54 protein-coding genes and 7 pseudogenes (1 of these 61 cut by a window edge) are annotated in these 57303 nt (G+C 69.4%); 39 read left to right on the top strand and 22 right to left on the bottom strand.

What is annotated here, in order from left to right; translation table 11 throughout:
- The 3 genes from OG714_RS51245 to OG714_RS51255 all read left to right on the top strand — a co-directional run.
- A protein-coding gene (locus OG714_RS51245) for a TetR/AcrR family transcriptional regulator (RefSeq protein ID WP_406131359.1) crosses the window boundary here: on the top strand, positions 1-306 show its 3' portion. It extends 255 nt beyond the left edge of the window; the window shows 306 of its 561 coding nt (coding positions 256-561); its start codon lies off the left edge, out of view; it ends in the stop codon at positions 304-306.
- A 101-nt stretch (positions 307-407) separates the two neighbouring features.
- Complete coding sequence (locus tag OG714_RS51250) at positions 408-749, top strand: hypothetical protein (protein ID WP_406131360.1); 342 nt, start codon at positions 408-410, stop codon at positions 747-749.
- 163 nt (positions 750-912) lie between these two features.
- Positions 913-1047, top strand: a complete 135-nt coding sequence (locus OG714_RS51255; RefSeq protein WP_406131361.1) for a hypothetical protein — start codon at positions 913-915, stop codon at positions 1045-1047.
- A gap of 456 nt (positions 1048-1503) precedes the next feature.
- On the opposite strand, the gene OG714_RS51260 is transcribed toward OG714_RS51255, so the two are convergent.
- Complete coding sequence (locus OG714_RS51260) at positions 1504-2298, bottom strand: tetratricopeptide repeat protein (protein WP_406131362.1); 795 nt, start codon at positions 2296-2298, stop codon at positions 1504-1506.
- An 86-nt stretch (positions 2299-2384) separates the two neighbouring features.
- Between OG714_RS51260 and OG714_RS51265 the strand changes: the two genes are divergently transcribed.
- The 3 genes and pseudogenes from OG714_RS51265 to OG714_RS51275 all read left to right on the top strand — a co-directional run bounded on the left by OG714_RS51265 (position 2385) and on the right by OG714_RS51275 (position 4382).
- Positions 2385-3230: an IS5 family transposase gene (locus tag OG714_RS51265; protein WP_406117946.1), complete on the top strand. Its 846-nt coding sequence runs from the start codon at positions 2385-2387 to the stop codon at positions 3228-3230.
- 223 nt (positions 3231-3453) lie between these two features.
- Positions 3454-3861, top strand: a complete 408-nt coding sequence (locus OG714_RS51270; protein ID WP_406131363.1) for a winged helix-turn-helix domain-containing protein — start codon at positions 3454-3456, stop codon at positions 3859-3861.
- Positions 3858-4382 (top strand): annotated as a pseudogene (locus OG714_RS51275) (transposase). Before OG714_RS51270 ends, OG714_RS51275 begins: the two are co-directional and overlap by 4 nt.
- Positions 4383-4401: 19 nt before the next feature.
- Here the strand turns inward: OG714_RS51275 and OG714_RS51280 are convergent.
- On the bottom strand, positions 4402-5013 hold the full coding sequence (locus OG714_RS51280; protein ID WP_406131364.1) for a dihydrofolate reductase family protein: 612 nt from the start codon (positions 5011-5013) through the stop codon (positions 4402-4404).
- 73 nt (positions 5014-5086) lie between these two features.
- Positions 5087-5929 carry an AraC family transcriptional regulator gene (locus OG714_RS51285; protein ID WP_127354101.1) on the bottom strand — a complete coding sequence of 281 codons (843 nt, stop codon included), beginning with the start codon at positions 5927-5929 and terminating at the stop codon, positions 5087-5089.
- Positions 5930-6056: 127 nt separating this feature from the next.
- Between OG714_RS51285 and OG714_RS51290 the strand changes: the two genes are divergently transcribed.
- The 3 genes from OG714_RS51290 to OG714_RS51300 all read left to right on the top strand — a co-directional run bounded on the left by OG714_RS51290 (position 6057) and on the right by OG714_RS51300 (position 9567).
- Positions 6057-6446, top strand: a complete 390-nt coding sequence (locus OG714_RS51290) for an SRPBCC domain-containing protein (RefSeq protein ID WP_406132223.1) — start codon at positions 6057-6059, stop codon at positions 6444-6446.
- Positions 6447-6474: 28 nt separating this feature from the next.
- A protein-coding gene (locus OG714_RS51295) for an IS5 family transposase (protein WP_406132224.1) occupies positions 6475-7325 on the top strand; the annotation gives its coding sequence in 2 pieces (ribosomal slippage) (positions 6475-6811 and positions 6811-7325; 852 coding nt in all).
- Between the two features lie 361 nt (positions 7326-7686).
- Positions 7687-9567, top strand: a complete 1881-nt coding sequence (locus tag OG714_RS51300; protein ID WP_406131365.1) for a protease pro-enzyme activation domain-containing protein — start codon at positions 7687-7689, stop codon at positions 9565-9567.
- A gap of 593 nt (positions 9568-10160) precedes the next feature.
- On the opposite strand, the gene OG714_RS51305 is transcribed toward OG714_RS51300, so the two are convergent.
- The 10 genes and pseudogenes from OG714_RS51305 to OG714_RS51350 all read right to left on the bottom strand — a co-directional run bounded on the left by OG714_RS51305 (position 10161) and on the right by OG714_RS51350 (position 18538).
- Positions 10161-10310 carry a hypothetical protein gene (locus tag OG714_RS51305; RefSeq protein WP_406131366.1) on the bottom strand — a complete coding sequence of 50 codons (150 nt, stop codon included), beginning with the start codon at positions 10308-10310 and terminating at the stop codon, positions 10161-10163.
- A 19-nt stretch (positions 10311-10329) separates the two neighbouring features.
- A pseudogene (locus OG714_RS51310) lies at positions 10330-10488 on the bottom strand (cysteine hydrolase family protein); the annotation flags it as partial.
- A 176-nt stretch (positions 10489-10664) separates the two neighbouring features.
- Entirely contained in the window at positions 10665-10805 is a 141-nt protein-coding gene (locus tag OG714_RS51315) for a hypothetical protein (RefSeq protein ID WP_406131367.1), read from the bottom strand.
- Between the two features lie 343 nt (positions 10806-11148).
- Positions 11149-12063 (bottom strand): NADP-dependent oxidoreductase, encoded by a 915-nt coding sequence (locus OG714_RS51320; RefSeq protein WP_406131368.1) that lies wholly within the window; start codon positions 12061-12063, stop codon positions 11149-11151.
- Positions 12064-12534: 471 nt separating this feature from the next.
- Entirely contained in the window at positions 12535-13065 is a 531-nt protein-coding gene (locus tag OG714_RS51325; RefSeq protein ID WP_406131369.1) for an SRPBCC family protein, read from the bottom strand.
- A 75-nt stretch (positions 13066-13140) separates the two neighbouring features.
- Positions 13141-14082, bottom strand: coding sequence for an NADP-dependent oxidoreductase (locus OG714_RS51330; RefSeq protein ID WP_406131370.1), 942 nt, complete (start codon positions 14080-14082; stop codon positions 13141-13143).
- A gap of 114 nt (positions 14083-14196) precedes the next feature.
- A complete protein-coding gene (locus OG714_RS51335; protein WP_406131371.1) occupies positions 14197-15018 on the bottom strand; it encodes a helix-turn-helix transcriptional regulator in 822 nt (273 codons plus the stop codon).
- Positions 15019-15255: 237 nt separating this feature from the next.
- Positions 15256-15375, bottom strand: a pseudogene (locus OG714_RS51340) (IS3 family transposase); the annotation flags it as partial.
- Positions 15376-15545: 170 nt separating this feature from the next.
- A pseudogene (locus OG714_RS51345) lies at positions 15546-16590 on the bottom strand (LacI family DNA-binding transcriptional regulator).
- Between the two features lie 133 nt (positions 16591-16723).
- The gene (locus OG714_RS51350; RefSeq protein ID WP_406131372.1) at positions 16724-18538 is read right to left on the bottom strand and encodes a hypothetical protein; all 1815 of its coding nucleotides are present in this window, start codon (positions 18536-18538) and stop codon (positions 16724-16726) included.
- Positions 18539-18546: 8 nt separating this feature from the next.
- Here OG714_RS51350 and OG714_RS51355 point away from each other — a divergent pair, with 8 nt between their 5' ends.
- From OG714_RS51355 to OG714_RS51420, 14 genes and pseudogenes are all read left to right on the top strand, one after another.
- Positions 18547-18921 (top strand): fic family toxin-antitoxin system, toxin component, encoded by a 375-nt coding sequence (locus tag OG714_RS51355; protein WP_406131373.1) that lies wholly within the window; start codon positions 18547-18549, stop codon positions 18919-18921.
- A gap of 1 nt (position 18922) precedes the next feature.
- Positions 18923-19633 (top strand): DUF4238 domain-containing protein, encoded by a 711-nt coding sequence (locus tag OG714_RS51360; RefSeq protein WP_406131374.1) that lies wholly within the window; start codon positions 18923-18925, stop codon positions 19631-19633.
- Between the two features lie 34 nt (positions 19634-19667).
- Positions 19668-20009 (top strand): antibiotic biosynthesis monooxygenase family protein, encoded by a 342-nt coding sequence (locus OG714_RS51365; RefSeq protein WP_406131375.1) that lies wholly within the window; start codon positions 19668-19670, stop codon positions 20007-20009.
- Positions 20002-20457 carry a group II truncated hemoglobin gene (locus tag OG714_RS51370; RefSeq protein WP_406131376.1) on the top strand — a complete coding sequence of 152 codons (456 nt, stop codon included), beginning with the start codon at positions 20002-20004 and terminating at the stop codon, positions 20455-20457. Before OG714_RS51365 ends, OG714_RS51370 begins: the two co-directional genes overlap by 8 nt.
- Positions 20454-20603: pseudogene (locus OG714_RS51375) on the top strand (TMEM175 family protein); the annotation flags it as partial. The gene OG714_RS51370 and the pseudogene OG714_RS51375, both read left to right, overlap by 4 nt.
- Positions 20604-21109: 506 nt before the next feature.
- Positions 21110-26005, top strand: coding sequence for an amino acid adenylation domain-containing protein (locus tag OG714_RS51380; protein WP_406131377.1), 4896 nt, complete (start codon positions 21110-21112; stop codon positions 26003-26005).
- Between the two features lie 531 nt (positions 26006-26536).
- Positions 26537-27319 (top strand): hypothetical protein, encoded by a 783-nt coding sequence (locus tag OG714_RS51385; RefSeq protein WP_406131378.1) that lies wholly within the window; start codon positions 26537-26539, stop codon positions 27317-27319.
- Positions 27320-27422: 103 nt separating this feature from the next.
- Positions 27423-28085, top strand: a complete 663-nt coding sequence (locus tag OG714_RS51390; RefSeq protein WP_406131379.1) for a LuxR C-terminal-related transcriptional regulator — start codon at positions 27423-27425, stop codon at positions 28083-28085.
- A 163-nt stretch (positions 28086-28248) separates the two neighbouring features.
- The gene (locus OG714_RS51395) at positions 28249-28374 is read left to right on the top strand and encodes a lasso RiPP family leader peptide-containing protein (RefSeq protein WP_266778605.1); all 126 of its coding nucleotides are present in this window, start codon (positions 28249-28251) and stop codon (positions 28372-28374) included.
- A 219-nt stretch (positions 28375-28593) separates the two neighbouring features.
- Positions 28594-30447, top strand: coding sequence for an asparagine synthase-related protein (locus OG714_RS51400; RefSeq protein WP_406131380.1), 1854 nt, complete (start codon positions 28594-28596; stop codon positions 30445-30447).
- Positions 30444-30704 carry a lasso peptide biosynthesis PqqD family chaperone gene (locus tag OG714_RS51405; protein ID WP_406131381.1) on the top strand — a complete coding sequence of 87 codons (261 nt, stop codon included), beginning with the start codon at positions 30444-30446 and terminating at the stop codon, positions 30702-30704. The genes OG714_RS51400 and OG714_RS51405 overlap by 4 nt, the downstream gene beginning before the upstream one ends.
- Entirely contained in the window at positions 30701-31129 is a 429-nt protein-coding gene (locus tag OG714_RS51410; protein WP_406131382.1) for a lasso peptide biosynthesis B2 protein, read from the top strand. The genes OG714_RS51405 and OG714_RS51410 overlap by 4 nt, the downstream gene beginning before the upstream one ends.
- Positions 31126-32142 carry an ABC transporter ATP-binding protein gene (locus OG714_RS51415; RefSeq protein ID WP_406131383.1) on the top strand — a complete coding sequence of 339 codons (1017 nt, stop codon included), beginning with the start codon at positions 31126-31128 and terminating at the stop codon, positions 32140-32142. The genes OG714_RS51410 and OG714_RS51415 overlap by 4 nt, the downstream gene beginning before the upstream one ends.
- A gap of 2 nt (positions 32143-32144) precedes the next feature.
- The gene (locus tag OG714_RS51420) at positions 32145-33065 is read left to right on the top strand and encodes an ABC transporter permease (protein WP_406131384.1); all 921 of its coding nucleotides are present in this window, start codon (positions 32145-32147) and stop codon (positions 33063-33065) included.
- 81 nt (positions 33066-33146) lie between these two features.
- Here OG714_RS51420 and OG714_RS51425 read toward each other — a convergent pair whose 3' ends face one another.
- Positions 33147-33980: a hypothetical protein gene (locus OG714_RS51425; RefSeq protein ID WP_406131385.1), complete on the bottom strand. Its 834-nt coding sequence runs from the start codon at positions 33978-33980 to the stop codon at positions 33147-33149.
- Positions 33981-34463: 483 nt separating this feature from the next.
- Here OG714_RS51425 and OG714_RS51430 point away from each other — a divergent pair, with 483 nt between their 5' ends.
- The 10 genes from OG714_RS51430 to OG714_RS51475 all read left to right on the top strand — a co-directional run bounded on the left by OG714_RS51430 (position 34464) and on the right by OG714_RS51475 (position 44434).
- A complete protein-coding gene (locus OG714_RS51430; protein ID WP_406132225.1) occupies positions 34464-35150 on the top strand; it encodes a transposase family protein in 687 nt (228 codons plus the stop codon).
- Between the two features lie 864 nt (positions 35151-36014).
- Positions 36015-37370: a YcaO-like family protein gene (locus tag OG714_RS51435; protein ID WP_406131386.1), complete on the top strand. Its 1356-nt coding sequence runs from the start codon at positions 36015-36017 to the stop codon at positions 37368-37370.
- 68 nt (positions 37371-37438) lie between these two features.
- A complete protein-coding gene (locus OG714_RS51440) occupies positions 37439-38131 on the top strand; it encodes a hypothetical protein (RefSeq protein ID WP_406131387.1) in 693 nt (230 codons plus the stop codon).
- Positions 38132-38142: 11 nt separating this feature from the next.
- The gene (locus OG714_RS51445) at positions 38143-39891 is read left to right on the top strand and encodes a hypothetical protein (protein WP_406131388.1); all 1749 of its coding nucleotides are present in this window, start codon (positions 38143-38145) and stop codon (positions 39889-39891) included.
- On the top strand, positions 39891-40691 hold the full coding sequence (locus OG714_RS51450) for a nitroreductase family protein (RefSeq protein WP_406131389.1): 801 nt from the start codon (positions 39891-39893) through the stop codon (positions 40689-40691). The genes OG714_RS51445 and OG714_RS51450 overlap by 1 nt, the downstream gene beginning before the upstream one ends.
- A gap of 72 nt (positions 40692-40763) precedes the next feature.
- Complete coding sequence (locus OG714_RS51455; RefSeq protein ID WP_406131390.1) at positions 40764-40895, top strand: hypothetical protein; 132 nt, start codon at positions 40764-40766, stop codon at positions 40893-40895.
- Between the two features lie 123 nt (positions 40896-41018).
- Positions 41019-41585, top strand: coding sequence for a GNAT family N-acetyltransferase (locus OG714_RS51460; RefSeq protein ID WP_406131391.1), 567 nt, complete (start codon positions 41019-41021; stop codon positions 41583-41585).
- A 104-nt stretch (positions 41586-41689) separates the two neighbouring features.
- Positions 41690-42637: an ATP-binding cassette domain-containing protein gene (locus tag OG714_RS51465; protein WP_406131392.1), complete on the top strand. Its 948-nt coding sequence runs from the start codon at positions 41690-41692 to the stop codon at positions 42635-42637.
- Entirely contained in the window at positions 42634-43488 is an 855-nt protein-coding gene (locus OG714_RS51470) for an ABC transporter permease (protein WP_406131393.1), read from the top strand. The genes OG714_RS51465 and OG714_RS51470 overlap by 4 nt, the downstream gene beginning before the upstream one ends.
- A 580-nt stretch (positions 43489-44068) precedes the next feature.
- Complete coding sequence (locus tag OG714_RS51475; RefSeq protein WP_406131394.1) at positions 44069-44434, top strand: hypothetical protein; 366 nt, start codon at positions 44069-44071, stop codon at positions 44432-44434.
- On the opposite strand, the gene OG714_RS51480 is transcribed toward OG714_RS51475, so the two are convergent.
- From OG714_RS51480 to OG714_RS51500, 5 genes and pseudogenes are all read right to left on the bottom strand, one after another.
- Positions 44401-44892, bottom strand: a complete 492-nt coding sequence (locus OG714_RS51480; protein ID WP_406132226.1) for a hypothetical protein — start codon at positions 44890-44892, stop codon at positions 44401-44403. The two genes, OG714_RS51475 and OG714_RS51480, sit on opposite strands and share 34 nt — an antisense overlap.
- A 750-nt stretch (positions 44893-45642) precedes the next feature.
- Positions 45643-46056 (bottom strand): VOC family protein, encoded by a 414-nt coding sequence (locus OG714_RS51485; protein ID WP_406131395.1) that lies wholly within the window; start codon positions 46054-46056, stop codon positions 45643-45645.
- Positions 46053-46637, bottom strand: a complete 585-nt coding sequence (locus OG714_RS51490; protein ID WP_406132227.1) for a dihydrofolate reductase family protein — start codon at positions 46635-46637, stop codon at positions 46053-46055. Before OG714_RS51490 ends, OG714_RS51485 begins: the two co-directional genes overlap by 4 nt.
- A gap of 196 nt (positions 46638-46833) precedes the next feature.
- Positions 46834-47109: pseudogene (locus OG714_RS51495) on the bottom strand (transposase); the annotation flags it as partial.
- An 82-nt stretch (positions 47110-47191) separates the two neighbouring features.
- Positions 47192-47812, bottom strand: coding sequence for a TetR/AcrR family transcriptional regulator (locus tag OG714_RS51500; RefSeq protein ID WP_406131396.1), 621 nt, complete (start codon positions 47810-47812; stop codon positions 47192-47194).
- Positions 47813-47928: 116 nt separating this feature from the next.
- Between OG714_RS51500 and OG714_RS51505 the strand changes: the two genes are divergently transcribed.
- From OG714_RS51505 to OG714_RS51515, 3 genes are all read left to right on the top strand, one after another.
- Positions 47929-48510: an ester cyclase gene (locus tag OG714_RS51505; protein ID WP_406131397.1), complete on the top strand. Its 582-nt coding sequence runs from the start codon at positions 47929-47931 to the stop codon at positions 48508-48510.
- Between the two features lie 11 nt (positions 48511-48521).
- Positions 48522-49388, top strand: a complete 867-nt coding sequence (locus OG714_RS51510; RefSeq protein WP_406131398.1) for a helix-turn-helix domain-containing protein — start codon at positions 48522-48524, stop codon at positions 49386-49388.
- A 230-nt stretch (positions 49389-49618) separates the two neighbouring features.
- A complete protein-coding gene (locus tag OG714_RS51515) occupies positions 49619-49765 on the top strand; it encodes a hypothetical protein (protein ID WP_406131399.1) in 147 nt (48 codons plus the stop codon).
- A gap of 217 nt (positions 49766-49982) precedes the next feature.
- Here the strand turns inward: OG714_RS51515 and OG714_RS51520 are convergent, their stop codons facing one another.
- A complete protein-coding gene (locus OG714_RS51520) occupies positions 49983-50381 on the bottom strand; it encodes a hypothetical protein (RefSeq protein WP_406131400.1) in 399 nt (132 codons plus the stop codon).
- Positions 50382-50477: 96 nt separating this feature from the next.
- On the opposite strand from OG714_RS51520, the gene OG714_RS51525 reads away from it, so the two are divergent.
- Complete coding sequence (locus tag OG714_RS51525; protein ID WP_406131401.1) at positions 50478-51635, top strand: DUF4765 family protein; 1158 nt, start codon at positions 50478-50480, stop codon at positions 51633-51635.
- Between the two features lie 211 nt (positions 51636-51846).
- Here OG714_RS51525 and OG714_RS51530 read toward each other — a convergent pair.
- Positions 51847-52524 (bottom strand): annotated as a pseudogene (locus OG714_RS51530) (RNA-guided endonuclease InsQ/TnpB family protein); the annotation flags it as partial.
- A 958-nt stretch (positions 52525-53482) separates the two neighbouring features.
- On the opposite strand from OG714_RS51530, the gene OG714_RS51535 reads away from it, so the two are divergent.
- Both OG714_RS51535 and OG714_RS51540 read left to right on the top strand, forming a co-directional pair.
- Positions 53483-55990 (top strand): DnaB-like helicase C-terminal domain-containing protein, encoded by a 2508-nt coding sequence (locus OG714_RS51535; RefSeq protein ID WP_406132228.1) that lies wholly within the window; start codon positions 53483-53485, stop codon positions 55988-55990.
- On the top strand, positions 55990-56562 hold the full coding sequence (locus tag OG714_RS51540) for a hypothetical protein (protein WP_406131402.1): 573 nt from the start codon (positions 55990-55992) through the stop codon (positions 56560-56562). Before OG714_RS51535 ends, OG714_RS51540 begins: the two co-directional genes overlap by 1 nt.
- A gap of 180 nt (positions 56563-56742) precedes the next feature.
- Here OG714_RS51540 and OG714_RS51545 read toward each other — a convergent pair whose 3' ends face one another.
- The gene (locus OG714_RS51545) at positions 56743-57126 is read right to left on the bottom strand and encodes a VOC family protein (RefSeq protein WP_406131403.1); all 384 of its coding nucleotides are present in this window, start codon (positions 57124-57126) and stop codon (positions 56743-56745) included.
- Positions 57127-57303 lie beyond the last annotated feature (177 nt).

A 57303-nucleotide genomic window follows, 5' to 3' on the forward strand; every position in this document is an offset into this window, starting at 1 on the left:
CTGCGTCACTGGCTCGACCGAGTGATCGACTACGCCGAGATCAAGTACGGCGTCCTGGCAGCGCTCGAGCCGGCGGCGTGGCAAGGCCTTGTCGCCCACAGCCACAACCCCATCGAAGGCGCCCTCGGTCACCTGCTGGACGCCGGGAAAGCGGCCGGTTCCCTCCGTACGGACGTGGACGCCCACGGGGTCCTCATACTCATCGCCTACCTCGGCCGACTGGGCCAGGACGAATGGGAAGCAAGGGCACGGCCCCTGATGAACGTCATCCTCGACGGCCTTCGCCGCCACGACGCGGACCGGTGAGGGCCGCGGAGGGAACACGAAAACAGACTCCGGGAGGTCTACGAGCCGGTCGCCCGGCATCTGGAGGACCAGTTGCGGCTGGGCGGTCCGATCAAGGACCCGTGGGCTGGCTGATCGGCAAGGGTCTGCCCCAACGGCCGGAGTGCGGCGACGTGTTGTGCGACGACCGCATGCTGCTCGACTCCGGCCGGGACTGCCCGCGCTGCGAGGACCGGCAGGCCAGCAGGCGTTCCCAGCGTCATGCGGTCGCGGCCGCCGTCGACACCGCGATGCCGTGCGCCTCCGAGGCGGAGCGCCGTATGGCGACCGAGGGGCAACTGCACGAGGCCGTGACCGCCCGGGCGTGGGCCCGCAAGCACGAGTGGGCGCAGGTCCGGGCCCGCCAGGCCGCGGCCGCGAAAGCACCGCGCCGAAACCGCGGCCGCACACCCCGCCCTCGATGAGCCGGCCACACCGTCGGACCGGGCCGTACTGCCCGCGCCTCGCCCGGCCCCCGCCGCCCCGGCGTCGGAGGCCGACGTCGTCGACCAGGACCTGGTTCTCGAGGAACTGACCAGCGAGCAGGTCCTGGACTGGTGCAACCGTGCCACCCGCGACCACCAGGTCGTGTTCGACCACATCGACCGGTACGGCGAGCACTCGGTACAGAGGCTGTTCACCAGGGCCTTCGTCGCGGACGTGCAGCGCCTGTCCCGCCTCGGGCACCTGAACGTCGGCTACACCACCCGGGAGCGGTCGTGAGCGGCGGCGAACTGTCGGGTGTCGACCTGGCGCGGGTCGCTCTGCGTGCCGCGCTGGAGACGGCGGGGAAGAACGGCGGCAACACCCGTACGACGAAGGCGAAGCCGCGCACGATGTCGGTGGTCCGGCGTCGTGTGCGGCCTGCGGATCCTCGCGCCCGGCTCTGTGCCCGCACCGGAGCCGGACGACTGTGTCCTTCAGATCCCGGAGGCGCCCAAAGGGCCGGTGAGAAAACGGAAGTTGGCCAGTGACGGCTACCGCCCTGCTCTCGCTGCGTACTGGCAGGGCGCCCTGCCGCGCTTGGCCGACCCGGACATCACGGAGGCGGTCGAACGGAAGACCAGGGCAATGCGCGAGTTCAGCCAACGCGCGTTCCCCGATAGGTGCGGGAAGCAGACCGGGTGGGAGGCGCCTACCGGGCGGCCCGCAGTGCGGAGCGACGCCCTCGTCGTAGGGTCAGTCGATGCGGTCGGCCTCTTCGTGGCGCCCTTGGTCGCGGAGCAGGCCTGTCAGAGTGTCGCGGCTGGCGGCGGTGTCAGGGTGTGCTGTGCCCAGGACGCGGGTGCGTCCCTCCAGCGCCATGCGCGCCTGGGTCTCCGCTTCCTCGAACAGGCCCAGTTTCCCGAGTGGAACGGCGAGATTGGCATGGCTGCGGAGTGTCTCGTGGTGGTCGGGGCCTTGTAGACGGCTTCGGGCCTCAAGTATGTGGCGGTGCTCGGCTACTGCCTCTTCGAAGCGGCCCATGCCTGACAGTGCGACGGCCCGGTTGTCGCGGCTGGACAGGGTGAGCGTGTGGTCGGGACCCAGCAGGCGTGAGCGGACCTCCTGCACTGCGGCGTGCTCTGCCTCCGCCTCCTCGTAACGCTCCAGCCTGCGCAGCAGAATGCCCAGGTCGCTGCGGCTTTCAAGGTTGTCGGTGTGGTCGAGGCCCAGGGCTCGAGTTTGGATGTCGAGTGCGGCGGGTGCCTGCGTCTCCGCCTCCTCCAGCCTCCCCAGGCTGACGAGTACATCGGCGTGCTGACTGCGGGCGGTGTTGGTGCTCGGATGCTCGGGGCCCCAGGCGCGGGCGTAGCCCTCAAGTGCTCCGCGGAGTTCGGCCTCGGCCTCTTCGTATCGGCCCATGGCTTCGAGGGTCGAGCCGAGGTTGCGACGACTGATCAAGATGCTGGTTTGGTCGGCGCCCAGCACCCTGATACGGGTCTCCAGCGTGGCGCGGCCCTCCGTCTCGGCCTCCTCGTACCGGCCCTGCAAGTGCAGGACACTAGAGGGCGTCTGAAAAGCCTGTCAGTGGGCAAGTTGCCTGGTAGCGGGGTGGTGGCGCACTTTCGGGGGTTTGGGTGTGCGGGCTGCGTACCCGTTACTCGACGGATCTGTCTGATGCGGAGTGGGAGATCCTCCGTCCGTTGGTTCCGGCGGTCAAGCCCGGTGGACGACCGGCGAAACACATGCGGCGGGAGATCCTCAACGCGTTGGCGTACTGGCTGCGGGCCGGCTGCGCTTGGAGACTTTTGCCGCATGACCTGCCGCCGTGGCAGACGGTCTACCACTACTGGCGGCGGTGGCAGCAAGAGGGCGTGTGGGAGCGGATGTTGACGGCGCTGCGTGAACGCGAGCGGGTGCAGCTCGGCCGTGATCCCACTCCCAGTGCGGCCATTGTGGACAGCCAGAGCGTGCGGGCCAGTGAGCGCGGTGGCCTGCACGGTTACGACGGTGGCAAGAAGGTCAGCGGCATCAAGCGTCACCTGCTCGTCGACACCCGCGGCACCGTCCTGGTCACCTGCGTGAGCCCGGCCAGCGTCGGCGACCGCGACGGTGCCGCGGTGCTGTTCTCCCTGGCCGCCGATGCCTTCCCACGCCTTCAGCACGTGTGGGCGGACCAGGGCTACCGCGGTGCCGACTTCCACGCCTGGGCCCGGGAAGCCACCGGCATCGCCGTGGAGGTCGTGCAGCGCCGCGACGGAGGATTCCGCTCAACCTGGGCTCGGGTGGGAGCACCGCCTCCGGCAGTGCCCCTCTTCGCAGTGGTCCCTCGCCGTTGGGTGGTGGAGCGGACGTTCGCCTGGCTGGGACGGTGCCGCCGCCTGTCGAAGGACTACGAGTACCTGCGCGTCTGCTCGGAGAACGCCATCTACCTCACCATGGCCATGCTCCTCGTGCGCCGCCTCGCAAGACCAGCCAACTGACAGGCTTTTCAGACGCCCTCTAGAGATCTTTAACGGTGTGGGTTACGTGGGCTCGTGACGGTTGGTGTGGGCCGCGCTATGCCGGAGGGATGAGGTATCCCGATGGCGGTGGGCTGACGGCCGAGGAGCGGGATCGGCGTGAGCAAGTCCGGCTTGCGGCGGCTGACTTGATCGAGGCGGGGCCAGTGACGCGGCGGTGGCCCGGCGGTTCAGGGTGGCGCGGATGTCGGCGAACCGCTGGCGCCGGGCTTTGGCTTCGGGAGGCCGCCAGGCGCTGGTCTCCAAGGGCCCTGGCGGCGCCCACTGCAAGCTTGACGCGGGCCAGCTACGGTTCTTGGAGGCGGTGTTGGAGGCCGGTCCGGCCGTGTGCGGCTGGAGCGACCAGTGCTGGACGCTGGCCCGGATCGCCGAGGTGGTGCGTCGCCGGTTCGGCGTCGATTACACCCTGGCCGGGCTGGATCTGCTGCTGCACCGCATCGGCTGGAGCGTGCAGATCCCGAGCCGCAAGGCCACCGAGCGGGACGAGTCGAGGATCGCCGCCTGGAAGGACGAGCAGTGGCCCGTCATAAAAAGACGGCGGCGGACCTGGGCGCCTGGCTCTGCTTCGAGGACGAGGCAGGTCAGGGCCTGAGGCCGCCCAAAGGCCGTACCTGGGGCCGCCGTGGCCACACACCCGTTGTGAAGGTCACCGCCCAGGGCACCACGCGTCTCGATGGCCGCTCTGATCTGCATCAGGGCCGGACACCGGCCACGGCTGATCTACCGCGTCCGCCTGGACCGCGGTCCAGCGAAGTGTCGGCGCAAGGGCTTCACCGAGACCGACTACGCCCGGCTGCTGGATGCCGCACACCAGCAGCTCGGCGGCCCCGTCGGCTTGGGCTGGGACAATTTGAACACCCACGTCAGCCGCACCATGCGGGAGCTGATCGCCGCGCGATTATGGCTGACCGTCTACCAACTGCCGCCGTACGCACCGGAGTTCAACCCGGTCGAGGGCGTGTGGTCGCACCTGAAGAGGTCCCTGGCCAACCTCACCAAACACAGCCCCAGCTCACCGCACGGGTGAAGACGCGGCTGAAACGGATGCAGTACCGGCCCAGCCTCATCGAGGGGCTCATCGCCAAGACCGGACTCGACCTCCAACTGCCGTGACCCCAGTCGTTAAAGATCTCTAGCGGCGTACCTTGAACCTCAGGTGCAACACCCTGTCGCCCTGAATGACCACGTGTGGATCCTCCAGCAGATGCTGCTGGTCGATGCCGCCGAAGTAGCGTCTGCCCGACCCGAACACCACCGGGACCACGTCCATCGCCACCTCGTCCACGAGGCCGGCCGCGAGGATTTGGGCGCCCGCTTCGCCGGCGTTCACGGCGACGATCCGGTCTCCGGCGAGTTCCCGGGCCTTGTTGATCGCGGCCGCCACGCCATCGATGAAATGGTAAGACGCCTCGGGGTGCCACCCCTCGGGCTTTGGCCGGTGGGACACCACGACCACGTGATCTCCCGCGGGTGGGTTGCCTTCCCAACCGTTTACCTGGTCGAACAGGTTGCGGCCCATCACGATCGTGCCGATCGACTGCCACGTGGAGCGGACGTAGTCTGCCGACGCACGCGAGACCTTGATGCCGCTGTCCGCTCCGGAATGGTCGTACTGATCGTCCCCACCTACGACGATCGGGACGTCTCCGCTGAAGTACCACTCATGAAGGGGCCCGACCTCGCCCTTCTCGTCGGCGATGAATCCGTCCACCGACACCACACTGTGCATGATCACCGTGCCCACGGGCCCTCCTCGACGTCTTCTTGCAGGTTCGGCGCAATCCTTTCGCGCCGATGGGATCCGGGCATGTAAGAAATCAATCGGCGGGCATCGGGCCGATGTCCTGCGGGCCTCGCCGCCCGACGGGGAATCGACGCAGCAGAGCTAGGTACTCCGTCGGGGTGTGGCCGGTGAAGTCTTTGAACTCTCTGCTGAAGTGGGCATGGTCGAAATAGCCCGCCGTTTGGGCGAGCTCCGACCAGTCGACCGGGCGCAGGGCATCCACGGAAACGATCAGCTGCGCGAAGCGGTAGATCCGCGCCATCCGCTTCGGGGTGACACCGACATGAGTCTTGAACAGGTTGGCCAGGTGATTGCCGCTCACCCCGGCTGCGTCTGCCAGCGAACCGACCGGGATCGAGCCGTGCGATGTCTCCAGACGCCCGCCTGTGTGCTGGACCAGGTCGAGGCCGCGCGCCGGGGCATCGGTAAGTCGCGACCGCAGCTCCTCTTCCAGCGCCCGCAGTGTCTCGGCGGCCGACGCGGCGTCGCCGGTCCGGTTTCGAATCCGGTCCACAGAGTGTTGCCAGACGGCATCGACCGGGGCCCACCGGTTACGCAGCTCGGCCGTCGGCATGTCGACGAACGGCGACATACCCCATGGTTTGAAGTGCACCCCGACGAGCCGCACCCGTGTGGGGTACTCGAAGAGGAAGCGCCTGGTCCATACGCCCATGAACCACCCGTCTGTGAATACAGCGGGCGGCACCGAACGGTCGGAGTCCCACAGGCGGACGGGCCCACCCAGGTGAAGGAACAAGTGCGCCGACGGCATCGGTGGCACGTTCATCAGGCGGTGGTGCGGCACCCCGGTCAGACAGTAGATGTCGTCGATGAACCGGTCGAGCGGCGGAGCGGGCACCCGGCCGAGGTATTCCATGGCCCCAGTGTGGCCGCCCGAGCGGTCAGTTCGCGAGGATGGCGTCGTCGGCCCTGCCATCGATCGTCTCCCCGCTGTAACCCCAGCCATTGAAGGTCTCTAGTTTTTCTACCCACAGAGGTTGGTGATGGGCCCGGTCGACGGGCGGCCGGAGGGCTTCACGACCATCCCCGGCACCACGTTCAAGTTCGTCGCGAAACCGAAGCCCGGCTGGAGCGGCGTCGTCGTGTGCGAGGTGTTGGAGGTTCGCGAACTATCGCTGCTGCGCTACTCGTGGCAGGACGAAGGTGGCGGCGAGGTGACCGAGGTCGCCTACAGCCTCGAACCGCACCGCAGCGGAACGCGCTTCACCTTCGACCACACCGGTTTCACCGGCACCGGAGGCTTCTTCATGGCCAAAATCCTCGGCACCGTCCGCGCCAAGATGCTCACCAGGGGCCTGCCCGCAGTGCTGAACGACCTCGATGACCAAGGCGCCCTGCGCCCGGAAAGCCCTCTGAGCCCCAAGCGGCTCTAGGGTTCGTTTGGATCAGTCGGTCGTTGGTCTGGGTGTGCCGTCAACTGACGCGCAGTGGGCGCGAATCGAGCTGTTGCTCCCGGACCGGACGCCGAAGCGGGGTGGCCGGTGGCGGGATCACCGGGAGGTGATCGACGCGATCGCCTTCAAGTTCCAGACCGGAACGCAGTGGGTCCATCTGCCGGCGAAGTACGGCAACTGGCGAGGCGTCTACAACCGGCTGCGGATGTGGGCCGTTGACGGCACCTGGGAGCGGGTCTTCACCGCGCTCGTGGCCCAGGCCGACGCCGACGAGGACCTCAACTGGGCCGTGTCGGTGGACTCCACGATCGTGCGGGCTCACCAGCACGCGGCCGGCGCCCGCAAAAGGGGGCCCCGGCCGGCGAACCGGCCGACCACGCCATCGGCCGGTCCCGCGGCGGACTGACCACCAAGATCCACCTCGCAGCCGACGCCCGCTGCCGGCCCCTCGCCTTCGTCCTCACCGCCGGACAGGCCGGTGACGCACCCGCCTTCACCGCCGTCATGGCCCGCCTGCGCGTTCCCCGACGACGTGGCCGGCCGCGCACCAGGCCGGACGTGGTCCTGGCGGACAAGGCGTACTCCGCCCGCGCGATCCGCGACCACCTGCGCAAACGCGGCATCCGCGCGGTGATCCCGGTCCCGGGGGACCAGCGTGGCCACCGGCTGCGAAGCGGCAGCCGGGGCGGCAGACCACCCGCCTTCGACCGCGAGACCTACAAACAGCGCAACACCGTCGAGCGGTGCATCTACCGCCTCAAGCAGCGGCGAGGTATCGCCACCCGCTACGAGAAGACCGCGACCATCTATCTGGCCGGACTTCACATCGCCGGCATCTTCCTCTGGTCCGCCCGATGATCCAAACGAGAGCCCCTAGTACGCGCGAGCGGCCTCCAGGTTCTCCTGGAACCGCTTATCGGCCGGGGACCACACCATGCCGAGCTTCTCCAGCCGCCGCGTCCGCAGACCCCGGCGTCCGAGGTCGGCATGCATACGGCCCACGCGCTTCGCCAGATGGGACGGCTTTGCGTTCAGTCGGCAACCGGGCGTTCGCGGACTGCGTCTTCGCGACTAAGAGCGGTGACGGTGGGACTGCTGTGCTTGCAGACGGGCGGAAGTATTCATGAGCGGGATTCTTCGCGCGGGGGCCGTGATGACAGTCTGTGCGGCGATGGTGGCTGTCAGCGGGAGTGCGGGGGCATCGGGTTCCGTGCGGGCAGTGTCGGCCGACGCCGTGCCCGGGTCGCTGCCCGCCGCGGTGGGCACCGCCGCGCGGGTGGGGGCCGCGCCCGCGTCGCAGCGACTGACGGTCCAGGTGTGGCTCAACCCGGACGCGGCGCGCGCTGCCGCGGCCGCGGACGCAGTGGCCACGCCGGGCAGTCCCGAATTCCACCACTACCTGAGCCCGGACGCCTACACCTCGAGATTCGGCCCCTCCGTCGCGCAAGCCAGGGCGGTGGCGGCGTGGCTCGCTAGCAAAGGACTGGCAGGAGTCCAGGTCGACGCCGGCCGCGACTACGTGTCGGCGACGGGGCCGGTCTCGGCGGTCGAGTCGGCCTTCCAGGTGCGGATCGGCCGGTACCGGGCCAGGGCTGCCGCAAGCAGGTCGTCCGCCGGGTCGGCGGTGTTCACCTCGAACGACCGCGAGGTGTCGGTACCCACCCCGCTGGCCTCCCTCGTGCTGGGTGTGACGGGGCTGAGCAGCGCGTCCGCCACATCACGGAGCACGTCGACGTCGGCACTCCAGAGCCGCGCGGCGGCCAGGACTGCGACGTGCTCCCGCTACTGGGCGCAGCACACGCATGCCCTGCACCCCGCTTACAAGGGGCTGACCCGGGCCTCGCTGCCGGTGTGCGGGTACTCCGCCGCGCAGCTCCGCGCCGCCTACGGGGCGACGTGGCGGGACACCGGCAGGGGCCAGACCGTGGCGCTGACCGAGAGTACCGAGCCGACTGCGATGTTCCGGACGCTGACGGCATACGCCCGCAGCAACCACTTGCCGCTGCCGAAGCGCTCCCAGTTCCGGCAGATCGGGGCCGGAGCCTGCCAAGCGTCCTCGGCGGTGACGGACCGTGCGGCGCAGTCGACCTCTGCCGACGTCGAGGCGGAGATGGACTCCGAGGCCGTCTACGCGATGGCGCCGGGTGCGAACCAGGTCATGGTGGTGGGCACCGGCTGTGACGAGGACCAGTCGCTGCTGAACGCGGCTTCGGCCGTGCTGACCGGGGACGGCCACCGCCCCTTGGCCTCCATCGCGTCGAACTCGTGGCAGATCCCGCTGGGAATGGTGTCGCCATGGATCGTGCACGCCATCGACGTGCGGGCCGCAGCCGAGGGGGTCGGCATGTACTTCGCCTCCGGCGACACCCCGGGCCTCACCGTCACCGACTCCGACCCGTACGCGGTGGCGGTCGGCGGCACCACCCTGGGCATCGGAGCCGCGAAGAACCGTGTGTTCGAGACTGGCTGGTCCGACGACTTCGGCTCGCTGGACGGCGGCAGGTGGACCGATCTCGGCGTCAGCGGAGGCGGCGGGGGCGTCAGCGACGTCTACCGGCAGCCGTCGTACCAAAAGGGCGTCGTCCCGGCGTCGATGGCACGGGTCAAGGTGGCCCACAAGACGGTGCTCGGCCGGACCGTGCCCGACATCGCCGCCGACGCCGACCCCGACACTGGCATGCTGACCGGCTACACCGACACGGACAGCCACGGGAACCCAGGGCGCTACCGCACCGTGTCGAGCGGCGGCACCAGCCTGGCCACCCCGCTGGTCGCGGGTCTCGTCGCCGACGCCCAACAGGGGCAGAAGTCGCCCTACGGCTTCATCAATCCGCTGCTCTACCGCCGGGCCCGAGCCCAGGCGTTTCACGACGCCCTGCCGACCAGCACGTCCACGCCGCAGCGCGACCAGGCCGCGTACATCGCGCCCGACGACACCTCCACCAGCGCGAACGTCGACGTCTTCGACGCCCAGAAACGCCCCGACACCGAGCAGGTGACCGCCAAGGGCTACGACACCATGACTGGCATCGGCACCCCGAACGGCGCCGCCTTCATCGCCGCCCTGCGCCGCGGCCACTGGATCCATTCCGGCGGCTGAGCCACTGGGTTCCCGCCCCGATTGAGCAACGTCGATCACACCGACCACACGGGCGAGCCCCTGCACTTCACGCGGCAAGAGCGCAGTCGTGGTTACCACCGCGTCGTCGCGGGCCAGCACTGGATGCTCTCCGTCCGTGAAGCCGACTCCTACAAAGCCTCCACCAGACTCGCTTTGTCGGGGTGGGCCAGTCGGCCCGGATCTTCTGAGCGCACTACCTGTTCTTAACAAAGCCGTTGGACGTGGAGATGGGTGATCAGGCGGACGGCGAGTCCGAGGAGCGCTTCGTGGATGTCGGCGCGTCGTTCCCAGCGGATGTGCAAGCGGCGAAAGCCGTGAAGTCAGGCGATCGTGGGCTTGACGACGTTGCGGAAGATGCCCGGGCCGGTGCTGTGGGGCTCGCGGCGCTTCGTGATCACCGGTCGGATCCCGCGGGCCCAGAGCAGGCGCCGGTACTTGTCGTGGTCGTAGCCGTGGCCGGCCAGCAGCGTGTCGGGGCGCCTGCGCGGCCTGCCCGACGCGGCCCGCGACGGGCGGGATCCCTTTCCTGAAGGTGGGGGGGTGGGCCGGAGTCCGCCCCCCCCCACAGGGGTTCAGACGGCCGTGGCGCCGCGCTTGCCCAGTTCGAGGGCGTGAAAGAAGGTCCGGGCACTCATGCCCATGGACGGCACGTTCTCCTGCATCAGCCGCATGCGGTGCGGGGCGTCGTGGAACTTGGGGTCGAGCTGGAACTCGGCGGCCAAGGGAGAACCAGGTGACCGGTACCGCGCCGGCTTGGACCATGCGCTGCACCGCGGCGTTGTGTGCCTCGAGCGAGGGGCTGGCGGAAGTGTCGACGGCCACGTGGACGCGGTAGCCCTTGCGCAGGCCGCCCAGCACCGTCTGCAGCACGCATCCGTCCGTGGCGACGCCGCCGACCACCAGGTTCCCCCGGCTTCCTCCCGAACCGCCTGGGCGAACGACTCGTCCAGGAAGGAGTTGAAGTCGACGGCACGCTCGATGACCGGCTGGTCACCGATGGCCTCCAACAGCTCCGGGTACAGCGGGCCGGACGGCTTGCTCGACTGGCCGTTGGTCACGACCAGACCGCTTTCGTACTACTTCGCCGTCTTCGCCAGGCCCACGACGTTGTTGATGTGTTCGGTGAGGTTGTGGGAGCGCAGAAGGTTCGCGAAGCCGACTGCGTAGTCGACGAGAACGACGGTGGTGTTGGCGGGGGTGAGGGGCTCAGGACTCACGACGAAACTGCTTTCTGATCGAAGAGGAGGACAGCGGCGCGTTGATCGCGCAGCGGTGAGCAGGTGCCTTGGCTTACTGGTGACCGCTTGGTCACTGACGAAGGTGCCGTCGCGCGCCGTGCTGGGGCTCGGAGGTGGGGTCGGGCATCCTTCTGTTCAGGCGTCGTGGCGGGCGGGATAGCCGGTGTACCCGGTGGCGCCGCCGCTGTAGAAGAGGGCCGGGGCGGGCGTGTTCAGCGGTGCTCCGGAACGCACCCGCTCGGCCAGGTCGGGATTGGCCAGCGCGAGCGCGCCGACGGTGACGATGTCCGCGCGGCCACGGGCCGGCCCGTGGGGGAGGGGGTCAGTCGACGGTGAGGACGAGCTTTCCGCGGTTGTGGCCGGCGTCGCTGGTCTGCTGGGCCTTGGCCGCGTCGGCGAGCGGGTAGGTCGCGCCGACCGTGGTCACCAGTGTGCCGTCGGCGGCCTGCTGGGCGAGTTCGGCCAGCCGGGCGGCCGAGCGCCGCGCGGGGCCCTCGGCGAAGACGACACCGAGTTCGCGGGCCCGGAAGTCGGCGGTCGTGACGATCCGGTCGGTGCCGCCGCGCAGGGTGATGGAGTCCTCCAGTGCGCCCTTGCCCGCGGCGTCGAACACGGCGTCCACGCCGCCCGGGGCGGCTGCGCGGACCCTCTCGACCAGGTCTTCTCCGTAGACCAGCGCGGTGGCGCCGAGCGAGGTGACGTACTCCTGGTTGGCCGGGCCGGCGGTGCCGATGACGCGGGCACCGCGGGCGATGGCGAGCTGAACGGCGACGGTGCCCAGCGCGCCGGACGCGCCGTGGATCAGCAGGGTCTCGCCGGTTTTGACGTCGAGCAGGTCCAAGACCCGGTCTGCGCCGTCGCTCGCCACGGGTAGGGCGGCCGCGTGCGTCCAGTCCAGGCCGCCTGGCTTGGGTGCGAGGACGGCCGCGTCGGCCAGCGCGTACTGGGCGTAGGCGCCGGTGTCGGACCAGCCCAGCACCTCGTCGCCCACCTTGAACAGGTCGACGCCTTCGCCGAGGGCGTCGACGGTGCCGGCGATCTCCCCGCCGGGGACGGCGGGCAGGGTGGTGGGGAAGATGGTTTCCATGATCCCGGAGCGGATCTTGCCGTCCACCGGGTTGACGCCGACAGCCCGTACACGTACACGTACCTGGCCGGGACCGGGCTCGGGGATCTCGGTTTCCGCCTCGTGCAGGACCTCGGTGCCGCCGAACGTGTCAAAAACGATGGCCTTCATAACTGTGTCTCCTTCAATGAGTTGATCCGGCGCGCCAGATCAGGTGGCCAGACACCTGAAACGTGCTGCCAACCATGTGGCTGGCCGAATAATTGTTGGATGTGCTGGTTCGCTGGCTGGAGCCGCGGTGCTTCGGACCGCCTGCCCGCGCCCGGGGCTGTTCAGTAGCCTCCGGGCCTGATCAGGGGCTGGCCGGCCACTGTCTGTTCAGCTCCAGCACGCCCACCTCGGGACACTGGCAGTGCTCGGTTGCAATGGGTGTATTCACCGAGTGCATCCGCCGGTCCAGGACGTCTGCTGTGGGGCTCTTTCCGGCCCTGCCGCCGGTGTCGTGCAGTGGACCTTGGGGGCGTGTCCGAGGTGATCGTCGAAGCTGGAGTTCGTGGGAGGCCGGCATCGAGGACGGGTTCTTACGAATTCAGCTCGGTCGGAACGACCGGGTTGGAACTCTGATGCCGCTGCTTCGGGCTGTCACCCGGCCTGGAGCTGCTCCTGCTCGTTGTTGTCCTTCGCTTCGATGACGTGAACGCACCGGTCGAGGGCGGCCACCATGTAGCGGCGCCAGAGCGGGGCGAAGGGACCGGCCAGGATCCAGCGGCGGCCGGGCAGCGGCTTGAACTCGTAGGTCCAGCGGATGAGTGCGCCGTCACCGTCGGGGTTGACGTTGAACTCGCCCCGTATACCGGCCGCAAGGCGGGAGAGGACATTGGTGAAGCCGGTCAGCTGGTAGGCGAAGCTGGAGCCCACTACGTACTCGGTGAGTTCTTCGTCGGCCTGGGAACCGTCGTCGAACTGTGGGTTCCTTCGCGATCCCGCGTGGTCCCAGGACTCGGTCTGGTTCTTCACGCTGCTGATGCCGGGGAACGGGACCACCGGGCGGAAGACGGTGGGGAGGTCGATGGGCACCAGAATGCGGAAGGCGTTCCGGGGTGCCGTGCGGGTCCGCTGCTGGACGGTGATGGTGACGGTCTTGTCGGCTGGGCTGATGAGGAGTGTGGTCATGGTTCAGCTCTCCGTGGCGGTGGGGAGGGTGGGGTAGTCGGTGTAACCGCGGTGGTTGCCGCCGTGGAAGGTCGCCTATGTGAGAGAGGCGGCGGTGGGAAGGACGAGGACCTTGCCGGAGAGCGTGCCTTCTGCGGACTCCGCGTGGAGCGCCGGCAGCTCGGCCAGCGGCACCCGGCGAGCGATGTCGACGTGCAGCGCTCCGGAGTCGACCAGCGTCACCAGCCTTGCCAGCTGCGCGGCGTCGCTGTTGACGAAGAGGTTGACGCCGCGCACGCCGCGTTCCTCGTCGGAAGGCGCGGGCATCCACACCGTCGTGTTCACCACGATGCCGCCGTCGCGGACCACGGAAGTCAGCGCGGCCAATTCCATCGGGTCGACCGGTGCGAGGTTGAGCACGACGTCGACCAGCGCGGACAGCTCGGGGACCCCGTGGCCGAACACCTCATCGGCACCCGCCGTCCTGACGCGTTCACTGCTGCGCGGCCCGGCTGTGGCGATCACGTGTGCGCCGGCGTGCTTGGCCAGCTGGACGGCGTAGCCGCCGACCGCGCCGCCTGCACCGTTGATCAGCACCCGCTGACCGGCAGTCAGCTTGGCGTGGTCGAAGAGGGCCTGCCAGGCGGTGAGCCCGACCAGCGGCAGGCCGCCCGCATCGGCCAGCGGAATGCTCGCGGGCGCCGCCGTCAGCAGGCCGGCTGGTGCCAGCACGTACTCCGCCGCCGCGCCGGCACCGGTCATCGGCAGGAAGCCGACAACCTGGTCACCCGCCCTGACCCTGTCCGCGCCCTCGCCCAGTGCGTCGACCGTGCCCGCGACGTCGATGCCGGGGGTGTGCGGCAGGGTCACCGGGATGGGGCCCTGCATGAAGCCCGCGCGGATGTTGCCGTCGACCGGGTTGAATGACGTCGCGGCCACCCGGATCCGGACCTCCCCGGCCGCGGGGACCGGCTGTTCCACGTCCTCGTAACGCAAGACGTCCGGGGAACCGTACTCATAGAAACGCACTGCTTTCACGATAAATACCACCTTTCATGGCCAAGAAGTGCTTCACATTTGAAGCATTGTGAGACCTGGGCACGTCTGGGCTTTCGAGACAGTGCCTTTCAGATGTGTGAGGGAAGACAGCCGCTAGGCGGCGGTCAGGAGCTGAAGCTTGCCGTGGCTCGGAGAACCGGGCACGGCGGTGAACACCAGTAGCGTCTGATGCTGCTCCGGATCCAAGAGCATCTCGGCGTACAGCTCCAGCTCCCCCAACTCGGGGTGTAGGTAGCGCTTGAGGTCGTGATGATGGGTCACTCCCACCTCGTGCAACCGCCAGATGTTCGCGAACTCGGAGCTGACCTCCAGCAGCGCCGCGACGATCTCGCCGGCCCTCCCGGTGGGATCCGCCGTGTACGCGTCCCGGATTTCCGCGGCGAAGACCCTGCCCCGTATCGGATGGTCCTCGACGGGGTACAGGCCACGGACCCGCCGATCACCGGTGAACCAGCGGTAGACCAGATAACGGGACAAGCCCGAGTACTGGGTGTAGTCACCGAGCAGAGCGACCGCCGGGCGCGTCTGCAGCAATGCCTCGCCGAGCCGTGACAGCACGATCGCGGGCACGTCCGAGAGACCGGCGACGATCCGCAGCATCGTGGGACCGATGTAATCGTCCCGAAGAACTCGCTGCGGCGCCGGGATCCCACCCAGGACGAAGACGTGGTCACGCTCGCTCTCGTTGAGACGCAGCGCCCGGGCGAGCGCGACGAGCATCTGCTCCGACGGTGCCGGGCCTCGCTGCTGCTCGATGCGGCTGTAGTAGTCGGCCGACATCCCGGCCAGCGCCGCCACCTCCTCGCGCCGCAGCCCGCCGGTGCGGCGCCGCTGCCCGCGGGGAAGCCCGACATCCTCCGGCTGCAACGCCTCACGACGCGCTCGGAGAAAATCCGCCAGCAATGCCCGGTCCATCGTCCGACCTCCTCTGTTCGACAGGGCAATCTTGACGCGAACCGGGAACCGGATGAAGGGTGGTTCTAACCACGGACAAGTTGTCCCTGGCTAACGCTCTGACCACACGGGTCCGCCGGAACGGCAGCTCCGACGGTTGCCTATACCTGGCGTCCGATCCGACTGCTCAACCATGACCGCCGCCCCGGGCAGCCCGGCATCGGCCCTGTCGGCGGCCCCTGCTTTCGTAGGGGTGCCTGCGGCCCGCATCAGCCTCGCGACCCGCTTGTGATTCACCACCGGACCCCATTCCCGTAGCTCACGCGTGATCCGGGGGACGCCGTAAGCACCCTTGGTCTCGGTGTGAATGCCGCGGATCACTGCCGCGCTGCTGACACCACCCGCACGTGCTCGACACGCGTCAGCTGCGGACGGTCGCGCGCAGTGGGGACAGGCGCTCGGCCGGGGTTTCCCGGTCGAGCGTTCTGCGTGGCCGGCGGTGGAGTTCGTGCGCGACGGTCTGCAGGGGTCTGCCGTAGCCGCCCGGCTCAGCGCGCCGTGCCGTTGACGCGCGTCTGGCGGCCGGTGGGCGCTGCGGTCGTGCTGGAGCGCAGCGAGACCGGGGGTGCCAGCAGGATGTGCTGAGGCGGGGTGTCCGGCGCGGTGATGCGCTCCACCAGCAGGGACACGGCCTTCTCGCCCATCTCCAGGGCCGGTACGTCCGCCGCCGTGAGCGGTGGACGGAAGTCCTCGGCCCAGGTCCTGGCCGCCACTCCGGTGATGGAGAAGTCGTACGGCACTTCCAGGCCGGTGTCCGACAGTGCCCTCTGGATGCCGGGCAGGGCGGCCTCGTTGATGGTGGCGACAGCTGTGAGGTCCGGATGGCTCTGCAGAAGCGCCGTCATGCATTCCCGGCCGGAACGGGCATCGTCCCCACAAGGCACTTCGATGCCGTCGAGGCCGCGTTCCGCCAGGGCCCTCTCGAAGCCCTCCCTGGCCCTGCGGGCGGGGCCGTAACCCGCCGCGATGAGTTCCGGGGAACCGGGTTACCAGAGCAACCCGGCGGTGCCCCAGATCGGCGAGGTGGCGCACGCAGTGCTGGATCAAGCCGGCGTAGTCGACGTCGATCCAGGACATCTGCTGGTCGCCAGCCGTGTGCCCGATGCCGACGAAGGGCAGCCCGGCGTCATGCAGCCGACCGACACGAGGGTCCTCCAGGCGGATCTCCATGAGAATCACACCGTCCACGCGGCTCTCCGAAACCAACCGCTCGAAGGAACGGTCGTGATCCCCGCCGGAAGGGGACAGCAGCACATCCAGGTCGACCCGGGCGGCGGCGTCGACCACGCTGGTGACGAAGTCCAACTGCATGTGCGTGAGCCGGTTGCCGGCGGGCGGGATGACGAGACCGATCGTCCGGGTCCGCCCCTCCTTGAGGGCCCGCGCGGGCGCATTGGGCCGGTATCCCAACTCGTCGATCATGTCTTGGATACGTCTGCGGGTGCTGGTCGAGACGGGACGTTTGCCGCTCAGCGCGTACGACACCGTGCTCCGTGACACGCCCGCACGCCGGGCGATCTCCCCGATGTTCATCGGGGCTCTCCTTCGTGGATGCCCCCGGCTTCAGCCGGGGGAGGAAACGAAGCTCCTGCGGAGCAGGGCAGGGAAAGTCGGTTCGCCGTCAGGGCGGACCGGGGTCCATCGACTGCCGGCCGACACCCGCCACTCACACGGGAGCTGATAGAACGTGCGGCATGTTGAGGCTGCCGGGTGATCTGCGCGGTACACCAGGCCCGTCCTCGGAAGGCTCGACGGCAGACCAGTAGAGGAAACGGTGATGACTGCCAGTACTGTCCCGCTCCACGCCGAGGGCGTAGTCGTACCAGGCGATCGCGCCCTCGGTATCGGAGGAAGCCGCGTCGATCCGGGCAAGCTCGATCGCTGCGAGCACGGTCGGCTCCTGGCTTGAGGTGTACGAGGAGCTGATGACGCGCAGGTACCAGGCTGCCGCCTGCTCCGGTGAGCCCTGCGATTCCAGCCGAACGAGAGCGGTGACCGCATCCGCGGCAGTCGTGTCGGCGGTGACCTCATCCGCGGCATCCGGGTAGTCAGCGCTTGGGGCGTCACCGGTCGCGGCGGCTCGCCGGTACCAGCGTCGAGCGCCGTCGATGTCCCCGTCCTTCTCGCTGAGCGAGCCTAGGCGGAGCAGGGCAGCCGGTTTTTGACGCCGGAAATTCTCGACGGTCTTCAGGCACCAGACGCGGCTCCGGTCAGCGCTGTGGGTCAGCCAGTACAGCAGTACCGCCAGGGCGCCGAGCACTCCACTGTGGATTCTCAACGCCCACTCGGTGGTGGGACTAGGACCGACCCCCAGAGGGATCCAGTCGGGCACGGCTAACACGCCACTGCTCCAGATGATCAGGTTGACGAATCCGCAGAGCCTGAACCATCGGACGCACAGCGCTCCCCATACGAGGATGAGCACGACGAACACCGCGACAGCGACCGTCCGCCCGGTGCCGTGCGTGTCCGGCGCAAACTCCCCGTATCCCATCAAGATGGAGACCTGGGACCAGTAGAGACCGAGATCGACCGTGCGCGTCGAAATCGGCCGGGGCCTGCGGAGGAACCTCCTCTGATCGCGCTTGTCGAGCGACGTTACCGCCAGTGCCGTCACGATCGCCCGCCGCGCCCCGCGCCTGATCTTCACCCGGGACAGCACGTAGGCGATGTCCTCTACACGGCCGGAGTCGCCGAGCAGCGTGAGGAGTTGCGGAAGATCCGGTCTCCCGCCGCCGGCCTGGAGGAACTCTGCAGCCTCGATCTCCCGGCCGTGCTCGCGGAAAGTGTCCACCAGCACCAGGAGGCCGACCGGAAGCAACGCGTCCGTCAGGGGCACGACATGGCGGTGCACAAGCTTCAGAGTCATCGTCGCCACGGCGGACACGGGCAGCCAGTCGGTGGCACGGACGAGCCAGTCGAGCGCCGCGTCGTTCTTCTCAGGTGACTTGTCCAGTGCTCCGGCAAGGACCCTCCCGGCGTCCTCGAAGCGACTGGCCTCGTACAGAGCCGAAAGAGCCTCCCCGACATCCGCCCGATCGCCGGCTCCCCAGAGAGTCTCAGTTGCTTCGCGGTCCAGAGAGTTTTGGCGCAGCGAGTCCACGAGGAGAATGACCTCGGCAGGGGGCAGGGTGGCGAAGTGCACCGTCACAGCCGACAGCTTCTTGCTCAAGGCCCTCGTGACGATGTCCGAGGTGTGCCGGCGGGAGGCGAGCTCGACGAGCCAGCGTAACCACCATGTGCCGAGATCACGTTGCCGACTCCGGGTCACCAGCGCCTCGACGTCCGCGACCTGGCACGCTTGACCTGCCCTGGTGAAGAGGCCGAAGGCCAACTCGTCCATACCCAGGCCGGAGAGCCGGTCGGCCAGCGTGACCACGTCCTCGACGGGTAGCCGCGCGACCCGGTCGAGCGCCGAGGTGCGCTCGGACGGAGGGTCGACCAGCGCGAAAGGGGCTCCGGGACCGGCGCCAGCAGCCACGCGGCCTGATGCCGCCCGTCGTCCTCATCGACGAGCGATGGCTGCTCGATATCGCGCAGAGTCTCGTGCCCGGCGATCCCGATGTCACCGATTTCGGCGCTCTGGCCGCCGCCGTGGCCCGCCACCGGTACGAGGTCATGGGGACTCTGGTCTACCCGGCTGCGCATCACCGGGCCGCCGCGCTCCTTCACTGCCTCGCTCGGGTTCCTGCTCTTGAGCACTCGAACGAGTTCTTCGCCGCGCAGGTTGCCTACGCCTATCTCTACGCCAGCGGCGTCCAGGTCAAGGTCGGCAGCCAGGAGGCGATCACGCTGGTCGTCGACGTCGTCGAGGGGCGCCGTGACGTCCGCCAGGTCGCGGAAGCGTTGAAGAACTGGGGCTGATGTGCCCGACCATCCCAAGGAGCACCACTTCGTTCCCCCGTTCCTGCTGCGCCGGTTCGCCGACCCGTCCGGCCGGTTGATCGTCCATCGGTTCATGGCGCAGACGCAGTATCAGGGCACCGTGACCAACTTCGGGCACACGCTGTACAGGCCAGGGCGGGAACCGGATCACACAACGCTGGAAGCGGCCACGTCCCAGATCGAGGGCGACGCCATGTCAGCCATCTGGGCACTGGACGCATTTCGTTCACGCACCGTCCCCGATGAAGCGCGCGAGGCGCTGGCGTGGCTTTTGGCACTGCAGTGGCAGCTCTCCCGCCTCGTGATGTACGTCGTCGCTCGGGAGGTCGACACGAACGGCCAAACGCTTGAGGCCTCGCCCGAAGAGATGAAGACCAGAGTTCTGAGGCTGCTCGGTGCCTACGTCATCGGCGCGTGGACCATGCGCGACGAAGCTGTGCGTCCCAAGGAGCGGTTCAACTTCCTGGTGAGTGTGCTCGCAGGCATGCAGTGGGCCTGCTGCAGGCCACGCTCAGCCGGGCTTCTCGTGGGCGACAGCGTGGTGTGCTTCTCTGGCTATGCCGGAAGCGGTCCACCTCCCCTGCCTCCGGGGGTGTACGACCACTCGGTGTTCGGTCGCATCCGCGGAATCCTGCCCGCCGCTTCATGTGCTGGAAGCGAAAGTCCTCGTTTTCCCGGTCGGCATTTCTGATCATTGCCGAGAACCGACCCCACGGAGGACAGACGTGATCGTGGAGTACATCCGGTACCGCATCGCCGAGCCGGAACGCCGAGCCGAGTTCGAAAAGGCGTATGCAGCTGCCTCGGAGCAGTTGGATCCGGCTCCGCAGTGTCTCGGGTACGAGCTCTCCCACGGTGTTGAGGAGCCCGACCGGTACATCCTGCGGATCGAGTGGACCTCTGTGGCGGACCACGAGCAGGGCTTCCGCGGCGGTCCGCACTTCCCGCCTTTCCTGGCAGCCGTTCAACCCTACATAGGGGACATCGTGGAGATGAAGCACTACGCCCGGACATCGGTGGTGTCTGCGGCCACCGGGGACGGGGCGGGCGGGCAGACCCGTGACTGAGCGTGCCGCCACCCTGTACGAGGCCATGGGCGGCATGGACGCCCTCCGACGGCTGAGTAACACCTTCTACGACGGCGTGCTCGCCGACCCGCTGCTCGCCCCGGTTTTCGCGGACTTCACCCGAGCCCACATCGAGCACGTTGCCCTCTGGCTCGCCGAGGTGTTCGGCGGGCCCGCGGACTTCACCGCCGAACACGGCGGTCACCAGGGCCTGCTGCGGGTACACCTCGGCCTGTCGATCACCGAGGAGCAGCGGACCCGGTGGATGGAATTGATGATAGACGCCGTCGGCAAGGAACTCCCCAAGGACGAGAGGCTGTGCCGCCGGGTGCTGGAGTACTTCGACTGGGGCACCCGGATCGCCCGTGACGTCTCAGCTGGTCCTGTCGGCCAGGATCTCGGCGAACCGGGACCGACACCCCGCTGGAGCTGGAACGGGCTGGTGTGAGCGAGACCGGACGCGTCGAGGCGTTCAGCAACGGCGTCTTCGCCATCGCCGTCACCCTGCTGGTCCTGGAAATCCACGTGCCTTCCGAGCGCGGCCACGCACTGACCGAGGCGCTCACCCGCCAGTGGCCGTCCTACGCCGCTTACGTGGTCAGCTTCCTGGTCATCGGGGTGATGTGGGTCAACCACCACGCCCTCTTCGGCCTCCTTGTCCTGGTCAAGTTTGGCGACACCCAGAGACACCGTGCCCTCGCGCACCCCGGCGGCACGGGCGACCAGCCCGATCCCGCCATGGCCGACCGGCCGGGCCTCCGCGCCCATCAGCAGACGCCTCTGCCGCTCATCCAGAGATGGCAGGACCGCTTCGAACTTGGCTGCCGGCGCGGCCTGTTGTCCTTCCAGAGCGCCCGGAGCAGACCAATGAACCACGGAACGTGAAGCTACGGGTTAATTCTCCGCAAGCCCTGACTAACCGGCCTTGGGGGAAGGCACTGCTACGCGCTCGCCGAGGCTCGGCTCTGGGGCGATGACACATGCATCTACCATGCCCGAGGGGTCGGTATGCGCGTCGTGCCGGGAGATAGCGCGGTGTCGGTGGAAATCGAAGCACGCATACCCGGACCCACTTTCGTACCACCACAATCTTGAGGGACATGTCCATGGCGGAGCGCGAGGCGACCCGGTCGGATTTGATGGCCGGGCAGTTGGGAATCTGGCACGCCCAACAGCTCGCCCCCGACGACCCTCGCTTCAACATCGGCGAGTACTTCGAGTTCCGGGGCCCGTTGGATCTCACCGCGTTCGAGGAAGCACTGCGGAGGACGCTGCGCGAGGTCGACGCGTTCCATCTGCGGTTCGGTGGTGACGGCGCGGGCGTGTGGCAGGTCGTGGGGGAGCGTGACGACTGGACATTGCGCCGGGTGGACGTCAGCGCCGCGGCCGACCCACGTGCGGCGGCGGAGGAGTGGATGCGGGCCGACATGGGCTGCCCCGTGGATCTCCAGGAGGGCCCTCTGTTCACCTCGGCGCTCTTCACAGCCGGCGACGACCACTATTTCTGCTATCAGCGGTGCCACCACATCGCCATCGACGGGTTCAGCGGTTCGGTCATCCTGGCACGCGTCGCACAGGTCTACGACGCGTTGACGGCCGGCGGCGACCCGGACGAGGGGCGGCTGGCACCGGTTTCCGTCCTGTTCGAGGACGAAGGGGCCTACCGCGCATCGGCGGACCGCGCCGTGGACGAGGCGTATTGGAGGGAGACGCTCGCGCAGCCGCCCGCGCCGCTCGATTTCCGGGGGCGTGGCACCGCGGGTGCCCGGTCGTGGGCAACGGTGCGTGCGACAGGCCAGATCGGTCCGGCCGGGGTGGAGGCGCTGCGCGAGGCGGCCCGGGGACTGAGGACGAGCCTGTCCGGCCTGGTCATCGCCGCCTCGGCGGTGTACGTGCACCGCGTCACGGGGGCGGAGGACTTTCTTGTGGGGATCCCTGTGCTCGGTCGCTCGGGGTCCCGGCGGCTCCGGATACCCGGCATGACTTCGAATGTCCTTCCCGTTCGCTGCCGCGTGCGGGCCGGCATGTCGCTGGGCGAGGTGGTGCGGGAGGTCACGGCGTCGGTGCGGCGCGGGCTGCGGCACCAGCGGTACCGCTACGAGGACATTCTCCGCGACCTGAGGCTCGTCGAGCGGGGCACTCTCGCCGACTTCCGTGTGAACGTGATGTCGTTCGACCACTCGGCGATGTCCTTCGGCGGGTGCGCGGTCAGCGGCCGGAACTTGTCGAACGGGCCGGTGGACGACGTGTCGCTCGCCGTGTACGACAGGCGAGGCGGTGACGGCATGGAGATCGTCGTCGACGCCGCCGCCGACAGGTACGACTCGCACGACGTCGGTGAGCACGTCGACAGGTTTCGGCGCGTGCTCGACTGGGCGGTCCGGTCCGGGGCCGACGCGACGGTGGGCGATGCCGAACTGCTCGGCGACACCGAGCGCGAGCACGTCCTGGCCCTGGGCAGCCGTCCGGCGCCTACGGTGTCCGGAGCGGCGCTGCCGGAGCTGTTCGAGGCGCAGGTGGCACGCGCTCCGGGAGCGACGGCGCTGACGCACGGCGCCCAGGCGCTGTCGTACGAAGAGCTGAACGCGCGGGCCAACCGGCTCGCGCGCCTGCTGCGGTCCCGGGGTGCAGGGCCGGACACGCGCGTGGCCGTAGTGCTGGAGCGTTCCGCCGGGCTGGTGGTGGCGATCCTGGCGACGCTGAAGGTCGGCGCGGCCTACGTCCCGGTCGATCCCGGCTATCCGCCAGAGCGCATCACCTCCTTACTGGAGGACTCCATGCCCCTGCTGGCGGTGACCGATACCGCGTCCGCCGGTGCGGTATCGGGCGCGGTGCCCGTCGTGGTGCCGGACGATCCGAGGACGGCCGAATGGCTGGCGGGGCTGAGCGGGGCGAACCTCACGCCGGGCGTGGACGCGCGACAGCCGGCCTACGTGATCTTCACGTCCGGTTCGACGGGGCGGCCGAAGGGGGTCGCCGTGACGCACGGCAGCGTCGTGAGTCTGCTCGCGGCGACTCGTGAGCGCTTCGCGTTCGGCGCGCAGGACGTGTGGACGCTGTTCCACTCGTTCGCCTTCGACTTCTCCGTGTGGGAGCTGTGGGGGGCACTGCTGCACGGCGGCCGGCTCGTTGTCGTGCCGTTCTCGGTCTCGCGTTCGCCGGCGCAGTTCCTCGCGTTGCTGGTGCGTGAGCGGATCACGGTGCTGAACCAGACCCCCTCGGCCTTCTACCAGCTGGTGCGCGCCGACGAACAGGCACCGCGGCTGTCCGCGCGGCTGGCGCTGCGCACGGTGGTCCTCGGCGGCGAGGCACTGGACCATGCGCGTCTGCAGGGGTGGTTCGCACGCCACGGCGTGGAGTCCCCGAGCCTGGTGAACATGTACGGGATCACCGAGACGACGGTCCACGCGAGCTGCCAGGAGCTGCCTGTGGAGTCCGGCTCGGCGCGGGTGTCGAGCGTGATCGGTCCGCCGTTGCCGGGCCTGGAGGCGTACGTGCTGGACGAGCGGCTGCGTCCGGTGCCGGTGGGCGTGGCGGGCGACCTCCATCTGGCGGGTGCCCAGCTCGCACGCGGCTACCTGGGGCGTCCCGGCCTGACGGCGGAGCGGTTCGTCGCCTGTCCGTTCGGGGAACCGGGCAGGCGCATGTACCGGACCGGAGACGTCGTGCGGTGGAACCGTGAGGGACGTCTTGAGTACCTCGGGCGCTCCGACTCGCAGGTCAAGGTGCGGGGATTCCGGATCGAGCCGGGCGAGGTGGAGGCGCGGCTCGCCGCCCATCCCAGGGTTGGCGAGGCCGCCGTCGTGGTATGTGAGGACTCCTCTGGCGACCGGCGCCTCGTCGGATACATGACGTCGGCCGACGGTCTCGACACCGGTGAGCTGCGGGCGTGGGTGGCGGCGGCGTTGCCCGCGCACATGATGCCCGCTGCCTTCGTAGAGCTGCCCGCCCTCCCCCTCACGGTCAACGGAAAGCTCGACCGGGCGGCGCTGCCGGCTCCCGATTACGCGGCAGCCCGCGACGACACGCGCCGGGAGGCGTCCACGCCGGACGAGGAACTGCTGTGCACGACGTTCGCGCAGGTTCTCGGCGTCGACCGGGTGGGTGTCGACGACAACTTCTTCGAGCTGGGCGGCCATTCCCTGCTGGTGGTGCAGCTGGTGGAGGCGTTGCGCGCCCAAGGGATACGGCTGGACGTCCGCGCGGTGTTCTCGGCACCGACCGCGGCCGGCCTCGCCGCGGCGCTCGGCGCGTCGAGCGCCGAGACAGAGGTACCGCCGAACCTGGTGACGCCCGGGACCGGGGCAATCACCCCGGAAATGCTGCCGTTGGTCGAGCTGACCCAGGAGGAGATAGACCGGGTGCTGGCCACCGTCCCGGAGGGGGCGGCGGACGTGCAGGACATCTATCCGCTGACCTCCCTCCAGGAGGGCATGCTCTTCCACCATGTCCTGGCGCGGGAGGGCGACCCGTACGTGATCTCCGGGCTGCTGGCCGTCGACTCGCGGGAGAGGCTCGACGCGTTCCTCGACGGACTGCACAAGGCCGTCGAGCGTCACGACGTCCTACGGACCGCGGTGGTGTGGCGGGGACTTCCGCTGCCGGTCCAGGTGGTGCGGCGGCGCGCGGAGCTGCCGGTCCGGTGGCTCGGGCCGGGCTCGGCCGCGGACCTGGCGAGCGCGGTCGACGCGCGCCGGTACCGGATGGATCTCGAAGCGGCACCACTGCTGCGGGTCTCCACCATGTTCGACGCGGAACACGGGCGCTGGCTCGTCTCGCTGCTGCTGCACCACCTGGTGGACGACAACACGTCGCTGCAGTTTCTGCTCGCCGAGATCGGCGCGCACATGGCGGGCACCGGCGGACGGCTGCCGGACCCCGTGCCGTACCGCACGGTGGTCGCCCGGTCGGTCCTCGACGCCCAGGAGGCGGAGCACGACGGGTTCTTCCGGCGGATGCTGGACGGGGTGACCGGGCCGACAGCACCGTTCGGCGTTCTGGACGTGCAGGGCAATGGCCTCGGCGTCGACGAGGCACGGACGTGGCTCGACACGGAGCTGGCCGCGCGCGTACGAGGGACGGCGCGAGCAGCGGGGGTTTCGCCGGCGACGCTGTTCCACGTCGCTTGGGGACGGGCCCTGGCACGCACCACCGGCCAGGACGACGCGGTGTTCGGCACGGTGCTCTTCGGGCGAGGCGGCGCGGACGCGCAGCGAGGGATCGGTGCCTTCATCAACACGCTGCCGGTCCGGGTGGCGGCGGCCGCGCGAGACGCCGCTGCGTGCGTGCGAAGCACGCACCGGCTCCTGGCCGAGCTCATGCGCCACGAACACGCCTCGCTGGCACGGGCGCAGCGGTGCGGTGCGGTGGACGCCGGACTGCCGCTGTTCACGACCGTCCTCAACTACCGGCACGCCACGTCCGTCGTACTGGAACCGGGGGTGACGGAGATAGTGCCGGGCGTCACGCTCCTGGCCGGCGAGGAGCGGACGAACTACCCGGTTTTCCTGTCGGTCGACGACTCCGCGGACGGCTTCCTACTCGTCGCCCAGGCGCTGCCGTCGATCGGCACCGACTGGGTGTGCACCGCACTGGTCGAAGCCCTGCACCACGTGGTCTCGGAGCTGGAGTCCACACCGGATTCGCCGACACGGGATCACGCCCTGCCAAAGACCATGCTGCCCGCCGTCCCGTCCCGGCTCGTCCCACGTACCGGCCGGGTGACCTCGGCAGGCCCGGAGGCGGTCCTGTCCAAGCTGTTCGCCGAGATACTGGACGTACCCTCCGTCGGCGCCGACGACGACTTCTTCGCGCTGGGCGGGCATTCGCTGCTCGTCCTGCGGCTGACCGGCAGGGTAGGGGCCGCGCTGGACGTCGAGCTTCCGGTGCGCGCGCTGTTCGAGAACCCGACCGTCGCCGGGCTCGCCCGCCGACTCGACCTCACTTCGGAACAGCCACCAAAAGACAGTCCACTGCCGCACACAGCTTGTCCGTAACGTGAGCCGGCTTCACCCCGGCATGGCCCTTCCGGACCGCCGCCGCCGGACCGAGGTCGCCGTCTTCTTGGACGAAACGGACGCCTGCTCCCGGCTCCGCGCCGGAGCGGCCTGCCGATGCTGAGCCGCGTGGACTCCTACGGGTCCCTGATCCTGACGTCGACGGAGATGGACCAGCCGGCCGACGAACTCGGCGTGCTGTGAGGCCGCGTCCTGCTCGAAACGGACCGAAAGATCCTTGAGGAAGTCACAGGCCTCGGCCAAAGACGCGCGTCCGACGAATTGACGGAGCTCCACTTTGAGGGGGAATGACGTGGGGCGTCAGCACCGCTGCTCAAGACAGCCCCCTCGTGGCAGTGGCGGAAAGAGCCCAGCCGGCTGGGGTCTTTCGGCCGCGGAAGCCTCCGGCAGACCGCCTGCCCCTCACGTCGCTGCGCTGATCACCTTTTCCCAGGTACTGGTCGAAGAGGTCGGCCTTGTAGAGGAGTCCGCTGTATTTGACGGGGATCCGGTACCCGTTTATCTCGACCGTTGCTGGTCTACTACGGCCTGAACCAGGCCGGCAGGGCCATCGCGGCTGCAGCTGCCAACGCGCCGGACCGGGACCATCGCCCCGGCTTGCCGGCCGACCCGTGGAAGCTGACCGGGCACGGCCTGAAGATCCTTGGCGCCACCAACGCGATGAACGGCCCGGACGTCGCCTCCATCCCGTTGACCGATGCTCCCGGCGCGTTCCTCCGGCTTGCCGAGATCCTCGGCTGTAGATCCTTGATCGCGAAGAGGCCCGACAAGACACCGACCCAGAACGTAATTCAGAGTCGAAGGACAGCATTCCTGACGGATCGTCAAGTAGTGAGCTCGGGTGGGGACTTCGCCTCCTCGATCGCGGCCTCGGGACACATTGCCTACGCCGTGGACGCGGGCGGCGCGGGCAGTGTCCAAGAGTTCCGCCTCACCGCCGACGGCCTGGCTCGCTGCCTGACACGCGCCGTTCACTCGGGTTGGCCAACAAGAAGGTGGCGCTGTCCAGCAGTTGACCCGGCGAGGTCGCGTCCATCCGGACTCACCTCCCACATCGCCGGTGTCTCGGAGAGCGAGAGCCGCGGCATCCTCTACGCCCACTGCAACGGCGCTCGCTCCGGCTGCCGGTCGGCAACCTCTCCAACTGGCTTTCTCCCGCCCAGCGCTCCTGCCGCTTCGAGCCCCGTCGAAGTGTTTCCGTTCCGTCTGTCACGGTGTGAAGCTGAATACATTCGACTCATGAATGAACTCATGATCTATCGCTCTGAAGCAGTCGACAAGTGGACGAATTGATAAGCGGACAGCGGAGCACGGGGGATGACATGCAGATGCTGGAATCGGGGAAATGGCGGAAGTCGACGCTCGCGGGGTTAGTGGTCGCGTTACGGCGGCGGCCGTGACGGCCCGGGTGTTCGTCGTCGACGGCCATCCGCTTTTCAGGGCCGGAGTTCGGCAGGTCGTGGAGGACGCGGCCGACCTGGAGATGGCGGGAGAGGCGACCACGGGGGAGGAGGCGGTCGTGGCCCTGCGGGACGGTCATGTGGTCGCCGATGTCGTCCTCATGGACCTGCTGCTGCCGGGCTGTTCGGGTATCGAGGCGACGCGGGCCATCGTCGCGGACGCACCGGCCGGGCCCGACGCGCCGAGGGTGCTCTTCATCTCGGGGTCGGCCGAGGACGACGCGGTCGTGGCGGCCCTGCGGGCGGGTGCGCGGGGCTACATGGTCAAGGGGGCTCCGGGCGAGGAACTGGTGCGGGGCGTGCGGACGGTGGCGCAGGGCGGGGCGGTGTTCAGCGCGGCCGTCGCCGACCGCCTCGGCCGCTATTTCTCCGCCGTCCATGACATGCCCTTCCGGGCCGCCTTTCCCGATCTCACCGAACGCGAGCGGGAAGTGCTCGACCTGGTCGCCCGGGGCCTGAGCAATCGTCGTATCGCCCGCGAGCTGGTCCTGTCGGAGAAGACCGTGCGCAATCACGTCTCCCGGGTGTTCGCCAAGCTCCGGGTGGCGGACCGGGTGGAGGCGGCGATGCGGGCCCGGGACGCGGGGCTCGGTGTCTGACCCGGGCGAATGGGGGACCGGTCCGGGACCAGACACCCAGGCGCCCGGGACCCGGGGCCCCCTAGCGTGAACGTGCTCGGGAGATACGGGGCGAGCCCGGGGCCTGCGCCCCCGTTCCCGTCTTTCCTTCCTGATCGAGTCATAGGGAGCAGGTGAGACGAACATGGAGACGAACGACGTCTACGAGCCGCCCGCGCTGGAAGAGATCGGCGGCTTCGCGGAACTGACCATGGCCTTCGGGCCGTGCCTCGCGAACGACTTCTTCTGGGGCACCGCCTGGATCTGCTGATCCAGCGGACCCGCTGACAGGAGAGGGGCCGCCGTGCCCGCCACGGCCGGTGGTGGAGGCGACATTCCTCCACCACCGTGCCGCTCCTGTTCCCGCGCGGGGCACCGCTCGCCGCGCAGTCTTCGCCGGTGACCTTCACCCGGCATCCGCTGCCCGGCCCTCGCGCTTCCACAGCTGGCGGGCGTGCAGCCCGAACCGTACGAAGGGACCTGCCCCGACATGGATTTCGTCGTGTTGCCCGACAGCCCAGCCGCGCCGGCGGTGGCCGAACCACTGACTCGTGCCGCGGATGTCCGGGTGGTCCGTCATGCCTCGGGGCGCCCCTGGCTCGTGGGCCGTTGGGCGGACGAGGAACTGACATTGGTGAGCGCGGGGGCCCGGCGCGTGGCCGTCCTGGGTCGCTCGACCGTGGACCGGCACCGCGTGGAACGCGCACTGGCCCAGGCGCGATCCCTCGGTCAACTCGACGACGTGGCACGCTCGTTGCCCGGCTGTTTCCACCTCGTCGCCTCCTTCGACGGGTGGACGCGGGCCCAGGGAAGCCTGTCCACCGCACGGCAGATCTTCTACGCCGACGTCGGAGGCATCGCCGTGGCCGCCGACGGGCCGCGCCGACTCGCGCAGTGGGCGGGCACGCTGCGGGGCGACGACGGCACCCTGACCGTCGACCGGGACCTGCTGGCGCTGCGCCTGCTGACCCCGGTCCCGCCCTGGCCGCTCTCCCTGCGCCCGGTGTGGTCGAGGGTGTCGGCGGTCGGCGTGGGCTGCCGGCTGGAACTGGACTCGGACGGCAGCGCTCGTGAGGTCCGCTGGTGGCGGCCGCCGGAGCCCGACGTAGCGACGGAACAGGCGGCCGTACATATTCGTGAGGCCCTGCTCGCCTGTGTCGGAGCGCGCACCGGTGCCACCGTCAGCGCCGATCTGTCCGGTGGCCTGGACTCCACCAGTCTCTGTTTCCTGGCCGACGCGGCGGGCGCCGACCTCGTCACTCACCACTGGAAACCGGAGGACCGGGCGAACGACGACACCGAATGGGCCGAACGCGCCGCGCGTCATCTGCCCGCCGCCCGACACCACGTCGGTGCCGACCGGAACGGCCCGAGCTGGTACGAGACGACGGCCACCGTCGACTCCGGCCATGAGGAGGGACCGCTGCCCTGGGCCCGTAACCGCGCCCATATGCGACGTCTGCTCTCCACCATGGCCGCGGACGGATCGCGCTGCCACCTCCTGGGGATCGGCGGCGACGAACTGTTCGGCGTCCTCCCCACCGCCCTGTGGTCGCTGGTCCGCGGCCACCCGCTCGGCAGCCTCGCCAGGATCCACCGCTTCCGGGTCCTCAACCGCTGGACCCTGACGTCGACCGTCCGCGGACTCGCCGACGGCACCTCCTTCGCCGCGTGGCTGCGCTCCGCCGCCGACCGGCTCACCGAACCGGCGCCGGGCCCGGGGGACGCACTGCTCGGCTGGGGCTGGGAACCCCGGCTCCCGCCCTGGGCGACCGTCGACGCCGTCGACGCCGTACGCCGGCTGCTGCGGGACACCGCCGAACGGGAGCACCCCGATCCGCACCACCGGGACCGGGCCCAGCACCAGATGCTCGACATCGTCGTCCAGTCCGGCAGCGCCATGCGCCAACTCGACGCCGCCTTCGATGACTTGGGGGTCGCCTGCGAGGCGCCGTTCCTCGACGACCGGGTCGTCGAGGCCGCCCTGTCCGTGCGGATCGACGACCGGCTGGTGAGCGGGGACTTCAAACCGACGCTGCGGCGAGCCGTGCGCGGCATCGTGCCCGAGGAGATCCTGGCCCGCCGCAGCAAGGGAGAGTTCAGCGCGGAGGCGTTCCAGGGCATGCGCCGCAACCGCGGGGATCTGCTGGACCTCTGCGACGACCTCCGGTTGTCCCGGCTCGGTCTGGTCGACCCCGACGCTCTGCGCACCGCACTGCTCGGCCTCAAGACCCAATCCTGGCAACTCGTCCCGTACGAGAACACGTTGGCCTGCGAGAGCTGGCTGCGGTCCGTGGCGGCGCCCGCGCCCGGTGTCGCGTCCCTGGCTGGAGAGACCCCATGACCCTCGCCCTGAAACCCGACGTCACCGCCACCGACACCGAGGACGGCCTCGTCCTGCTCGACCAGCGCAGCGGCCGGTACTGGCAGCTCAACCGCTCCGGCGCGACCACGCTGCGGCTCCTCCTCGATGGGTACACCCCCGAGGAGACCGCCGACCGGCTCACCCGGCACCACCCCGATGCCGCAGGACGCGCCCTCACCGACGTACGGACACTGCTCGACGCCCTGGACCGGGCCCGGCTGGTGGTGACGGCATGAGTATGCAGGTCGTCGGAGAGACCGGGACCCGGCTGCCCTGGCAGCGGCAGCTGAGCGCACGGGCGGCCGTGGGCGCGGCCCGTGTACTTTTGCTGCTGCCCCCGCGCCGACTGCGCCAGGTGCTGACCGCGGCGGCCCGAGGGTCCCGCGCCGCAAGCCACGCGCAGGCCCTCGACGCCCGCTGTGCGGTGGTTACCGTGAGCGCCCGCTGCGCCGGCCGGGGCTGTCTGCAACGCTCGGTCGCCACCGTACTGCTGTGCCGACTGCGGGGCCGATGGCCCGACTGGTGCACGGGATTCCGCACCCAGCCGTTCCGCGCCCACGCCTGGGTGGAGGTCGGCGCGCAGGCCGTCGGTGAGTCCGGAGACGTGGCGTTCTTCCACACCGTCATGAGCGTCCGGCAGCGCGACGGAGGCCGTCGATGAACACGGCCGGCGAGCCAAGGGCCGTCCGCCGCACCGCAGTTGCTGACAACGGCGTGGCCGTCCTGACCGACGGACTGACCAGGACGTACGGCAGCCACCAGGCGGTCAGCGACCTTGACCTGACCGTCCCCACCGGCCAGACCTTCGGTTTCCTCGGCCCCAACGGCGCGGGCAAGAGCACCACCATCGGCATGCTGTCCACCCTGCTGCGCCCCACGTCCGGTCGGGCAGTGGTGGCCGGGTACGACGTGACACGCGAGCCCCACGAAGTGCGCCGCCGTATCGGCCTCGTCTTCCAGGAGTCCACCCTCGACGTCGACCTGACCGCCATGGAGACCCTGCGCTTCCACGCCGACCTGTTCGGCATTCCCCGCGCAAATCGGCTCGACGTCATCATGGACATGCTGGAACTGGTGGACCTGGCCGAGCGCCGCCACGTCCCCGTCCGCACCTTCTCCGGCGGTATGCGACGGCGCCTGGAGATGGCCCGTGGCCTGCTGCACACGCCCCGCGTGCTGTTCCTCGACGAACCCACGACCGGCCTCGACCCGCAGACCCGCGCCGCCATCTGGGACCACCTGCGCCGGCTGCGCGAGAAGCGGGAGGTCACCGTCTTCCTCACCACGCACCAGCTGGAGGAGGCCGAACACTGCGACCGGATCGCCATCATGGACGAGGGCGAACTCGTCGCGGACGGAACTCCCGCCGCCCTCAAGGCTGTTGTGGGCTCCGACCTCATCACCGTACGCACTGCCGACGACCCGGCGGCGGCCCTGGCCCTGCGCGAACGCCTCGGTCTGGAGGCGGAGACGGACCCGGAAGGGCTGAGCGTCAGGGTCGCCGACGGAGCCGCCTGGGTGCCCAGGATCTGCGACGCCGTACCTCTGACGGTGCACTCGGTGACCGTGACACCGCCGACGCTCGACGACGCCTTCCTGCACTACACCGGCCGCACCATCCGGGAGGCCGACACCGAGCCGACCGGCTTTCCGACGCCCGCTTCGAGGAGGTGACCATGAGGACGACAGACACGGCAACCGCAGCGGATGCGGCAGACTCGTCAACTGCCGCCGGCATGGCGGACATGGCAGTGCGGCCCGGCGTCACCGGTGGTGCCGCGCGACCGGGACGTCTCGCTGCGGATCTGCGCGCCGTCCGGGTGCTGTGGGAACGGGAGGTGATCCGCTTCAGCCGCAACCGCCTGCGGATCGCCATGAGCGTCATCATGCCGATGATGTTCCTGTTCGTCTTCGGCACCGGCCTCAACTCTGCGGTGTCCGGCAGGCACGACGCCATGAGCGACTTCCGCGCCTTCTTCTTCCCCGGCGTCCTCCTCATGGCGGTGCAGGCACCGGCCATGGCCGCGGGCGCGTCCATCGTGTGGGACCGGCAGGCCGGATTCCTGCGCCAACTGCTCGTGGCCCCCGTCCGCCGCACCCCGCTGCTGACCGGAACCTGCCTCGGCGGCGCGACCGCCGGCCTCGGCTACGCGATCCCCGTCCTGTGCCTCGCCGGTCTGGTCGGCGTCCCCTACCGGCCCGAACTCGTCCTCGTCCTGGGGGAATTGGGGCTGATCGCCTTCGCGTTCACGTCGCTGGGTGTCCTGGTGGCCGTCTGCGCCAAGCGGCCCGAGACCTTTCAGATCGTCGTCGGGCTGTGCATGATGCCCCTGCTGTTCCTGTCCGGGGCGGTGTTCCCGGCGAGCGGACTGCCCGGCTGGCTGGGCACTGTCGTAGGCCTCAACCCCCTCACCTACGCGGTCGACGCGCTGCGCCGCACCCTTCCCGGAGTCGGCGTCGCGGGACTCGGTGGCCGGGCGGCCGGGCCGAGGTGGGGGGACTGGACTCCGTCGGTGGCAGCGGAGTTGGGGTGCGTGGCCGCCCTGGCGGCGGTGGCGCTGGCCGTCGCCACGTACCGTTTCTCCCGCAGTGAGTGAGTCCCACCGGGCGAGGCACGACGGCACGGAAGGGCGGTGGAGGCTGACCTCCACCGCCCTTCCGTGCCCCCACCGACCCCGTCAGTTGATCCCCTGCGGATATGGGTAGGACTGGAAGTCGGCGTCGAGCCTGCGCGGACCGCGCGGCAGCCACGAGGCGGCGAACCGTACGACGGTCTCCCGGGGCAGCGGTGAACTCGGCGTCTGCGTCGTGGGCTTGGCCACCGACTGCAGCGCCCACGCGTACGCCATGAGCGAAGCGAACGCCGTCCAGCGCGGTCGGTCGATGTTCAGCAGCATCATCGCCCGCATGTAGGCGTACCACGTGTGGTAACCGGGGGGAGGAACGGTGGGCAACGAGTCCATCGTGTGCACCGGCGAGTGGACGCTCTCACGGCGCGGGTCGTAGAGCACACCCTCGCCGAAGCAGGCGAAGGTGGCGACCAGTCGCGGGTCGTAGGGCCGGTACAGGCTGTCGAACACGCCGAGCTGGATGTCCGAGATCACCCGCAGGGGTTCCTCGATCGGCGCCATGAAGTCCCGGTAGTTGCCCGGGTAATCAGGAGACTTGCTCATCTCCTGCCACAGCCCGCGCACTCCGCCCTCGATGTTTCCGCCGACCTGGAGACCGACGGCCTTGTAGGCGGCGAGCAGTTCGGGCGACGGGTGATAGAGAGCGACCTCGTCGAGCTGGTACCAGACCTCGTTGGCCCGGCGGTCGCCCAGCATCCCGGGCACGGGCGGCAGGGTCGACGTCCGCCCGGTGCCCGCGCCGGTGGTTGCCCGTGCCGGGGCGACACCCGTCACCGCCAGGCCGGCCAGGGCGGCTGCACCGGCGGAGGCGCGGAGCAGTCGTCTGCGGCCGAGAGGCCGGTCGAGCGATGGGTCGAGTGGTCGGTCGGGTCGGTTCGACATGGAAGATTGCCCCGCTTCTGGTCGTGTTGCGCCCGCGTGGGCCGGACATGTCGCCTCCCACGGACCGCCACGCTAGGACGCCGTGCGTCCCGGGTACGTGGGCCGGGTGTCCCCTCCGTGTCCCGGTCATCGGGCGCCTCGCGCCAGGGCTCGTACGGCAGTTCAAGGCGCGGCTCCGAAAGGGCGGTTGCGGGCCGACGAGACCGGAGGCGTCGACCAGAAGGTCCGCTCCGGTTTGACCTTGACGTGCGCATCAACTTTTGACGTCGGTGGGCGCCGAGCGAGGTGTGCGGCGCTCCGGCAACCCGTCAGGAGCCCGCAGATGTCTCCGTCGACCATCCCCGCCACGCGCCGCGAGGTCCGTCTCGCCTCCCGTCCCCAAGGTGCCCTGGAACCAGCCCACTTCACCGTCGCGGAGGTCCCCGTCCCGGAACCGGGACCCGGTCGACTACTGGTCCGCAACAGCCTGATGGGCGTCGCGGCATCCCTACCCGCGAGGGTGACCGACGGTGCAGACTCCTACCGCACCAGCGTGCCCTGGTCGCTCTGCCGTACCTGCGCAAGCACGACACGCTCGCCCAGATCGCCGCCGGCTTCGGTGTCTCGGTGGGCATCGCCCACGCTTGCACCGCCGCGGTGATCAGCCTGCTGGCAGAGCGTGCACCGGGCGTGCTCAAGGTGCTGCGTGAGACCGATCCGGACTACGTTCTGCTCGACGGCACGCTCGCTGAGTGCGGCCGGGTAGGCGACGGCCGGGCCGACTACTCCGCCAAGCACCGCCGACTTGGCGTGAACGTGCAGTTGGTGACCGATCCGGATGGCCGGCTGCTGTGGATCTCACCTTCACTGCCCGGCCGAACGCACGACCTGACCGCGGCCGGCACCCACCGGATCATCCGGATCTGCGAACGCCAAGGCATCCCGGTCCTCGCCGACCGCGCCTACATGGGAGCCGGCCCGTGGGTAACGACGCCCGTCAGACGCCCGCCCGGCCGCGGCCTCACGCCCATCCAGCGGACCGTCAACCGCGCGCTGTCCGCCGCACGGGCTCCGGTTGAGCGTGGCGTCGCACGACTGAAGTCCTGGCGGATCTTCCGCCGGGCGCGCTGCAGCCCGAATCGAATGTCGTCAATCGTCGCGGCAGTCCTCACCCTGGAGTGGCTCCGCTGAAAACGCTCGTTGATCGGCAAGGCTCTGGTCGGCGCTCTGCCCCGGTTTCGTTTGGAAAACACGAAACCGCACAATTTTTTGGCCGCATCTCTGATGGCCGGGAAAGCGATCTCCCGTTCAGTCGCAGGAATGGAGAAGGAATTGACCAAAACTTGGAACTCTTAGCTGTGGTGGGCTTAGCACCCTGTGGTGACTATACGCATAACCGGCTGTTACCATCCGTGACTCTGGCCCTGGAAGTGCAGCAGAACCGCTCTTCGGCTTGGGGTGAGCATTGCCCGTTTGTACGCGACGCACGGGACGAACGGGTCGAGTTGAGACCGTGGTGTGCACCGAGCGCGGTCTCGGATGTGGCCGGCTTTCCATGCGGGCGGCTGCTGTTCCCGCATCGACAGGCCCGGCGAGGCGCGTCGACCGGTCGCCGAACCGGGCGGACGACACGCTGATCGCCACCTGTGGTCCGGTCGGGAAACCGCCCCGAAGGCTCCGCATAACCACAACCGCCGACGGCATCCCGGGCATGTCCAAATCGGAGTCGGGCTCTCGATAGGAAACACGGATATCGCCGGTGCTTCGTGGCCGTGTCATCGTTCTGTGACGCGCCGTAATGGAACCGCGCGGCGCTTTTTGGCATCCGCGCTAAGTGCCCGCCAAAATGCGGGACTTGACACCCTCAAGAGCGAATGCTCTTCTGGTGCCCGTCACCGGTGTGTTGTTGCGTGACTCGGGTTGCCGGACCCTAGAAAGAATCTATTCCGGAGCACGTCAATTATGTGAGTATGCTGCGGTCGCGGAAATACGGTGATAACCGATCCACGGCGTATGCATTCGCCGAACGAATTCATTGAGGAAGGGAGGGGGACAGTGCCGAACGACGTGCTGGAGAACCTCGGCAGTCTGATCTCCCCCTACGGTGTGGCCGGCGAGGTCCGGGAGCTGACGTACGCCCCAGGGGAGCCCACCGTGCCGGCGTACGGGACGCTGGCGGGCCAGGTTCTGGGCCTGCTCGACGCGGACCCCCTCAACAGGGCGGGTGCGGCGGTACGTACCCGGGGCTCCAAGGTCGGTGCATCGGAGGACTTCACCGCGGCGGGAACCGCGGACACTCCCGAACGGGCGCGGCTGCTCGCCCTCGCGGAAATGCTGGAACGCTACTGCGCCACCATGGCCCAGGACCCTGACGTCGTGATCCGGGCCAGCGCAGAGGAACTCGGTGACGCGGCACTCGATTTGTCGTCGTTACCCCGATTGTCAGCCGAAGAGTTCGCCAGCCCTGGCCAACCGCTGCTGCCGCCGGACCCCACCGCCCCGATCCGGTGGGTGCGCGGCTGGTCCCTGACCCGGCGATGTCCCGTGTACGTCCCTGCGGTGGTGGCCTGGATGGGCTGTCCCCCGCAGCGACCCGCGGAACGTATCTGGCATCCGATCAGCACGGGCTTCGCCGTCCACGGGGAGCTGCGCACCGCGGTGACGCACGCACTGTGCGAATGCGTCGAACGCGACATGATCAGCACCGTGTGGCTGCGCCGTCTGCCGCTGCCGCAGCTGGACATCAGCCGCACGTCCGAACTCGGCGAGCCGGCCCGGGAGATGCTGGAGCGCTACCGCCGGTCCGTTCTGGCCGATCCCGTCGTCTTCGACGCCACCTCCGACCTCGGTATCCCCACGATCTACCTGGTGGGCCGCGCACCGCACAGTTCCCGTGCGGCCACGATGGTGGCGTGTGCCACCGGCGCCGACCCCCAGCAGGTACTCGCCAAGGTCCTGCGCGAGGTGATCGCCTACCGGATCGCGCTCCACGTCGACCACGAGGTTCCCCCCGACGTGGACGACTTCCGGGATGTACTGGACGGTGCCCACTGGATGGGCCGGCCCGAGCGCGCGGACGCCTTCGACTTCCTCCTGTCCAGTACGCGGCGCACGCGCCTGTCCGACATGCCGGTGCTCGCCCGCGGTGACGCCGCCCGTGATCCGGACCTGGTGGTCGAGCAACTCCGCCGCCGGGGCATGGAAGCGGTGGCGGTGGACGTCACCACCGACGAGGCACGTGATGTCGGCTTCCACGCGGTCCGCGTCTTCGTCCCCCAACTCGTCCCTCTCTCCTTCCACCAGGACGGCCGTTACCTCGGCCATCCCCGGCTCCTCGATGCCCCTGAACGGCTGGGTTATCCCGAGCGCGTCGGTACGGACATCAACCCGATGCCGCAACCCTTCGCGTGATGACCGCTATCCCCGTTCCCTGTCAGCGAGCGCGCCAGCGCCCAGCCCCGGAGGTCCGCATCGTGGATGTGCCACCACTTCACCTGATAGCCCTCGACGAGTGGGGCGAGGCCGTGGCGTCACCTATGGGCGGCGACAGGATCGTCTCGGGCTCCTCCTCGGCGGCCCGGGCGGGCACCGCGGCAACCGGCAGCGGGACCGACACCACACCGGAGGCCCCCGCCACGTGGCCCCGGGCGCGATGCCACGTCGTGGCCTGCGCCCGTGAGGACGTCTCTTACTTCCGTGACGTGGACAAGTTCGCCTTCGAGTGGTCGCTCACCTGGGCGCCCCTGGTCCTGACGCCCCGCGGGGTCCGGCTGGGGCCCGTCGTGACACCGGGCAGTTCCGCCTGCTACCACTGCTTCCTGCGGCGGCGGCTCCAGCATGACTGGGAGGTCGGCGACACCCCGGCCTGGTGGCACAGCGTCGCCGTCGACCCATCGAACACGGTGCCTGGATGGCTTCCTTCGGACCTCATGATGGCCCGCGGCCTGACCGAGGCGCTGGTCGCCATGGGCCCCGACGCCTTCGCCGGAACCGTCGCGGCCTACGACGGAGTGTCCGGGGACGTGCGCCGTGACCCGGTGATCGGGGTGCACGCCTGCCCACGCTGCCGACGCCGCCCGGACCGCGGCGCCGACACCTGGGCCGGCCTGGCCCAGCAGTTCCCCGCGGCGCCCTGGACGGCTCGCCTCGCCGGTTCGGAGGCGGCCCGGTGAAGAGCCCGACCATGTCCGTGAGCGCCCGTACGGCCGCGCACCACCTGCACCGTGACCCGCTGCCGGCCACGCCGCGCCTGCCCCGGCTGCGCCACGGCATCCGATTCGTGAACCTGCCGGACGGCATCCAGTTCGACGGGGGGCCCGAACGCGAGGTTCTGCGGGGCCCGGCGACCCGGACCCTGCTGCCGCGCCTGCTTCCGCTGCTGGACGGGGCCCACGACGTGGCCGGGCTTGCCGAGGCGGTCGGCCGAGAGGTCGCACTGATCGAACGGGTGCTGGCTCTCCTCCATCTCCGCGGACTGCTGGAGGAGGGCAGTTCCGCACCCGTCGGCACGCCCTCGGCGCAGGCGCTGGCCAGGCTCGGCGCCACCACCTGGGTGGACTCTCACGCCGGGCGGACCATGGGCCGGCTGGCGACGGCCCGGGTGGTCCTGCACGGCCCCGCACCACAGCTGTCCGGACTGGCCGAAGCCCTGCGCGAAGCCGGTATGGGAACCGTGGTGACGGGACGTCAGGAACCTTGCCCGGCCGACCTGGCGGTGGTCCTGCTCGGGCCCCACGACCTCGCCGGGGACCAGGCGGAGCGGTTGTCCGAGGCGTACGCGCGCGACTCAGTGGCAGTGCTGCCCTGGTTCGTCGCGGGACCGGTCTCGGTGATCGGCCCGCTGCTGACACCCGAACTCGACCTGTGCCTGAGCTGTCTGCGCCTGGAACTGGGCAGCGCGGCCAACACCACGCCCCCCGGCGCCGCCGACCCCTGGACAGGGATCCACGGCGCCCTGGCCTGCCGTGAGGTCCTGGCCCTGCTCGCCCGTGTGCCACCCGCTCACTCCCCGGACGGTGCCACCCGCTACGACCTTGAGGCATGGACAACCGAACGGGCCATGCCCACCGCCGACCTGTCCTGTTCCACCTGCTATCCGCGGTCGGCCGCGGACGCACCCTCGGCCCCGGCAGCGGCGGACGCGCCCTCGGCCGCGGTAACCGACCGGCCCCCCGTTGCCGACCCGGTAACCGTCGCGGCCCGGTACCACCAGGCGATCAGCAAGCCGGCACTGCACCGGATCACTCCCAAGGCCCGTCTGCAGTCCCTGGACCCCCGCTTCCGGGACTGGGCCAAGGAGCGCCGCCAGTGGCCCAGCGCCGCCCTGGTTCCGCTGCCGGCCCTGCCCACTCCCGGCACCCCGTGGGGCCCCGCGCCCGACGCCGGTGCCTCGGCTGGCCCAGGGGCACCGGCGCTGGCCGACCTCGCGCTGCTGCTCGGCATGACCGCGGGCCCCCGCGGCCCCCGGGAGAACCTTGATTTCTGGGCCCCCAGCGGCGGCAACTTCGGCTCACCGTGCCTGTACCTGGCCGCATGGGGCATAGCCGGACTCGCCGATGGCGCCTACGGCTACGACGCACTGGCCCACTCCCTCGCCCGGCTCGCGGACCTGCCCGCCGTGGACTTCCTGACCGGCCCGCACACCTCGGGTGCCGTCCTGGCGATGACCGGTGACGTACCGCGGATCCAGCGCAAGTACGGCCCCTTCGCACTGCACCTCGCCTGCCTGGACGCAGGCGTGGCACTCACCCAGATCGAGACCGTCGCAGATCTGCTCGGACACCGGGTCACGCTGCATGACGACCTTCCGGCGCCGGACCTCGCAGCCCTCACCGACGCCTTCCTGATCGACACCGGCCGTGAACCCGTGACGGCGGTCCTGTCCCTGACTCGGACCACCGGCACCGGATCCGTACACCCCGAGGAGTCGTGATGGCAGACACCTTCCCGCTCCCGGCGACCGCGCAGCACCTGCTCGAAGACCTGCTCCGCGCCTACCAGGCCGGGCCTGCGGGCGAAGTCGGCCCTGTCCCGCGCCGTCTGCGCCCAGGCCTACCCGCCGACACCGCGGACTCGTACCCGCTGCCGCCCCCGGCACCCCCGCTCCGGTCCCCGCGGGCCGTGCTGGACGACCGCCGGACGGTACGGGACTTCGCCCCCACGCCCCTGCCGGGTACCGTCCTGGCCGCGGCGCTGACCGCGGCCCGGGAACACGATGCCCGCACGGCACCCGGCGAGACCCAGGCCGGCAACGGCCTGACGCCGGTCGTGGTCGTACGCCGCGCCACCGGTTTCGCCCCCGGGGTCTACGGCGCGGACCCGGCGGCCCTCAACGGGGCAGACCCCGCCCCCGACTCCCTCAACTCCCTCTACCGGTACGGGTCGCTCACACCCCAGGGATGGAACTGCCTCTTTTCCGGCCCGCAGTTCGCCAGCGCGCCCGTCCTGATCCTGATGGTCGGCAGCATCGGAGCGGCCTGGCACCGGCACGGCGCCCCCGGGCACCCGCGACTGCTGCGCAGGGCCGGATCCGCGGCGTACGCCGGCTGGCTGGCCGCGGCCCGGCGCGGGTACGGCGCGGCGATTCTGGGCGCCACGTTGCCCAGCCCCGAACTCTCCGCGACTGCCCGGCTGGACCCGCTGAGCCGCCGGCCCCTGGTCGCCCTGGCCCTCGGCACCGCCGCCCCGGACCCGCCACCGCGCGATCCGGCCACCGCTTCCGTCCGGCACTGACTGACGGATCACAGACCTGCGCCGCGCTACCGGCGGCGCAGCCCCCAAGACCTCTCAAGGAGGTGAACGACAATGAACGAAATGGCTAGCGACAGCACCTTCGAGACGGACGAGTTCCTGTACGCGGAGGTCCGCGAGGACAACACGATGTCCTACAGCAAGGGCAGCTCCAGCTGCGGCACCACGCCGCCGGTGGGCACCTGAGCAACACCTGTAGTTGCCGGCAGAAGGTGATCCCTCCTTCCGGCAGCGGGCCGTGACGCCGTGGCGCCACGGCGTCACGGCCCGCGCCAGTGCAGGCGACCGACGAAGAAGAGAGTTTGTTCCATGCGGCTTCCGGGCACCTTCGACACGATTCCGACGCTGACCGGGGACGGTATACGCCTGCGGGCGCCGCGCCAGGACGACTTGGCCGGTCTGGTCCGCGCGTTCAGTGACGACCGGGTCCGCCGCTTCATGCCGGTACCCCCCGACTACACGGCCGCCCACGCCCAGAGCTTCATCGACACGGCGCCGGACATGTGGCGTGGACAGCGCGCGGTCTTCGTGCTGGCGGACGAGACCAGCGACACCTTCATCGGTGAGGCGGAACTGCTGTCGGTGAACGAGCTCTACCAGAGCGCGGAGATCGCGTTCCTGCTCGACGCGCCTGCCCGACGCCTGCGCACGGCGGTGGCCGGCCTGCGCCTGGTCTGCCGGTTCGGCTTCGAGCAACTGGGACTGACCCGGATCGAGGCGTTCGCCGACTTCGAGAACAGCCCGGTCCACTACGCCGGACTGCGCGCGGGCTTCCGCCACGAGGGGACGGCCAGGGGAAAGCTCTCCGGCCCCGACGGACAGCGCAGGGACGCCGTGGTCGCGGCAGTGCTGCCCGAGGACCTGCAGAGTCCGTAGGACAGCGGCACGGTCCGGCTCCGGCACGGGGCCGCCTCGGACGCAGGCCGGCTCCGACGCAGGGAACGCGGGTACGTGGTGTCCGCCAGAGGAGAGCGGTACCCATGACCCATCCTGCCGTGGAGGCAGCCCAACTCACCAGGACGTACGGCGACTTCACCGCCGTCGACGCCTTCGACCTGACCGTTCCCGCCGGCACGGTGGTGTCCCTGCTCGGCCCCAACGGGGCCGGCAAGACAACGATCGTGCGCATGCTCGCCACCCTCATCCGGCCCACCGCCGGCTCCGCACGGGTGTGTGGCCACGACATCGCCGCCGAGCCGGCAGTGGTGCGTTCCATGATCAGCCTGACCGGACAGTTCACCGCGCTGGAGGACATCCTGACCGCGCGGGAGAACCTGCTGCTGATGGCGCGGCTGCGCGGTCACGGCAAGCGCGGGGCGGTCAAGGTCACCGACTGGCTCGTGGACCGTTTCGACCTCGGGGAGTTCCGCGACCAACACGTGAGGTCGCTCTCCGGCGGCCAGCGCCGCCGCGTCGACATCGCGGCAAGCCTTGTCGTCCAACCCCGCGTGCTGGTACTCGACGAGCCGACCACCGGCCTGGACCCCCGCAGCCGCCAGATCGTCTGGTCCACCGTCAGGGAACTGGTCGCCGAAGGCGTCACGCTACTGCTGACCACGCAGTACCTGGACGAGGCGGACGCCCTGTCGGACCAGATCGTCCTGCTCGAACACGGCCGGGCAACGGCAAGCGGGACCCCGGCCGAACTCAAGAACCGCGTCGGCCACCAGCGGGTCGACGTCACCACCACGGATGCCGACGGGTTCGCCCGGCTGCGGGAGGCCCTCGCACCCCGGTTCGCCCTCACCGACGTTCCGGAACGGCTGCTGCTCCAGGTACCCGCCCCGCGCGCGGCCGAGGACCTGGAGGCAGTCACCCGGGCCGTGCTGGAAAGCGGCGTGGGCGTCGATGAAATCGTCCTGCGCAGCCCGACCCTGGACGACGTCTTCCTGGCCCTGACCGGTCATCCGGCCAAGGACAGGACATGACCGCCCCTGCTGCGCGGCGCCCGGTCCCGCCCCGGCCGGTGACCCACCAGCGGATGCTCCTGCGCCGCTTCCGCACCTGGCGCTTCCTGCGCGAGAGTGCCCTGCTGGTCGCCCGTGGCCTGCGCACCGCCGCCCGGGTGCCCACCCGCATCAGCGGCGTCAGCCTCCAACCCATCCTCAACACCACCCTGTTCGTCAGTGTCTTCAGCAGCGTCATTCACATCCCCGGAACGCGCTACCAGGACTACCTGCTGCCCGGCCTGATCGCGCAGTCCATCGCCTTCGGCGGGATCAGCGCGGGAGTCGCGACCGCCACGGACTTCTCCCTAGGCGTCGTGGACCGGCTCACGTCCCTCCCGATCACCCGTCTCGCCGTCATCACCGCGCAGATCGTGGCCCAGATCATCGAGCAGATCGCCAGCATGACCGTCGTGGCCTGCCTCGGCCTCGCCCTCGGCTGGCACCCGCACCTGAACGCCGTCACCGGGTCCGGGCTGGTCGCGCTGCTGCTGCTCGGCCTGCTCGCCTTCACGACCTTCGGAGTACTCCTGGGCACGATCGTGCGCAACCCAACCGCCATCCAGGGCATCAGCTACGGCGTCGTGTTCCCGCTGGCGTTCCTCGGCGGCACCTACGTCCCCATCTCCGGAATGCAGGTGATCCCGCGCACGATCGCCGAGTACAACCCGATCGCCGTTCTGGTCGCCGCCGTCCGCCAGGTCGCCCAGGGCACGAAATCCAGCGGCAGCTGGCCACTTGAGCACCCGGTCATCTCCCTCGTCGCCTACTGCGCCGTCATCATCGCCGTCTGCCTCCCCCTGGCCGTAAAAAAGTTCAGCCCCGGCCTCTGAACCGAGGCCCCCGGCCTGGTCCCGGACGGGGGCCGGCTCCTCGATCACCGCGCCAAGCACGCCGAGTCGAGCGACCAGGCCGAACCGCGACAGCCGGCCGCACTCGCGCCGGCGTACGGCGACACTTCGCCTGTCTCTACCCTTCGTCGGCGAGCAGGGTGCGCCTTCGGGTGGCAGGGCGCGGCACAAGAAGCGCGCAAGTGGGCCCTGTCCAACCTCGCGGTGCTGAACGCGAGTTGGACAGTCCTGCGGAACGACGAAGCTCCTGGTACACGGGTTCCGGACCAAGATCACCTGTGTCCGCCAGGAGCTTCGTGTGCTTGTCTACCCGTCCTTGATTGAACTGTCGGGTCTTCCCCAAGGCCGGGTAGTTAGCGTTTTCGCAGGTCACGCAAGCCAGTTGTAGGGTTTCTGACGCAGGACAACTGAGCTCGTCGGTACAGGCAGTCGACCAAGACAGCTTGTATCCGAGGAGCTCCGGGAGCGCGGATACGAAGGCGGCGAGAGGGTCGTCAAGGAGTACGTGCGAAAGCTCCGCGAAGCCTGCCCCCACGACGATCCGCCCCGCAAGAATCCCTCGGTGAGGGACGTGACCAGCTGGATCACCCGGCACCTCGATCGTTTCAACGGCGACCAGGCCCAGCAGCTCAAAGCCGTCCAGGCCCGCTGCCCGGAGCTGGAGCAGATCGCCCAACACATCCGGGCATGCGCCGAGTTGACGAACAACCGGCAAGGCCGGCACCTCCACCAGCGGATCGACCGCGTCCAGGCCGACGGCCTGGACGCCCTGCACAGCTTCGTCAACGGCCTCGGCCAGGACCTCGACGCCGCCGTCGCCGGCCTCAGCCTGCGCTACTGCTCCGGCGCCGTCGAAGGCCACAACAACAAGATCATTCTGTGGAATCAGCAGTGTCAAGCCGTGTGCTTGTGCATCACGTCGAGGTAGTGCCGATCACGGTGCGGCACGTGGTTGTCCCGTCCCGGCAGGCCGAAGACCGCGCAGACGTCAGCGGGCTGGGTGAGGATGCTCGACTGCTCGCCGAATGTGAGAGTGGTGTTGACCGCATGCCGGCAGCCAGCGCCGTCGAGGGCGGCGACCAGCTCCTCTCGGAGGACGGTGGCCTCGAACGATTCGGAATCAGGCAGGACGAGCGGCGGAAGTTTGGCGGTCGAGCCGGGCCGGAGGTTGATCCAGATCCCGCTGACGGCCCGCTGGGTGATCACCAGCCCAAGTCCGTCCCAGGAGTACGGGTAGCCGTCGATATCGGGCCCCTTCATGATGTGGGCGGGGTGCGGGTGCCCCGGGCCGAGGAGGTTTTCAGCCTCAGCCAGGGACATTCCGCAGTTCAGGGGCCCGAGCCGGCCAGTGCGGGAGAAGCCGACGAGTACGTTCATCAAGGTCACGACAGTGACTGTGACACTCTCCCGAGCCACTTCGCACTCCGATATCAGCGCGATGCTGGGCCTGCGCTGCGCTGCCCTGCCGGACGGCGATGAGTGGCAGAAGGCGTGCGGTGGCCGGCACGTCAAGTTCGCGTGGTGTCGGGCCTGCGGGTGTCGGAGTGCCGGAATGTCGGCCAGACGGTCAAGCAGGTGGTCCACAGCTGCCTGGCCGTCGTCGACGGCCGCGCGTTCTTCGTCGGTGAGCGGGATCACGGCAGTCATTCTCTGCAAGTTGCCCTTGGCTTGGAGGAGTTGGGCTCTCGTGGAGTCCTTGGGGGTGTAGAAGTCGCAGCGTGCGCAGGCCATGCGGTGCCGGCACTGTTCGAAGAAGGTGTAGGTGCAGTAGCCGTGGCCGAGGTCGTAGTGCTGCCAGGGTTCGCCGGTCGCGGCGGCGCCGGAGGCGACCGCGTCCCGGTCGGACAGGGATGGTGCGGACGTTCCGTTCGAAGTAGCCTGCCTCGGAATACGCCTTGGCCAGAATGTTCGGGGTGATCTTCGAGTAGTGCTGGGTGGATTGCGGAGACCGGTGTCCGAGCCAGGCTTGCAGCTCGAACAGCGTCATCGGTTCCTTGGCGTTGTAGAGCTGGCTGGCGATGGTGGACCGGGCTCGGGAGCAATCGTCACGATCTGTGGATGGGGTGGGGATGACGCGGCGCGTTGCGCTGCGGCCGCGCCGAGGGGAGCGTCGCCACCCTGCTCACCGTGACCATCTCAGGAGAAGTCTGCTGCGGTGATGCCGTCGGGATGTCCGAACGGCCACTCGACCAGCTCGATCCGGTAACCGTCCGGGTCCGTGAGCCACGACGTCTTCGGGCCGTGAAGGCCGCCCGGATACTGGGCAGGCTCCGGCTCCAGACCGGCTTCGGCCAGCGTCTTCAGGGTGACAGTCAGCGTGTCCACCTGGATCGCGAGGTGGTCGATTCCGCTGCCCACGTCGACGCGTCCATCGGCGGGACGATGGACCAGTTCGAGCGAGGACGCCGGTTCGCCGGGGAACTTGAGGATCACGAGACGGTTCCCGTCGCCGGCCTCGACCCTGCCCAGCTCGGCGTAGCCCAAGGCGGTGTAGAAACGGAGCGAGCGGTCCAGGTCGGTGACGCGGTAGGAGACGAAGAGCGTTTTCATGCGGTCTCCCCGGGTCGGCGCACCCGGTAGCGGAGGTGCGTGACGTCTCGGTCCTCGAGCCGTCGGACGAGGTCGAGTTCGATGTGATCATCGCCGAGGTGGTCGAACAGTCGTCGGCCGTCCCCGAGGAGGACCTGCACCAGGTGGATCTCCATCTCGTCCATCTGCCCGGCTCGGAGAAGCGCTTGGGCCGCCTCCGCCCCATGGACCATGACCGGCCGGTCCCCGGCGGCGGCGCGAGCCTGACGGGCGCATTCTTCGACGTCGGTGACGAAACGCGCGTGGCCGGGTGGCACGTCCCCGTCATCCACCTGGTGGGTGAGGACGAGGATCGGCACGCCGTCGTGATGGTCGCCCTGCCAGCGCCCCGCGAGTTCGAAGGTCCGTCGGCCGGAAATCACCGCGCCGGTGGCCAGCGCTTCGCGGTAGACCTGGCCGCTCGGGCCGTCGGATTCCCGGTCGTCGAGCCAGTTGAAGAGCCGGCCGCCGTCGCGTCCGAGCTCCTGACCTGGCCGATCGCCTGGCCCGGCGATGTAGCCGTCGAGCGACATCGACATGTACAACCGAATCGGATTGTGCATCCTGGCCTCCATCTCTCCTCCATGACACCGGGACTCGCCGCTTCCTGATCCGCCGACGGGGCGGGCAGGTCACGAGGAAGACTTCAGTCAACTGGCAAACTCATCGGCCTGACGCGCCGACCCTGCTGCCCAGGACGGCGCGCGGGCGGGGGCGCGGGGGAGTTGCAGTCAAGATCTGTGGATGAATCGAGGTCGTTCAGGCTGCGTGGCTCTCGGGGCGTTCGACGAGGTGGCCGCGCTCGGAGCGGGCTCCGGTGCGGACGAGGGCGACGAGGTGGGGTGCGTTCACGGCTCGCCAGCGGGCCTGGGCGGACTCGACGAGCTTGAACACCATCGCCAGGGCGGCCGCGCGGGAGCCGGCCCCTTTGGTGACCTTGGTCCGCAGCCGGACGATCGCGAAGGTCGACTCGATCGGATTCGTGGTCCGCAGGTGGATCCAGTGCTCGGTCGGGAAGTCGTAGAACGCCAGCAGCTCAGCCGGCTACGGATGCAGCCTCGCGGCGGCCTCGGCGGGACTCGTCCTTGGCTGGGCAGCCCCCCCCGCAGGCCTGAGGTCAGCAGTCGCCGTAGAGCGCCGCGATGGCTGTCTCGCGGATCGCGGTTTCGGCGCTGTCCCAGGACCACCCGGCGTCGGCGACGAGGGTGCGCCAGCCGTGCGGGCCGAACCAGAGCCAGAGCAGGTCGGCGGTCTCCGCCGCCGCGTAGCGCGGGCGCGGTGTGAGGGTGTGCAGGTGGTGTGCCGTGTCGCTCATCGCCGCACGGGAGCTGCGGGTGGCCCGCTCCCACAGTGCCGCGCCGTCTTCGTGCACGGGCAGCGCCAGCCGGATCGCCTCGTGCACCGTGAACTGTGATTCGCTGCCGAAGCGGGTGCCCGCCGCCAGCGCCGCGAGGACGTCGCGCGGTGTACGCAGTTGCCGCAACTGCTCCATCGCCTCGTCGCAGCGACCCGCGACCACGCCCGCGTCGATGATGTGGTCCATGATCTCGCGCTTGCTGCCGACGCTCGCGAACACGGTCTTCGGCGAGACGCCCGCCGCGGCGGCGATGTCCGCGACCGTCACCAGCGCGTAGCCGCGCTGCCCGAACAACTCCGTCGCGGCCCGCAGGATCACCTCCCGCGTCTGCGCCGCCGCCTTCTCCCGCAGCGGGGAGGCGTAGGCGCGCTTGGTCGGCATGGCCGTCACTATACCTGCCGGACCTCCTGGATGTACTGTCGCCCTATTCAATAGGCTCTTGCTGGAGCTAATTCGGCGAGGCATCTCGTCCACTGACCCACAACCGCGGAGTTCTCATGGGCAGCAACGCCACCGACAGCGCGCATTCCCTCTTCAGGGTCATAGAGACCGGTGACCCGGCGCTCGCCGCGGACGTCGTCCACGCCGACTTCCACAACCGGGAGGCAGTCAACTCTCCCGCCGCCTGCGCGATCCCCGGACCGGCCGGGGTGCTCGCCTCCAGTGCCTGGATGCGTTCGGCGTTCACCGACCTGCGCTTCCCCGTCCTCGACACGGGCGTCGACGACGAGCGCGGACAAGTGTTCGCCCGGGTGCGCATGCAGGGGCGGCACACCGGACCGTTCGTGCTCTTCCACGACGGGGCGATGGAGAGGGTCATGCCGCCGACCGGCCGCGAGTTGGACTACGAGCAGATCCACGTACTGACCGTGCACGACGGGAAGGTGATCAGGCACGAGGCCGTCCGCGACGACATGACCATGCTCGGCCAGCTCGGCACCTTCCCGCCGACCCTTGCCCTCATCGCGCGGCTCGCCGGCTGGAAGCTCACCGGCCGCGACCGGCGCGCGGCGGCAGCCGTCTCAACGCGCGCGGCAGAGGCCGCGCAGGATGTAGAAGGCACGGGGACGGCGCGGTGAACCACTTCGGCATGACGCTGCGCGGCTGGCGCGAGCGCATGTCGCCGCAGGACAGCGGGCTGGAGGCCGGCGCGGAGCGGCGCATCCCTGGACTGCGCCGCGAAGAGCTGGCCCGTCTGGCAGGTATATCGGTCGACTACCTGGTGCTGCTGGAACAGGGCCGCGCTCGCAATCCCTCGGCCCAAGTGGTCACCGCGCTGGCACGCGCACTGCGTCTGGACCCGTCCGAGCGTGACCATCTGTATCGCTGCGCCAACCTCGCCCTGCCCTCCGCCGGGAACGTCTCCAGGCACATCCCCATGAGCGTGCAGCGACTGGTACACCGGTTGGGAGCGGTTCCCGCCGGGGTCTTCGCCGCTGACTGGACCATCATCGGCTGGAACAGGATGTGGACGGCCGCGGTCGGCGATCCCCGCACGTACGGCTGGGAGGCGCACAATCTCGTCGCCGGGATGTTCCAGACGAGAGCCAGCCGAGGCCGGGACCCGAATGCGGCATGGCCCGTTCGGACATGGAGAGGCAGTGATTCCGAGGCGGAGGACCTCGTCGCCGACCTGCGTGTGACAGCGACCGCCCATCCCCGCGATGCACGACTCTTCTCACTCGTCGAAGGCCTGCTTCGACGAGAACCGGCGTTCGCCCGACTGTGGTTCAACGGCACGGCCGGCCCCTGGGCCGGTGACCGTAAGACCATCGAACATCCAACGGTGGGTGCCATCACCATCGACGTCGACGTTCTGATGCCTGCCGGTACCAACCTCAGGATCCTCACGTGTACGACTGCGGCCGAGACCACCGACGCTGAGAAGATGGACGCTCTGCGTGCGGCCTGTCATCTGGAGGGAAAGGGGCTGGTCCGTCCCGCCCGAGGACTGTGACCCGGCTGGCGCCTGCCTCATCTGTCGGTCGAGTTCGGAGTGAACCGGCAGACACCGCGCAGGTGGGTGCGCCGTTCCGCGCAGGAGGACGCGACGGTCGGTGGGCTGAGGGCCCACGAGCCGGCACGGCTGCGCAACGTACGGATCCCGGCGGCCGGTAACCAGGCGACTTCTCGGGCGGTGACGCGGGCCGCGCGCAGCAGGCTGACACGGGCGCGAGGGTGTGGCCGGTGCCGCTCGCGTCGCTGAACCAGACGGCTTTGTCGCCGGGCGCGACGTCGTCGACGCTGAGGATGTGCGGGCTGCGGCGCAACGCTTCGGCGATGCGGACGATGTCGTGGTCGGCATCGATCTGCGAGGTGGTGGCCGTCTCGTAGCGCCGTGTCGTGTCGGCGAACAGGGTGTCGGGGCGGTCCTGGCTGTCGAGGTCCGCGTTGTCGAGCCGCGCGTGGGTGAACCAGTCGACGTGCACCTGCTGCTCAAGGGTGTAGACGGCGAATCCGCCTGCGCCGCCGCTGGCGAGGTCGGCGCTGGGGGTGAGGCCGGCGCTCTCCAGGTCGAACTGCACCCGCAGCGCGAGCACTTCCGGTGTGGTCACAGTGCGCCTTCCGCACGGTGCGGGGCGTCAGCCGTGGCGTACGGGTCGGGCAGCGGAGTCGCCTGCACCCATCCCGCCGCCGTCGGCGACCAGTAGGCCATGTTCGCGGTGGCGTGGCACGTCACGGGCTCGGTTTCGCCGTCCAGGAGCACGCGCAGGTACTGCCCAGCGGTGTCGACGATCTCGCCCTCCCGGTCCTCATGGCGGACCCGGCCGCCGATCGCGGCGCGGACACCGAGGCGCTCCGACATCCGGTAGTAGGTGTTGATGTGGTCCAGTTGGCCGGCCTGGCGGGCCCGGGTGAGGACGACATCGTCGCGGTCGTCGTGTGACTGAGCACGCCAGTCGGAGAGTTGAGCAAACCCATGGGCAACGGTGGCTGCCCATAAGGGCAAGGTCGTTGCGCCAGGGAGCAGCATCCACGCAAGGCGGTTTCACGCTGCGGTTGGGCATGGTGGAGTTCCCGGCAAGACAAGGAGAGGTCCTCACCGATGCGCTACGACGACAAGGCCCGCACGTCCCCTCAGTCTCCGGCGCGGTCGCCGCTGAAGCCGGTGGAGTCCCGGACGACAGCGGCGGCCGGTTTGTCCGGGGACCTGATGGCTTTGCAGCGCAGTATCGGCAATGCCGCCGTGGTGCAGTTGCTGGCTGCTCAGCAAGCCGAGGAGGAGCACCAGCACCGCGAGGGCTGCGGGCACCAGCCGGTACAGCGTTCCGCTGCCGAAGAGGTCCTGCGTTCGGCCGGCCGCCCGCTCGAATCCGCCAAACGTACGGAGATGGAAGCCCGGCTGGGGGCCGACTTCTCCGATGTCACGGTGCACACCGACGCCGTAGCACAGCGTTCGACCGCCGAACTCGGCGCACGGGCCTGGACCTCGGGCAACCATGTCGTCATAGGCAAGGACGGCGGTGACGATCACACACTGGCTCATGAACTCACGCACGTGATCCAGCAGCGCTCGGGCCCGGTCGACGGAACTGTCGCAGGCGACGGCCTCAAGGTCAGCGATCCCGGCGACCGCTTCGAGAAGGCGGCCGAGGCCAACGCCTCACGGGCCATGTCGCAGCTCGTCCCCGCTGTGCAGCGGGCGAAGCCGGAGGCGACAACCAGGTCGTCCAGCGCGGAGACCTCCGTGCAACGGGTCCGCTACGAGACCTCGAAAACGCAGCGTGACCCGGACAGCGACAACTACGACTCGGACGACGACAACTTCGACACGTTGATCAAGGACCTGACTCTTCCCACGGACTACGCGACCGTGGCAAGCATGGTTGCGGAGGGATCGGAGCACGGGGTCTACCTCTGGCGCGGCACCAACCTGGCCACCGCCAACAGCATGGCGAGCAAGGGAAGCGCGGGGGGAAGGACAGCAGACCCGAGAGTCAGTGCGCCGAGCAGCGCGAGCAGCCGATCTCAGGTGGGACACGGCGGCCAGCTGCCGGAGTTCACCACGAGCACGGGGGTGGCCGAAGGCTTCAGCTTCCGGAACGCGCTGGTCGTCGTCTATGTCGCCGCGAAGTATCTCTCCAAGGGCAGCTCCAGCGAGGACGGCTGGATCGCGGACCCCAAGGCACCGCTTACTGTGGTGGACATCGTCGACCGCACACGCCAGCAGAGTTCCGGCCGACGCGCCGCGAACGCGTCCTGAATCAGCCGTCTCCTCTGCCCGTGCGACGGAGCCCCAGCCGGGGCACACCACACGGGCCGGTCGTCAGGCGAGGCCGAGCGCAGCCAGCGTGCTCAGAGACAGTCCCATGGAGACGGCGAAGGCGCCTCCCACGGAGAGGATGGCCTCGGCCGTGGAGGCGCCGGTGGCCACGATTGTGAATCCTCCACCCCGTAAACGGCGTGGCTTCTCGCTATGCCTGGTTGGCGTCGCGACGGACCAGCCCGGCCCGCAGGACATTGGTTGCTCCGACGACGTCGGCGTGCGCGGTGTGGCCGCAGGCAACGCAGTGGAACTTTTCCTGTGTGGGCCGGTTCTCCTTCGTGGTGTGCCCGCATTCGGGACACTGGCGGGAGGTGTTGCGGGGGTCCACGCCGATCACTTCCCGTCCGGCGCTTTCAGTCTTGGCGTGCAGGATCGTCAGGAACATCCCCCAACCGGCGTCAGCTATCGAGCGGTTGAGCCCGGCCTTCGCGGCGGCCCCGTTGGGCAGAAACCCGCCTGGTGTCCCGGGGCCGGGCTTGGGAGGCGGGGGCGTTGCTCATGTTGCGGATCTTGAGGCCTTCGTGCGCGATGAAGTCGTGCGCGCGGACCAGGTTGAGCGCCACCTTGTGCGCGTGGTCCAGGCGCTGGCGCCGCGCCTTGCCGTGATCCCGCCAGCCTTCTCCACGGCCCGCTGGTGGTTACCCGCACGGTCCTTGGCCTTGCGGCGCGGGAACCGGCTCAACGCCTGCTGCGCGGCTTCGAGCTTCGCGGCGGCCTTACGGGCGTGGCGGGGATTGGCGAAGTGCTCGCCGTTGGAGGTGGTGAGGTACGAGGCGATCCCGAGGTCGATGCCGACCAGGCTGCCCGTTGGCGGGAGCGGGGCGGGATTCCCAGAGCCCCGTTTTCCTTGGTGCAGGCGCGTACCGCCGCGTACAACGTCCGGTCGTCAGCCTCCCGGACGGCGTGGATCAAGCCGCGCAAACCGCCTGCCATGGGGGACTGGGCAAGCAGGTCGACGCCGACGAGAGCGGCTTCGCGGTGCGCGGCGCGTCGGTGCCCGATCGTCTCGGTGTTGTCAGGCGAGGCGGCCTCGTATGCCTCCATCAGTTCCTCGAATCCGACGTCGGCACCTCCGGAGCACTATCGGGGCGCCCGGGTCCATCAGGGCCTGCTGGAGGATGTTGGACACCGAGCGGGACGGCGGCAGGTCGAACTCGGCCTCGGGCGCGCCCGCGCGCAGAGTCCCGTCGAAGTCCCTCCGGGAACCGTGCCGGTCCTTGAGTATCGCGGCCGCCATCTCCTGACGGGCCTCGAACGCGTCGTGTGAGTCACCCTCGGGGACCTGGCCGAAGTCGACACCTGCCCGCCGGAAGGGCCGCTATATGGCGTCAACCACCGCTTCCCGCAGCCGCGCCGCAGTCGCCAGGGTGTTGTCGATCACCCAGAAGATCCACCCTATCCAGCTGATACTGCGCCCGGGCCTGGAGGTGTCCGCCAGGCACGCGGTCCGGTGCACGATCTCCGGCCGGAGCTCCCCGGCGTCGGGCTCGGTCCAGTCCGCGGCCCGGTGCGAGCAGGCGGCATGCGGCTGAGACGGTCTGTTCGTCGGTGAGGGGAGTCCGGGGCCGGTGGTCCCGGCCTCCGCCCTGTTGTGCGGCTGCTTGTCACCGCTCGCCGACGAGCGCTTCACCCGGTCAACCCCGCCAGTAGATCTCGCAAGTGAGTGAATATCGCGCACAGAGGCATGACTCTTCCTCAAATTCCTTAGTGAATTTTGATATTGTGGGGGTTGATTTGATGTTCTGGGAGGGTGAGTGAGTCAGAAGCCGTCGGCTGAGACCGCGATGACCGCGACCGAGGCCCGTACGGAGCTTTTCGCTCTGGTGAAACGTGCCGAGGAGGACGGGGTCTCGACGCTGATCAGCAAGCGGGATGATCGTGCTCTGCTGGTGCCGCTGGCGCGGTTTCCGGCAGCCCGGCAGCCCGGGGTGTTCCCGTCCCACGTCCTGAGTGCGGCGCAGAAAGACCTCGGTGATCTCATCACGCGGGCGGCTCAGGGCCAGCCGCAGGTGCTCCGACGGAACACCACGCCCGTCGCAGTACTGCTCCCCGCCGACACCGGCTCGGGTGCCGTCTCGTCCGACATGGCTGCGCACCCGGGCGCGGCGTCCGCAGGAGGTGCGGTGAACAGTGAAGGCAATCAGGACCGCGGCAGCGCGCCGCGCAGGCTCGCCAGGCTGGGTGACGCCGTGGGGGCCGTGCTCGCTTCCGGCCCCGCTGGAGGCGCCACGTTCGGGCTGGCCGGGCTGGATGCCGCGACGGGCGGTCTGCAGCCGGGCCGGCTGACGCTCGTGGCGGCTGCCCCGAACGTCGGCGGAAGTCTGCTGGGACTGGCTGCCGCGCGGCAGAGTGCGCTCGTGGACCGTCGTACGGTCCTGTACGCGGCGTCGGGACCCAACCGGGACGACATCTTCCGCCGGATCGTCTCGGCGGAGACCGGGGGCGACTATCCGCGTCTGAAGCAGGGGCGCCTCACCGAGCACGAGCAGGAGGTCGCCCACGAGTTGGTGCAGGCGGGCGACCTGCTGATGATCGACGACGGGAGCGATCTGAGCGCAGAGGACATCGCGGAGACCGCCCCGCACATGGAGGGTCTGGCCCTGGTGGTCGTGGACCGCCTCCAGGCCGTCCGCAGCGCGAGGCTGCCGTTGTCCGGTGACCGTCTTCCGGACGCCTCCCAGGTCCTGGCCTCTCTCGCGCGCACCCTGGACGTACCGGTCCTCGCCATCGTCGACAGCGACGACCCCGCCCTCCTGGGACTCCTGGACGCCGACATCACGCTGACGCTCACGCCGACCGAGGACCCTGCCAGGGTCCAGGTGACGGTCGCCGAGCGCGACCTCGGCGCGATCGGCTCGGCGTACCTGAGCCCCGACCTGCTGCACGCCCGCTTCCTCGACGCCGGCAGCACCCCCACCGTCCCTACGGCCGGAGACCAACCCCCGCGGCCTCCGGGCAGTGCCGTGGAACGGGAGTTGGCCGAAGCGGCGCTTCCTTACACGTCCGGCGCCAGGCAGGGACTGCCCGCTGCCGTCACTCATGTACTGGCCGCGCTGCGCACCGCACTCACGAACGGCGACCAGGATGCCCTGGACGAACTCGGGCCGTCGCTCGCCGAGATCGCTGCGGCACCGCCCCAGCTGCCGGACACCGACGAGGGACGTCGCCTCGCCACTGCGCTGAACGCCTGCAACACCATCACGCCCGCCGACGCCACCGAGCAGTCCGACATCGCCGTTCAGCCCACCGGGGGCAGCAGCGGGCACGGCCCGAACGACGAAGACGACGCAGAAGAAGCAGTGGAACTTCAGCCGGGAGACGAGAAGGACGAGCCGGACAATGCGCCCTTCCCCGGCCTGAAGATCCTCAAGGCCTCGATCGACCGTTCGAAGATGCACCCGATCCGCGTCATCCGCACCGAGGAGCGGGAGAGCGGGCCGTGGCCGCTGATCAGCGAGCACATGGACGGCGAGCCCCGCTGGTTTCACCCCGACATCACCGCCACCCGGGTTCCCCACATCCGGCCGAACGGGAAGCGCGTGCGCCGCTACAAGCTCGACGTGCCGCCCGACTCCTTCGGTGACGGCATCCTGTGCCTGATCGACCGCAACGGCAGCTTCCCCTCCGCCTGTTCGGCTGTTCCCCTCGCCCCGAACAAGCTCCTTCACACCGGCCCGCTCGCCGCGTTCGACAAGAGCCAGGCCGGCATCTACCTCATCGACATCCCGCAGTGGGACCGCACCGACATGCCGCATCCGCTGGGGCGAATCGCCACGATGCCCGACGAAGAGGGCCGGGTGTGGGTCACGACCCCGCACATCAAGTTGCTCGAAAGGCTCGTCCGCGACCGCCACATCACCAAGATGCCGACCATCCACGACTCCTGGACGGGGAAGGCCAACGAGTCGCTGTTCAAGCCGTTCTACGAGGCCACCCGGAAGGCGCGTACCGAGCTCGTCCAGGCCGGCGGGGAGTCCTACACGGCGTACAAGACCCGGTTGTCCATCGCACTGCGCCTGCTGTGGCCCAAGCGCGAGGAACAGAAGTCCCCGTTCTGGCGGCCGGACTGGCGCATGAGCATGGTCGCCGAGGCAGCTGTCCGCCACTGGACGGTCGCGTTCAAGGCCGTCCTGGAAGGACACACGCTCGTGGCGTTGCGCAGCGTCGACCAGGCCATCTTCTGGACTCCGCCCGACACTCCGCCCGACACGTACCGGATCGGCGCCGGCTTTGGTGAAGTGAAGCGCAAGTTCGTCGAGTCCGGTGAGATCATTCCGGAAGGTGACGACTGATGGCCGGCCCCACAGGCCGCGGTGACTCCCTGGGCGCCGCTCTCAACGACCTGCTGCGCTCCCAGGTCACCCCCCGCCACCGGCTGTCGTCGTACACCGCCAAGCACTGGCACGCCCAGCTCAGCCAGCTCACTGCAACCCACCGCGGCTACCAGGCCTTGGACGATGCCGGCCTCGACGTGACCGTCAAGACACTGGTGAACTGGCTGTCCGATCCCGAGTACAACGTCCGTCGCAGCTACCGCGACCTCATCCACACCGCCTACGAGAACGTCGCGATCGTCCCCGCCGACCCGATCCCGGACCACATCAAGCGGGGCCAGTACGAGATCAGCGGCGTCGTCAGGACCGGGAACGACGAACGCACGCGCGGCACCCGGGACGCCGCGCCGCTGCGGATCGACGGCACCCGCGGCAACTGGGAGGAGATCGAGGAGCTCTGGCTCGCCGGCGAACTCACGGACGACGAGTTCGAGGACCGCTTCGTCGACGACGTCATCGTGGAGGACATCGGCGAAGGCACCGACGGATGGGAATTCCCCGGCGCCTCGTACTCCGTCGAAGTCAGGTAGCAGCGCGCACGAGAGGCGGCTCGATACGTCGTCACCAGCCGGCCAGAGACGTCATGGAGAGGAAAGGCGCATGGCTCAACGGACGCTGGCGCGCCCGAACTGAGCAATTGTCAAGAGTTGTGGATCGCTGAAGGGTTCCCTGTTTCCGCCTTTCGGTTCTGATCAGTCAGGACCGGCTGGTCATGGCTCGTCGAAGCACAGGCAGAAGGGGTGCCCGGCGGGGTCGAACAGCACCCGGACGTTCTCCTGCGGCTGAAAGTCCGCCAGAGTAGCGCCCAGGGCGATCGCCTCGGCGGCTGCCGAGTCCAGATCGCCGACCTGGAAATCGAAGTGCATCATGGGGCGCTGTTTCCCCTCGATCGGAGGCCATACGGGAGCCTGATAGCCGTCCGCCTGCTGGAACACGAAGAACGGTCCTTGCGGGGAGGCGGCGACGATGGTCGTTCCCGGCTCTTCGTGTCCGATGTTCCAGCCAAGGAGTTCGGCGTAGAACTTCGCCAAGCCGCCGGGGTCCGGTGCCTCGATCGTGGTTCCCCACCACATGCCACCGGTTCGAGATCTCATTCCGACAGCCTGCCGTCATCATCACGTTCTTGTCCCGGGCTTGATGCCCGTCCCGGGTCACCGGACGTCAGGCGGCAGTGGCCTCCTCGCGTTCGACAAGGACGCCGTTCTCGAACCGGGCGACAGGCGACAGTCCAGGCCGAGCAGGCAGGCCGGACCATCTGCGGTTCCGCTGTA

It is taken from the genome of Streptomyces sp. NBC_00989, from assembly GCF_045162655.1.
In the GTDB taxonomy this organism is placed as follows: Bacteria; Actinomycetota; Actinomycetes; order Streptomycetales; family Streptomycetaceae; genus Streptomyces.

Coding starts and splice junctions, on each gene's coding strand:
- OG714_RS51270 (WP_406131363.1), top strand. CDS start 3,454: ATGTCGGCGAACCGCTGGCGCCGGGCTTTGGCTTCGGGAGGCCGCCAG.
- OG714_RS51285 (WP_127354101.1), bottom strand. CDS start 5,929: ATGGAATACCTCGGCCGGGTGCCCGCTCCGCCGCTCGACCGGTTCATC.
- OG714_RS51290 (WP_406132223.1), top strand. CDS start 6,057: ATGGGCCCGGTCGACGGGCGGCCGGAGGGCTTCACGACCATCCCCGGC.
- OG714_RS51320 (WP_406131368.1), bottom strand. CDS start 12,063: ATGAAGGCCATCGTTTTTGACACGTTCGGCGGCACCGAGGTCCTGCAC.
- OG714_RS51325 (WP_406131369.1), bottom strand. CDS start 13,065: ATGACCACACTCCTCATCAGCCCAGCCGACAAGACCGTCACCATCACC.
- OG714_RS51335 (WP_406131371.1), bottom strand. CDS start 15,018: ATGGACCGGGCATTGCTGGCGGATTTTCTCCGAGCGCGTCGTGAGGCG.
- OG714_RS51355 (WP_406131373.1), top strand. CDS start 18,547: ATGCCGCCCGTCGTCCTCATCGACGAGCGATGGCTGCTCGATATCGCG.
- OG714_RS51380 (WP_406131377.1), top strand. CDS start 21,110: ATGTCCATGGCGGAGCGCGAGGCGACCCGGTCGGATTTGATGGCCGGG.
- OG714_RS51395 (WP_266778605.1), top strand. CDS start 28,249: ATGGAGACGAACGACGTCTACGAGCCGCCCGCGCTGGAAGAGATCGGC.
- OG714_RS51400 (WP_406131380.1), top strand. CDS start 28,594: ATGGATTTCGTCGTGTTGCCCGACAGCCCAGCCGCGCCGGCGGTGGCC.
- OG714_RS51405 (WP_406131381.1), top strand. CDS start 30,444: ATGACCCTCGCCCTGAAACCCGACGTCACCGCCACCGACACCGAGGAC.
- OG714_RS51410 (WP_406131382.1), top strand. CDS start 30,701: ATGAGTATGCAGGTCGTCGGAGAGACCGGGACCCGGCTGCCCTGGCAG.
- OG714_RS51415 (WP_406131383.1), top strand. CDS start 31,126: ATGAACACGGCCGGCGAGCCAAGGGCCGTCCGCCGCACCGCAGTTGCT.
- OG714_RS51420 (WP_406131384.1), top strand. CDS start 32,145: ATGAGGACGACAGACACGGCAACCGCAGCGGATGCGGCAGACTCGTCA.
- OG714_RS51425 (WP_406131385.1), bottom strand. CDS start 33,980: ATGTCGAACCGACCCGACCGACCACTCGACCCATCGCTCGACCGGCCT.
- OG714_RS51445 (WP_406131388.1), top strand. CDS start 38,143: ATGTCCGTGAGCGCCCGTACGGCCGCGCACCACCTGCACCGTGACCCG.
- OG714_RS51450 (WP_406131389.1), top strand. CDS start 39,891: ATGGCAGACACCTTCCCGCTCCCGGCGACCGCGCAGCACCTGCTCGAA.
- OG714_RS51455 (WP_406131390.1), top strand. CDS start 40,764: ATGAACGAAATGGCTAGCGACAGCACCTTCGAGACGGACGAGTTCCTG.
- OG714_RS51460 (WP_406131391.1), top strand. CDS start 41,019: ATGCGGCTTCCGGGCACCTTCGACACGATTCCGACGCTGACCGGGGAC.
- OG714_RS51465 (WP_406131392.1), top strand. CDS start 41,690: ATGACCCATCCTGCCGTGGAGGCAGCCCAACTCACCAGGACGTACGGC.
- OG714_RS51470 (WP_406131393.1), top strand. CDS start 42,634: ATGACCGCCCCTGCTGCGCGGCGCCCGGTCCCGCCCCGGCCGGTGACC.
- OG714_RS51485 (WP_406131395.1), bottom strand. CDS start 46,056: ATGAAAACGCTCTTCGTCTCCTACCGCGTCACCGACCTGGACCGCTCG.
- OG714_RS51490 (WP_406132227.1), bottom strand. CDS start 46,637: ATGCACAATCCGATTCGGTTGTACATGTCGATGTCGCTCGACGGCTAC.
- OG714_RS51500 (WP_406131396.1), bottom strand. CDS start 47,812: ATGCCGACCAAGCGCGCCTACGCCTCCCCGCTGCGGGAGAAGGCGGCG.
- OG714_RS51505 (WP_406131397.1), top strand. CDS start 47,929: ATGGGCAGCAACGCCACCGACAGCGCGCATTCCCTCTTCAGGGTCATA.
- OG714_RS51510 (WP_406131398.1), top strand. CDS start 48,522: ATGACGCTGCGCGGCTGGCGCGAGCGCATGTCGCCGCAGGACAGCGGG.
- OG714_RS51525 (WP_406131401.1), top strand. CDS start 50,478: ATGCGCTACGACGACAAGGCCCGCACGTCCCCTCAGTCTCCGGCGCGG.
- OG714_RS51535 (WP_406132228.1), top strand. CDS start 53,483: ATGACCGCGACCGAGGCCCGTACGGAGCTTTTCGCTCTGGTGAAACGT.
- OG714_RS51540 (WP_406131402.1), top strand. CDS start 55,990: ATGGCCGGCCCCACAGGCCGCGGTGACTCCCTGGGCGCCGCTCTCAAC.
- OG714_RS51545 (WP_406131403.1), bottom strand. CDS start 57,126: ATGAGATCTCGAACCGGTGGCATGTGGTGGGGAACCACGATCGAGGCA.